This window comes from Flavobacterium pectinovorum, from assembly GCF_900142715.1.
Taxonomy (GTDB): domain Bacteria; phylum Bacteroidota; class Bacteroidia; order Flavobacteriales; family Flavobacteriaceae; genus Flavobacterium; species Flavobacterium pectinovorum.
The window spans coordinates 115,343-173,013 of sequence record NZ_FRBX01000007.1 but is presented as its reverse complement, the minus strand read 5'-3'; the positions used below and the strand labels follow the sequence as shown (position 1 = coordinate 173,013).

The 57,671-nt window shown below is 34.7% G+C and carries 31 protein-coding genes (2 of these 31 running past the window's edge); 6 read left to right on the top strand and 25 right to left on the bottom strand.

The annotated features are described in order from the left end of the window. Both BUE22_RS21020 and BUE22_RS21015 read right to left on the bottom strand, forming a co-directional pair. A protein-coding gene (locus BUE22_RS21020) for a sensor histidine kinase (protein WP_243396860.1) crosses the window boundary here: on the bottom strand, nucleotides 1-100 show its 5' end (the start). 1,922 nt of this gene lie to the left of the window's left edge; only the first 100 of its 2,022 coding nucleotides appear in the window; its start codon is at nucleotides 98-100; its stop codon lies beyond the left edge, outside the window. Nucleotides 101-206: 106 nt separating this feature from the next. Then, a complete protein-coding gene (locus BUE22_RS21015) occupies nucleotides 207-449 on the bottom strand; it encodes a hypothetical protein (protein WP_073397957.1) in 243 nt (80 codons plus the stop codon). 107 nt (nucleotides 450-556) lie between these two features. Here BUE22_RS21015 and BUE22_RS21010 point away from each other — a divergent pair, with 107 nt between their 5' ends. Next, nucleotides 557-1,234: a response regulator gene (locus BUE22_RS21010; protein WP_243396859.1), complete on the top strand. Its 678-nt coding sequence runs from the start codon at nucleotides 557-559 to the stop codon at nucleotides 1,232-1,234. Between the two features lie 398 nt (nucleotides 1,235-1,632). On the opposite strand, the gene BUE22_RS21005 is transcribed toward BUE22_RS21010, so the two are convergent. The 6 genes from BUE22_RS21005 to BUE22_RS20980 form a co-directional block, all read right to left on the bottom strand. Further along, entirely contained in the window at nucleotides 1,633-4,011 is a 2,379-nt protein-coding gene (locus BUE22_RS21005) for a DUF4982 domain-containing protein (RefSeq protein WP_243396768.1), read from the bottom strand. Between the two features lie 143 nt (nucleotides 4,012-4,154). After that, nucleotides 4,155-5,114, bottom strand: coding sequence for a glycoside hydrolase family 53 protein (locus BUE22_RS21000; RefSeq protein ID WP_244152491.1), 960 nt, complete (start codon nucleotides 5,112-5,114; stop codon nucleotides 4,155-4,157). A gap of 75 nt (nucleotides 5,115-5,189) precedes the next feature. Beyond that, nucleotides 5,190-6,287, bottom strand: a complete 1,098-nt coding sequence (locus BUE22_RS20995) for a glycoside hydrolase family 53 protein (RefSeq protein WP_073397955.1) — start codon at nucleotides 6,285-6,287, stop codon at nucleotides 5,190-5,192. Nucleotides 6,288-6,393: 106 nt separating this feature from the next. Then, nucleotides 6,394-7,461, bottom strand: a complete 1,068-nt coding sequence (locus tag BUE22_RS20990; RefSeq protein WP_073397954.1) for a SusE domain-containing protein — start codon at nucleotides 7,459-7,461, stop codon at nucleotides 6,394-6,396. 33 nt (nucleotides 7,462-7,494) lie between these two features. After that, entirely contained in the window at nucleotides 7,495-9,102 is a 1,608-nt protein-coding gene (locus BUE22_RS20985) for a RagB/SusD family nutrient uptake outer membrane protein (RefSeq protein WP_207761260.1), read from the bottom strand. Nucleotides 9,103-9,107: 5 nt separating this feature from the next. After that, nucleotides 9,108-12,050, bottom strand: coding sequence for a SusC/RagA family TonB-linked outer membrane protein (locus BUE22_RS20980; RefSeq protein WP_073397952.1), 2,943 nt, complete (start codon nucleotides 12,048-12,050; stop codon nucleotides 9,108-9,110). A 1,036-nt stretch (nucleotides 12,051-13,086) separates the two neighbouring features. Between BUE22_RS20980 and BUE22_RS20975 the strand changes: the two genes are divergently transcribed. Then, nucleotides 13,087-17,145, top strand: a complete 4,059-nt coding sequence (locus tag BUE22_RS20975; protein WP_073397951.1) for a hybrid sensor histidine kinase/response regulator transcription factor — start codon at nucleotides 13,087-13,089, stop codon at nucleotides 17,143-17,145. A gap of 313 nt (nucleotides 17,146-17,458) precedes the next feature. On the opposite strand, the gene BUE22_RS20970 is transcribed toward BUE22_RS20975, so the two are convergent. The 17 genes from BUE22_RS20970 to BUE22_RS20890 all read right to left on the bottom strand — a co-directional run bounded on the left by BUE22_RS20970 (nucleotide 17,459) and on the right by BUE22_RS20890 (nucleotide 52,785). After that, a complete protein-coding gene (locus tag BUE22_RS20970; RefSeq protein WP_243396766.1) occupies nucleotides 17,459-19,897 on the bottom strand; it encodes a glycoside hydrolase family 95 protein in 2,439 nt (812 codons plus the stop codon). A 74-nt stretch (nucleotides 19,898-19,971) separates the two neighbouring features. Further along, on the bottom strand, nucleotides 19,972-21,948 hold the full coding sequence (locus tag BUE22_RS20965; RefSeq protein ID WP_073397949.1) for an alpha-L-arabinofuranosidase C-terminal domain-containing protein: 1,977 nt from the start codon (nucleotides 21,946-21,948) through the stop codon (nucleotides 19,972-19,974). 21 nt (nucleotides 21,949-21,969) lie between these two features. Continuing rightward, the gene (locus tag BUE22_RS20960; protein ID WP_073397948.1) at nucleotides 21,970-23,409 is read right to left on the bottom strand and encodes a glycoside hydrolase family 28 protein; all 1,440 of its coding nucleotides are present in this window, start codon (nucleotides 23,407-23,409) and stop codon (nucleotides 21,970-21,972) included. Nucleotides 23,410-23,622: 213 nt separating this feature from the next. Further along, on the bottom strand, nucleotides 23,623-25,152 hold the full coding sequence (locus BUE22_RS20955; RefSeq protein WP_073397947.1) for a glycoside hydrolase family 28 protein: 1,530 nt from the start codon (nucleotides 25,150-25,152) through the stop codon (nucleotides 23,623-23,625). 160 nt (nucleotides 25,153-25,312) lie between these two features. Continuing rightward, nucleotides 25,313-26,950 (bottom strand): sodium/sugar symporter, encoded by a 1,638-nt coding sequence (locus BUE22_RS20950; protein WP_073397946.1) that lies wholly within the window; start codon nucleotides 26,948-26,950, stop codon nucleotides 25,313-25,315. Nucleotides 26,951-27,005: 55 nt separating this feature from the next. Beyond that, on the bottom strand, nucleotides 27,006-28,148 hold the full coding sequence (locus BUE22_RS20945; protein WP_073397945.1) for an acyltransferase family protein: 1,143 nt from the start codon (nucleotides 28,146-28,148) through the stop codon (nucleotides 27,006-27,008). Between the two features lie 89 nt (nucleotides 28,149-28,237). Beyond that, the gene (locus BUE22_RS20940; protein WP_073397944.1) at nucleotides 28,238-31,378 is read right to left on the bottom strand and encodes a beta-galactosidase, LacZ type; all 3,141 of its coding nucleotides are present in this window, start codon (nucleotides 31,376-31,378) and stop codon (nucleotides 28,238-28,240) included. 43 nt (nucleotides 31,379-31,421) lie between these two features. Continuing rightward, on the bottom strand, nucleotides 31,422-32,300 hold the full coding sequence (locus BUE22_RS20935; protein ID WP_073397943.1) for an inositol oxygenase family protein: 879 nt from the start codon (nucleotides 32,298-32,300) through the stop codon (nucleotides 31,422-31,424). 441 nt (nucleotides 32,301-32,741) lie between these two features. After that, entirely contained in the window at nucleotides 32,742-36,776 is a 4,035-nt protein-coding gene (locus BUE22_RS20930) for a hybrid sensor histidine kinase/response regulator (RefSeq protein WP_073397942.1), read from the bottom strand. Between the two features lie 52 nt (nucleotides 36,777-36,828). After that, nucleotides 36,829-38,655, bottom strand: a complete 1,827-nt coding sequence (locus BUE22_RS20925; protein ID WP_073397941.1) for a metallophosphoesterase family protein — start codon at nucleotides 38,653-38,655, stop codon at nucleotides 36,829-36,831. A 247-nt stretch (nucleotides 38,656-38,902) separates the two neighbouring features. Further along, nucleotides 38,903-39,754 (bottom strand): DUF4861 family protein, encoded by an 852-nt coding sequence (locus BUE22_RS20920; protein ID WP_073397940.1) that lies wholly within the window; start codon nucleotides 39,752-39,754, stop codon nucleotides 38,903-38,905. A gap of 364 nt (nucleotides 39,755-40,118) precedes the next feature. Continuing rightward, entirely contained in the window at nucleotides 40,119-40,685 is a 567-nt protein-coding gene (locus BUE22_RS20915; protein WP_073397939.1) for a hypothetical protein, read from the bottom strand. A 13-nt stretch (nucleotides 40,686-40,698) separates the two neighbouring features. Then, entirely contained in the window at nucleotides 40,699-42,975 is a 2,277-nt protein-coding gene (locus tag BUE22_RS20910; protein WP_073397938.1) for a GH92 family glycosyl hydrolase, read from the bottom strand. Between the two features lie 113 nt (nucleotides 42,976-43,088). Then, complete coding sequence (locus tag BUE22_RS20905) at nucleotides 43,089-45,407, bottom strand: GH92 family glycosyl hydrolase (protein WP_073397937.1); 2,319 nt, start codon at nucleotides 45,405-45,407, stop codon at nucleotides 43,089-43,091. Nucleotides 45,408-45,692: 285 nt separating this feature from the next. Continuing rightward, entirely contained in the window at nucleotides 45,693-47,306 is a 1,614-nt protein-coding gene (locus BUE22_RS20900; protein ID WP_073398079.1) for a RagB/SusD family nutrient uptake outer membrane protein, read from the bottom strand. Between the two features lie 18 nt (nucleotides 47,307-47,324). Continuing rightward, entirely contained in the window at nucleotides 47,325-50,336 is a 3,012-nt protein-coding gene (locus BUE22_RS20895) for a SusC/RagA family TonB-linked outer membrane protein (protein ID WP_073397936.1), read from the bottom strand. A gap of 280 nt (nucleotides 50,337-50,616) precedes the next feature. Next, entirely contained in the window at nucleotides 50,617-52,785 is a 2,169-nt protein-coding gene (locus BUE22_RS20890) for an alpha-N-acetylglucosaminidase (protein WP_073398078.1), read from the bottom strand. Between the two features lie 711 nt (nucleotides 52,786-53,496). Here BUE22_RS20890 and BUE22_RS20885 point away from each other — a divergent pair. The 4 genes in view from BUE22_RS20885 to BUE22_RS20870 are tightly spaced (at most 21 nt apart) and all read left to right on the top strand, a layout consistent with a single transcriptional unit that may run on beyond the window. After that, nucleotides 53,497-55,890, top strand: coding sequence for a TonB-dependent receptor (locus BUE22_RS20885; protein ID WP_084540304.1), 2,394 nt, complete (start codon nucleotides 53,497-53,499; stop codon nucleotides 55,888-55,890). A 21-nt stretch (nucleotides 55,891-55,911) separates the two neighbouring features. Then, the gene (locus BUE22_RS20880; RefSeq protein ID WP_073397935.1) at nucleotides 55,912-56,631 is read left to right on the top strand and encodes an HmuY family protein; all 720 of its coding nucleotides are present in this window, start codon (nucleotides 55,912-55,914) and stop codon (nucleotides 56,629-56,631) included. A gap of 9 nt (nucleotides 56,632-56,640) precedes the next feature. Then, nucleotides 56,641-57,441 (top strand): HmuY family protein, encoded by an 801-nt coding sequence (locus BUE22_RS20875; RefSeq protein ID WP_073397934.1) that lies wholly within the window; start codon nucleotides 56,641-56,643, stop codon nucleotides 57,439-57,441. Nucleotides 57,442-57,457: 16 nt separating this feature from the next. Beyond that, nucleotides 57,458-57,671, top strand: partial view of a hypothetical protein gene (locus tag BUE22_RS20870; RefSeq protein ID WP_073397933.1) — the 5' end (the start) only. 533 nt of this gene lie beyond the right edge of the window; 214 of the gene's 747 nt are visible here — the first part of the coding sequence; its start codon is at nucleotides 57,458-57,460; the stop codon falls past the right edge of the window.

Genomic DNA, 57,671 nt, shown 5'->3' with positions numbered 1-57,671 from the left:
AAAAAATAGCTGCATTTTTATCATAAGCAACAGAATCATTTTTTTTGCATGAAAATAATAGTAGTAGAAATAGTAAAATTATATAAGCAAGAGTTCTCAAGATTGTAATTATTATTTTAAATTTCAAATATACTATTATGAAACAAGAAGACTATGCAATTAAGTATAAATCACATAGTCTATCTTGAAATAATTATAACCCTGAATTATTTAGCTCTTGGGGGTATCGGATTACTTGGGTCTCCATTAACACTCATAATCTCCATATTTAAAATCACAGTCGTTGAATCATTTCTTTTTTTATTTAATTCATTTTTAAAATCAGTCTGTGGACTAATTTTAAAATTACGACTTTTAACTTCAGGAACTTCATAACTATCATCATTAGAGCATGAATAGGTTAATAAAGAAAAGGAAACAAGGCCTACAATGTATAATTTGCTTTTCATAAAATTTATATTAATATCATTTAGTACAAAAAAACATCCTAGATTTACTTCAATTGTACGGTAAATCCGTAATATTTAATTATCTTTGATACCCTATTTAAAAAAAAATGAAGATTAGTCTTAAGATTTTGATCGTTGACGATCACCCCATGACAGTTGATAGCTATATTAACCTACTATCTGACACGGATTTTCAAAAAAAACAGCCAAGTTTTATAAAAAGTTATAATTGTGAGGATGCATATAACAAAATAAAACTGCAACAAATAGAAAACATAAATATTGATTTTGCTTTATTAGATATTAGCCTGCCTCCTTTTAAAGAGCTTAATATTAATAATGGCATTGATTTAGCTATACTTATTAGAGAAAAATTTGCAAATTGCAAAATTGTACTGCTTACAATGCATAGTGATCCCTTAACGGTAGATAAAATCATTAAGGAAATAAAACCTGAAGGATTCATTTCAAAAAGCGATATTAACTTTGAATTGTTTCCAATCATTTGCAAAAAAATTCTTGAAGGTGATATATATAGAAGTAATACCATAATACAATCTCAAAGAAATTTATTTAAAAAAAATATAAATTGGGATAAACATGACAATCAAATTTTAACCTTAATTTACCAAGGAGTTAAAACTGTCAATCTTCCTAACTACATACCTCTTTCAATGAGTGCAATAGAAAAAAGAAAAGCAAACATAAAAGATCAACTTTTAAAGGGAAAAGGCAGTGATAAAGATCTAATTGAAAAAGCTAAAAAACTAGGATTATTACAGTAATTGGAGTTGCTTTCTTAATTAGGGATTAAGGTAGTAACAACTTGTTTTTTGATGCTATAATTCTACATTATTAATTAAAAGTTAAATCACATTAGGAAGCAGCTTTTGGTTGCGACTCAGACATTCTTTATGTGAAAAAGCTTTAAAACATATTGTAAAAATTACATTTTATTTTCACAACCTGATTTGATATAGTAAGGCATAACAAAAGTATTATAGGCCTGTTTAAGTAATTAAACAAAAGAGACGATCCAGTGAGTGGGTCGTCTCTTTTGTTTAATTACAAATTATAATTTTATATTCTTTTTCAGTTGATTACTTTTATGTAAAACACTAATCTAAAAACATCATGGTAATTTTGAAAAGGAAAAACATTTTCCACAATTAGAATATCCCAATTAAAATTCTGACTTTAAATTTATTTTACCCTTCTGAAGCCCTTTACCCGTTACTTCCAATTGTATTATTCCTGCCATTTCGACTGATTTAACCAAAACAACCAGTTTACCGCTAAAAAGCTTCATTTTATTTTCATGAAATATTTCCAGAGATGTAGCGTCACCATTACATGCCGCTCTGTACGTTGCAGCTCCAGTTACCTTAAATTGCAATTCATTAACTGCTGTAGGACATGGAATTCCGTTTTTATCTACAACCGAAACGGTTATAAAAGAAATATCATCTCCATCAGCCTTAATGACTTTACGATCTGCTTCGAGAATGATTTTATAAGGATCTCCGGCGGTTTTAACCTCGCTTTCGACAGCTATTTTTCCATTTGAATCAAATGCTACAACTTTTACAGTTCCAGGCTCATATTTTATATCATTCCACATTAAACGATAGCGGTTTTGCGGAGTTGAATTGTTTTTTTTCTGAACGCCCATACTTTTTCCATTTACGAAAAGTTCTGCGCTGTCGTAATTTGTGTAAACGAAAACCGGCGTAATTTCTCCTTCTCTTCCTTTCCAGTTCCAATGTGGCAAGATATGGAGTGTTTTATCCTCCTTATTCCATCTGCTTCTGTAAAGGTAAAAACGGTCTTTAGGAAGTCCTGCCAAATCAGAGATTCCGAAATAAGAACTTCTTGACGGCCATTTTTCATCATAAGGTGTTGGTTCTCCTAAATAGTCAAAACCAGTCCAGACAAATTCGCCAATAACCCACGGTTTATCATCCTGAAGCACAAAATCTTCATCAGGAACATTTGACCAGCTGCAAGCTTCAAGATCATAAGACGAACATTGAAGATCATCGTATTGTTTCTCTTTTTGCTGTACAACAGGAAATTTATAAATTCCTCTTGAACTCACCGTTGAAGCTGTTTCTGATCCTAAAATAAATCCCTGTGGAAATGATTTATAAGCTTCTTCATAAAGATGAACTCTATAATTCAAACCAGGAACATCTAATAAAGACCCAAAACCGGATGCCATAGTTTGTTTTACCTGATCCATTCCCACCGTTACCGGACGCGTAGGATCTTCTCTATGAAAAACATCCTGCAAAAATTTAGCTCTGGTCAAACCTTCCGCTCCATATTGATCCGGAACTTCATTTCCTGAACTCCACATGACAATACAAGGATGATTTCTGGTGGCTCTCACTAAATTTACAATGTCTTTTTCAGCATATTCTTCAAAAAAACGATGATATCCGTTTTGTACTTTGGGTTTAGCCCATTCATCAAAACTTTCAGCTAAAAACATAAAACCCATTTCATCAGCCAATTCAAGCTGTTCAAAAGAAGGCATATTATGAGAGCTTCGGATCGCATTGCATCCCATATCTTTTAGAATCGTAAGCTGTCTTCGAAGTGCCGCTTTGTTTACCGCAGCACCAAGCGGACCAAGATCATGATGCAGACAAACTCCTTTAAATTTTGTCACTTTTCCGTTAAGGCTAAATCCTTTATGGGCTTCGTATTTAATAGATCTGATCCCGAATTTTGTACTTTGTTCGTCTTTTAAAGTTCCGTCAGCTGCGTATAATTTGGTAATGGCAGTATACAAATAAGGCGTTTCAGGACTCCATAAATGAGGTTTTGCAACAGAAATATTTTGATGAAATTTTCCATCTTTGATTTCTGTAACTTTCTGTGTTGCTACTATAGTATTAGCTGCATCTTTTATTTGAGTTACCATCGACAAATTATTACCACTTACCTCAGCTTTAAGATCAACAACAGCAGTATTTTCTTTGATGTCCGGAGTTGTAATAAAAGTTCCCCATTGTACAAAGCTTTCCTCCTCTTTTACCTCAATACTCACTTTTCTGTATAAACCAGCTCCTGGATACCATCTTGAAGAAAATGGCATATTGGTCAATTTTACTGCTAATATATTTTCTGATCCCGGAATAAGATCTTTGCTAATATCAATATAAAAATAGCTGTATCCGTAACCCCACTCTCCTATTTTTTTTCCATTTAAAAAAACCTGAGGTTCGCTCATCGCACCTTCAAAAATAAGAAGTGCTTTTTTTCCTTTTTTAAACTCAGGAATAGAAAATGTGTTGCGATACCAACCTGTACCGATATGCGGAAGTGCACCTGTACGACCTGTTTTTTCAGTAGGAACTTTTTCTCCGTTTTGTTCAATTGCCGAAACTTGCTTGTCCCATTCTTTATCAAAAGGCCCGTATATAGCCCAATCGTGTGGCACACTCACTTTTTCCCATTTTGAAGCATCAAAATTTACAGAAAAGGCTTCTTCTGTTACTTCTTTCGAAAAACGCCAGTTGTCTTTTAAAACAACAGTCGTTGATTGTGACATCATTTTTCCACACGAAAAAACCAGTAGAAATACGAATAATATTGATCTAAAAATTAATTTCATTTTTTGTTTTATTTTTCTACCATTAAGATATTAAGATCATTTAGCTTTATGAAACTTAATATCTTAATGGTAAAATTTAATTTTTAATTTTTGAAAGCATCCAATGCCGGTGAAGGTTTACCGTCAGAAAGCCAAGCATTTAATTGATAACCGCTCCAACTTTTTTCACCTTGCGGTTCCCAATAAATAACGCCTAAACCTTTATGATCAGGTACGCTTTTTACCGCTTTTATAGTAGCTTCCAGCATTTCTTTGGTGTTTTGTACTTGTTCAAAATCACCACCAACTTCGACCACCATAACTTCTTTATTGTAGCGGGAAGCCATGTCTTTTAGATTATTTTCTAAATCTAAAATGGTGCTTTGATAATCGGTTTTGATCCAATATGGATAATATGACAAACCAATTACATCATATTTTACCTTATTTTCAGTGGCTTTATCAAAAAACCATCTGAATTTTTCACTTTTATTTCCTTCGTCTAAATGAACAATAACTTTAATTTTTGGATCGATGGCTTTTGTAGCTTCATATCCTTTATCAAGTAATTGTGCCAGCTGATTAAAATTATCTGTATGTCCTTCCGGCCAAAGCATACCACTCGGAATTTCATTTCCAACCTGAACCCATTCCGGCGTTACTCCTGCATTTTTCAACAGTTGCAAAACATCATACGTATGTTGGTAAACATCGGTTAACAATTCCTGAAAAGAATGTTTTGCCCATGCAGCAGGTTTATTTTGTTTACCGGGATCTGCCCAGGAATCGCTGTAATGAAAATCGATCATAATACGCATTCCCATTTTTTGCGCGCGAACTGCCATAACAACTGTTTCTTGGGGACTACAGTGTCCGCTGGCTTTATCATCATTCGGATTTACCCAAACACGCAATCTGATCGTATTTATTCCACGGTCTTTTAGTAATTGCAGACAGTCCTTCTCAGAACCGTCTGCGTCATAAAATTTATAACCTGTCGCTTCCATTTGAGGCAGCCAACCGATATCAGCTCCTTTTGAAAAGGAGTTTTTTTCGCTAATCATTTTTGATTTACATGAAGTAAATGCAAGTACAATTAGCATCAAAAAAGATATAATTTTAAGTGAATTTTTCATGTTTTAGTCTTTGCTGAAAGCCTCCATTACTGATAATGCATTATTGTCAAAACTATATAAAGCCTGATTTTCGAATGTAGAACCACTTGTTGATTGTTGTCCTTTAAAAGCAACCCACTCGCCTCCCCAATACGCAAATCCTTGTCCGAATTGAGATGTTTTTACTATGTTTTTAATTTCCATAACAAAAGTTCTTTGTCCCGCCGGAGTTGCAGGATATCCCGGTACCAACTGATCGTTTGTTCCTACAATATTATTAGTCTGATCATTGTGCAATAAGGTAAAAGGATAAGCGGTTTCTGCAATCAGGACTTTTTTACCGAATTTTTCCCCTAAAGCATCAATGGTATTTTTTACTTCTGTCAAATCTTTACCGTGCCAAACAGGATAATATGATAATCCGATATAATCATAATCAACACTTTTCATTTTGGTAAAAAACCAATCAGTTGCACCACCGTTTACACCTGCATAATGAATCATTATTTTTGTATTTGGCGCTTTACTGCGAATTGTTGCACTGGCAGCAGTTAATAAGGCGATACATTGCTCTTCGTTACTAATTAAATTTCCTTGCGGCCACAATAATCCACTATTGATTTCATTACCAATTTGGATAATATCCGGATTGATTTCTGTAATTATTGTTGATGTATAATTGGTAACGGCTGTTTTTAAATCGGTAAAAGATAAATTTTCCCATTCTTTTGGAGTGGTCTGTATTGCAGGATCGGCCCAATTATCAGAATAATGAACCGTAAGCCAAATTCTAAGTCCTGCTTGTCTTGCTTTTTGAGCCAATTGTTTTACTTCGCTTAAACCAGAACGCCCATTTACAGGGTTTTTCCATAAACGAATTCGGACTGTATTACAACCTGCATTTTTTAGTGTTGTAAGCATTCCTTCTACTTTGCCGTTGCTGTAAAATTTAGTCCCTAAAGATTCCATTTGAGGAAGAAAAGAAACATCTGATGCTCTGATAAAAGTATCAGTTGCATCTGGCGGATTCACTGCTTCTGTATCTGCATTATCATTACTTGAGCACGAAAACTGAATTGCCGTTATAGCAAGTAACCCAAGAATTTTTATATATTTTTTCATGAGATGAGTTATAATGATTGAAATTTTGAATTTTAAAATAAGTTTCTTTTAATGTTAAAGAAGAAGCCTCAAAATAAGCTGAGGCTTCTCTTATTTTTTAATTCAATTATGGAGTTGGTATGAATGTGTAACGTCCATCTAAGTCATTGAACCAGATTTCATATTTTCCAGCCTCAACAATAATATCTCCACCATTATCGCCCCAGCTAACATCCCAGCTGTTGTTTGCTTTAAATTTCATTTTTCCGGCTTGCAAAGTTTGAGTAACTTTCCAGATATGTCCATCAAAATCAGATTTTACTAAAGGAACATCCATATTCCATCCGGCGTCATCTCCTGTTAATACCGATCCCGTTAAAGTGATTGCTGCATACGTTGTCATTGGTCCTGTGTAAGGCTCAATTTTATAAGTTAGTTCTTCAAGATTAATTTCAAAACTATAATAACCTGAAGCTGTCGTAGGGAAAACACCCGGATCAGTATCGCTTTCTGTTGCTCTGTATTGTACTGCAGCACCATTTGTTCCGTAAGCCGGAGCCCAGAAACCAATTTGCTCAATTAATTTAAAACCATCTTTATTAAAATATCCTGTATAATAGAACTTTGCGTTTTCTTTTGTATCTCTGTAAATTGGCATATTGTTACTCGTTACACTCCATCCTGCAGCGGTGCCAGGTCCTACTAAAAACAAATCAATTTTAGGGAATATACCTCTGTAAGGAGTCAATGCAATCGTAATTGGCGTAGAAAGTTTTGGCTCTGAAAGTGTTGTTCCAACCGTTGATTTAATTCTAACATCGATTGTTCCTTCAACCTCAGCCGTAAGACCAAGCTCAAGTGCTTTTGCATTCAGTTCTGCTACTGTAATACTGGCGTGAGTAGAAGTTGTAGACGTAATATCTACCGGAGCTGCAAATTCAGTATTACTGGCTGCAAACTGTACGGTATAGGTAACGATAGTAGGTGTTCCGTAACTCACTTTTTCCCAGGTAAAAGTCAGGGCAGTATTGTTAGGTGTGTCTTTATTTAAAATAGTCGAAGAACCGTTATCAGGAGTAATCATTGAAAAAGCAGCTTCCTGAGGCTCTACGATCATCAAATCCGTTTCGTTTTCACAAGACCAAAGTCCTGTAATTAAGGTAATAGCTATAAAAAATTTATATATATGTTTCATTTTTTTGTATCGTTTATGTTAAAAAAAAAAAAATTAGTAACCCGTGTTTTGAGTCAAATTTCTATTGGCTCCCAATGATCCTTCCGGAATAGGAAAAACGCTCATGTAAGAAGGTATAGCGATTCCTTTTGAAGAATTTCCCTTCCATGCCCAATTGTAAGATCCTCCCGTATATTTTCCAAAACGGATTAAATCTTGTCTTCGGTGTGCTTCCCAATGTAATTCACGTGCTCTTTCATCAATTAAAAAATCAAGCGTTAATTCACTTAAAGTAATGTTTCCAACAGTCGAATTACTATTAGCTCTTTGTCTTAAGGCATTTACATAATCTAATGCTTGTGTCGTAGTTCCGTTTCCGCCTCTTAAAGTCGCTTCAGCATACATTAAATAAACATCGGCTAATCTGAATAATGGAAAATCAGTATCAGCATAAGTAGAACTTACACCGCTAACTCCTGCGGTAGTTTTATTAGAAAATTTAGATAAAATATAACCTTGTGTTTTTACGCCAATATCTTCAATATCAATTGATCTTTGTTTTGCCGGATCGCCCTGAACTCCTCTTCCTACTGTATTTCTGGTATCCTGACTGAATTTTGTACCGTCAAATTTTTGAGCAAATTCTTTTCTGATTCTAAGTGCTCCTGTCCAGCCGCCAACTCCAAAATCAGCACCATTGTTTTCCCAGGCACCAATTTGTCCGTTTGTTAAAACAGTTGTTGCTCCCCAGTTTTGAGAAACCGCCCCATCCGACTGGATTCCAAAAATGATTTCTTCAGAGGTATTGTTATCTGCTTTAAAATTGTCCAAATATTTTGGCTTTAAAGTATAACCGCTTGCTATAATTTCATTACACATTGTAATACAATCATCAAAACGATCGGCTTGAATATATACCTCGGCATTCAAATATATTTTTGCCAGAATCATACGTGCCATAGATTGGTCTAATCTTCCGTATTCATTCGTTCTGGCTGCTTTTAAATCCGGTAAAACAGCTTTAAGCTCTGTTTCGATAAAATCAAATAATTGTTTTCTGTTAAACTCAGGTCCGGTAAAATTTACAGGATCATTTTCGGTATACATTGGTGCTTTTCCAAATAAATCCATCATGTTATAATACGCATACGCTCTTAAAACACGAACTTCCTGACGATAAAGTGCTATATCGGCCAAAGTTGCAGCATTTGTAATACCTCTTGAAGTTAGTTTTTCTGGTGTACTCTGACGTAAAAATTCGTTTGCATAAGAAACAGAAACCATCGTTCTGCTGAACATTCCCAAAATAACAGGATTTGCAGCTGTCCAGATATTACGCTGTAATTCTGCGGTTCCTCCATCATTTTCATAACTCCAAACCAGTTCGTCCGTCGTTAATTCCTGCATGTATAATAAACATCTTGTAAACTGGCTTGTTCCGGCATCGACACCTTCCAGAGACGAATCATTAGGGCCAATAACTCCGGTTAAAGTCAGGTTTCCGTACACACCTGCGAAAGCTTGTTTATATCCCTCAGGCGTAGAAAATAATACATCAGAAGAAAGAACATCATCATCTTCTGAGACTACATTTAAATCATCAGTACAAGACTGAAAAACGGTAGTCAATGCTAAAATTGTTATTAAAATATATTTTTTCATCTTTATTAAAATTTAAGATTAAGACCAAATAAGATGGATCGTTGTCTTGGATAAATCGTTTTATCTACACCATTGTTGGTAATTTCAGGATCTAAACCACTATATTTTGTAATTACAAAAACGTTCTGAACTCCTGTTGATATTCTTAACGATGCTTTACTATTTAACCAGTTGTTCAAAGTATATCCTAACGTAACATTGTCCATTTTTAAGAAAGAAGCATTCTCTATATAAAGATCTGACAATACAACATTTGAAGTAGTTTGAAAATTAGTTTCTGTTATCTGAGACGGAACATTACTTAAAACCCCTCCGTTTTCCATAGCATCATATTGTGCTCTGCTTGCGTCTACGGCATTATAAATTCGGTTACCAATACTGGCTCTTAAATTGAATGAAAAATCGAATTTTTTATAATTCATATTAGATGCAAATCCCAATGTAAAATCAGGATCCGGATTGTTATAGATATATTTATCTTCGTCATTTCTGATATTATCGCCATTTAAATCTGCAAAAGCGCCTTCAATTGGTTTTCCTTCGTTGTTGTATAATTGTTTGTATACGTAAAAAGAATAAGGAGTATAACCTTCTCTGAAAATTTGTCCCGGAGTTCCTGTTCCTGCAATGTTGTCTCCTAAAAAGATATCGCTTCCGTTTACCAGATTTTTGATTCTTCTTTCGAATTTGGCAATATTAAAATTCATATTCCAATTGAAATTCTCTGTTTTAACAGCATTCGCATTAAGCGTAAACTCGACTCCTTTTGTGGTAAAGCTCCCTACGTTTTGATACACGCGGTTCGAGAAATTACTACCATCAGATATTGCAGCATTTACCAATAAATCTTTCGATTCTTTGTAATAAACATCAAGTCCGGCAGATAAGCGATTGTTTAAAAAACCAAAATCAAGACCTGCATTGTATGAAGTGGTTTCTTCCCATTTCAAATTGTTCGTTCTTTTTGAAGGAAGTGCAACCGGAATTGGGCTTTCGCCGAAGTAGTATTCAGAATTTCCACCGCCAAGCTGGTATTTTTGTAAATATCCGTTTGGTTCAGGAATATCCTGCTGACCAGTAATTCCATAACTTAATCTTAATTTCAAGTCAGATAATACCGTGCTTTCTTTAAAGAAATCTTCTTTGATTTTCCATGCAAAAGCTACGGATGGGAAATTCCCCCAACGATTCGCTTCTTCAAATCTCGAAGAACCATCTCTTCTGTAAGACAGCGTTAATAAATATTTGTCTCTAAAATTTAAATTTGTTCTGGCAAAGAATCCTAATAAAACAACATCTGTATCCAGAGTCGTTTCAGGATATGTTGATGGTAAATCCGGGTTTAGAATATTACCTGTTTCAAATTTTGAACTTTGAAATTTTTGATACGAATAACCACCTGTCATTTCAAAATTCAATGCATTAAAAGTTTTATTATAAACTAAATAAGTATCTAATAATTTGTTTTTTCTGGTTGCTTCTGTATATTCATTTGTCCCGTACGGAATGTTGTTGTTTGACGGAGCAGAACCGGCATCGGCACCTACCAATCTTCTTCTGTCCCCATTCGATTCATCATAACCAACATTCACAACAGCTCTTAAAGCGGGTAAAAAATGAAATTTATAATCAATTTCAAAATTTCCGAAAATTCTGTCATTTGTTCCTCTGTCGTTTGTATTCAACAATTGCGAAACAGGATTTCTTGCTGCAGTCGATACTAACGGATAATTTCCGTTGGCGTCTACACCTGTAGTATATTCAAAATAACCTCCGTAAGGCGCACCATCCACTTTTATGGGCTGCGTTGGGTCAAAACCAATGGCCGATCCTTCAACAGCATCTGTAAATCTGTTTATTTCGTTTGTATAATTGGCCGAAAGCCTTAATTTTAAATGATTGTCAAGAAAAGTTGGATTCATTACTAAACCAACCGTGTTTCTTTTAAAATTATTGGTTAAACGCAATCCCTGCTGATCTGTATTTCCCAGCGTTAAACTCGTTGGAATGATATTAAATAAACTTCCTCTAACGGCTAAACTTTGATCTACCGTTCCTGTGTTTCTGTAAATTGCTTTTTGCCAATCTGTATTTGCAGTTCCCAGTTTATCCAGATCATCGCTTCTTCTGTCTGCAATAACGCCTCTAAATTCATCTGCACTTAAAACATCAACCGTTTTAATCAGTGTACCCGCAGCATATTGTACATTATAATCTACAGATAATGTTTTACTTCCTTTTTTGGTAGTAATAATAATAACACCATTTGAAGCGCGGGAACCATAAATCGCAGACGCCGATGCATCTTTTAAAACCGTAATAGATTCTACAGTCGCAGGATTTAATGAGGCTAAAAATGAAGAGGCTCCTGTATTTGTCGTATTATCAAGCGGTAATCCATCGATGACAATAAGAGGATCGTTACTTGCAAAAAGTGAACTTCCTCCTCGAATTCTAATTTGAGAACTAGACCCCGGAGCACCAGTTGAATTTACGGTTAAACCAGCTACTCTTCCGTTAAGCAGATTTTCTGTAGTAATATTATTTCCTTTGTTAAAGTCTTTTGTAGAAAGTGCAGTAACAGATCCGGTAGCATCTTTCTTTTTAACGCTTCCGTAACCTACCTGAACAACAACTTCCTTTAGTTGATTATTATCTTCTTCAAGAGAAACAGTTATGTTTTTTTGTCCGGCAACTGCGATAGTCTGATTGGTATAACCGGTATAGGAAAACGTAATTTTACTATCTGCTTTTACTCCGGATAATTGAAATTTTCCATCAAAGTCGGTCGATGTACTACTATTTGTTCCAGATACTTTTATGTTTACTCCTGGTATGGGCTGCTTTGTCCCTTTTTCCAGGACAACACCGCTAATCGTGTTTTGAGCCAAAACACAAAAAGGAAGCAAGAATAATAAAAGTAAAAATTTGGTTTTAATTATTTTCATACTTTTTTAATTGGGTTGGTTTAAGTTAGTTTTTATTAATTAACTGTGGTAAAATGATTGCAGAGATATTAAGTTTACTCTTTTTTTTTACATTAAGAAAAGGTTTTTCTCAATGAATTTTTCTTTGGAATGTTGGTCATGTTTAAAGTGTTTTTGGTTAAGATAATTGGTTAGTTTGTTTTAGTTGACTTACTCTGAACAAAAAATAAAATAAGATTACTCAAACGTTATAGCTTATCAACTCACTCTGCAAATTAAGTACAGAGCCAGATATTAAGACAGGGAAAAATTCATTTATAAAAGGGGACAATTTCGTAAAAGTGTCTGCTCAACACTTAATAAAAACAGATTCTTCAATTTTTTCTGTCAAAAAAAATGATAATCCAAATTATTGTCCGTTAAAATAATAGATTTAATAACAAATTAGCTTCGGATTTTAATCGGTTTATTCTGAAAAAATAAGATTAAAAAAAACTTTAAATCTCAATTTTTACATTAGAAAATTGAAAAAAAACGATACTATCAGAAACTATCACTTTGCGTGCAATTATTTTTATCACATAGAAACATAAAATTATTGCAAATAAAATCCGTTTTTATCCGCGTTTTTACGAAGTAAATCTGTTTTATCCGCGTCAAAATTAGACGCTGATTTTACTGATTCGCTAAAGCGAAAATGCTGATAAAAACGGATTTTTCTAATTACTTTCCTGATTAAACTATAGTAATTTTATAGATTTCCGCTTAACCAATGACATTCTGCTTCGGGACTATGTGTGAGAAACTAGTTTCTTTTGATTTATCTTTTCAAAATCATTAAATCTATGTTTCTATGTGTTAGAAAAAAATTGCGCCCAACAGGTAATCACTATCTAAAAAACCAGTAGTGTTTTTTAAACATTACATAATAATTGTTTTAATTTCGCAAAGTATACAGATTTCAAATATATTCACATAAAAATTGATCCGGCTTTTAGATCGCAACTCTTCCATTTTTCGTATATCAAAGAGCAACGTGCTTTATAAAAAAAAATCTATGAATAAGTTAACGTTCTTTCTTGTTATTAGTCTTTTGCATATAAATGCATTTGGACAGAATTACCCGATAAGACATCTTGATATTTCATTAGGACTTTCAAACAATTCTGTTGCCTCTATTTATCAGGATCAAAATGGCTATATGTGGTTTGGAACTTTTGATGGACTGAACCGATATGATGGAAATGATTTTAAGATTTACCGCCATATTCATATAGATCCAAATTCGATTCAGGGAAATGCCATTAGTTGTATCGAAGGTGACTTTGAAAATAATTTGTGGATAGGAACAACTGCCGGACCTGTAGTTTTTAATGCAGAACGATCTTCTTTTAGCCCACTGAAATATTATGATACGAATAAAAAAATAAAACCTTTAAACGTTACCGCCTACGAAATCATTGCGGTACATTCTCTGCACATCATTCTTGTCGCTGCAAAAGAGGCGATCGTACTTTATAAAGAAGGTGAGAAAATTGGAACAGCAATCCCTTTTAACGGAAAATTAAATTACATCGCAAGATCAATATCTTATAATGAGAAAAAGCAAAACTTCTATGTTTTTATAACCGGAACTGGTCTTTGCCAGTACGATATTAAATCAAATAAACTAACACTTCTCAACAATACAATTACAGGCGCAAATTGCATTAAACTTACAAATGACGGACTCTGGATTGGATCAGACGAAGGGGCGTATTTATATAATGATAATCTGAATAGTTATTCTAAAAATTACTTTCTGGAAAAAACAGTCGTACGCGATTTTTTTCAGCAGGAAAACAGACTCTGGATTGCTACCGACGGTGCAGGACTTTATACGATTACCAAAAATCAATCTACTCCAATTTTATATCGTGCCAGCGGTCCGGTTGCATTGCTTAACAGTACATCTTTGTATGATATATTCGAAAGTAAAACCGGAGAAATGTGGTTTGGAACCCTGCGTGGCGGCGTAAGCATGATGGGGAAAAAACCGCTCGATTTTAATCATTTTAAAAGCAAGGATCCACTAACCAATAAAGAAGACGAAGATCCTGCCGCAAACTTCATGCTTTCTTTCTGTGAAGATGAAAAGAAAAACATCTGGATTGGTACTGATGGCGCCGGAATGCGATACTGGAACAGAAAACAAAATACTTACGATGTTTACTCGACAACTTCATCTGCCGGCAGAAAGATTCAGAGCAATTTTGTTACAAGCATTGTTAGGGATGCTGATAACGCGGTTTGGGTTGCTATGTGGAAAGGCGGTGTTTGCCGAATTGTTCCTAAATCAAAAGCAATCCAGAATTTCTCCATTTACAATCAATTTACTAAAAAAGCAGAACAAGAATCGTGGCTGCTGTTTTTAGATTCAAAAAAAACGCTGTGGCTTGCCGTTACTAACGGCGGAGCGCTATATCAACTGGATAGAAAACAAAATAAATTCATTTGCTACAGTAATACTTTGCGCGATGTAACTTGCCTTTACGAAACCAAAGACGGGAAAATCTGGGGCGGAACTTTCAATTCTTTTTTTGAAATAAATCCAAAAAACAAAAAAGTAAAAAACTATCACTCCGATTATACTATCAGATGTATAACCGAAGATCAAAACAAAAATCTCTGGATTGGTACTGTCGAAGGCGGTCTGCTTTTTTTCAACCCAAAAACAGGCACTTCTAAAAAATATACCACACAAAACGGCCTTTCGAGTAATACAATCCTTCGCCTTCTGGAAGATCAAAAAGGAGATTTATGGATGAGTACCTATCACGGAATTTCGAGATTGAACCCCAAGAACAATACTTTCAGAAATTTTGGAGTTTCTGATGGACTTCAAGGCAGTCAATTTAGCTGGAATGCAGGTACTGAACTTTCGACAGGAGAATTTATTTTTGGCGGTATAAACGGATTCAATGTTTTTGATCCTGACAATATAAAAGACAAAAAAAATACGGGCAAATTTTTATTGAATGATTTACTGGTAAACAATCAACCTTTAAAATTAGACAGTCCGTATATCACAGAAAAAAAACTCGAAATGATAAGCGGCGCCGAACTTCCTTATGAAAAATCGGCATTGAGTTTTGATTTTGTTTATCTTGATTATGTCAATTCCGAAAAAATTAATACCGCTTATTTCCTCGAAGGTTGGGACAAAGACTGGAATTATACTTCAAAAAACAACCGGGCAAATTATTCCCGACTAACGGAAGGAACCTATTTTTTTAAAGTAAAAACAACCGATGTTTTTGGAAATTGGACGAATGAAGTAACGCTGGCAACGGTAAAAATCCTTCCGCCCTGGTACAGAACATGGTGGGCTTATACTTTTTACCTTATTGCTGCTGCCGGTGCCATTTATGCCTATGTAAGGTATCATAAAAATAAGGAAAGACTTCGCTACGAAATAAAATTGACCCGTATGGAGCATAAAAAAGACAAGGAACATGCCGAAAAGCAGTTTTCTATGTTTACTTATATGGCTCATGAACTGCGCACTCCCCTATCTTTAATTATAAATCCGCTAAAAAGTGCAATCGACAGAAAATCCCGTTCTGAAGATGATCTCGATCTGAATCTTGCCTATAAAAATGCCAAAAGATTATTGAGTCTTACGGATCAGTTGCTGTTGTTTAGAAAAGCTGAAACAGATCTTGATGAACTCAAAATTTCTAAGATTAATTTAAACAGTTTGTGCCGTGAAATCTATGACAGCTTTACGCAAATGGCGTCAGTTAAAAGTTTAAATTATCAGTTTATTGAAGAAAAAACAGCAGCTGAAATATATGGCGATTATGAAAAAATAGAAATTACGCTTTTCAATTTAATCTCAAATGCCTTCAAATTCACACCAAATAAAGGAACTATAAGTATTGAAATCATCGAGAAAACGGCTGATGTTTCGATTATTATATCGGATACCGGCAGCGGAATTAACGAGAATGATATTGATACTATTTTTGAAGAATTCAAGCAAGGTCAGTCCAAAACCAGCAATGGTTTTGGAATAGGTCTTTATGTTGCCAAATATTTTGTGACTAAACATCATGGAGAAATAACGTGTAAAAGCGAAGTAGGAAAAGGTACTTCGTTTACGATTACACTTCCAAAAGGAAAAAGTCATTTTGCAGAAATAAACATCAATGAAAATTATCCGCAAATGTCGCCTCTTGTAGGTGAACTTTTAGAAGGAATGCCGGCAGATAATCAAAATACAAATCAACCTACAAATCCCGAAAATATACAGTCAGCATTAATCAGTACGAAAAAAGTACTTTTAATCGTTGAAGACAATCCCGAAATGAATCATTATCTGGTACAGCTTTTTACCAAAAACTATATTGTGTATTCGGCAGTAAATGGAATTGAAGGATTAAAACTTGTTGAAAAACACATGCCTGATATTGTACTGAGCGATATTTCTATGGAAGGCATGAACGGTTTGGATTTATGTAAAAAAATCAAACAAAATGATGATTTAAGCCATATTCCGGTGATACTTCTCACAGCTACAACCAGCAATGACATTCATTTGCAGAGCATTACCGAAGGTGCAGATGATTATGTTACCAAACCTTTTGACAGTGATATACTTCTGGCGCGTGTTGATGCTGTTCTTCGAAACAGGGGGCAATTACGCAAGTATTTCTTAGACAGTATTACACTTCGTGAAAATGTCAATAAAGTTCCTGTTGAATACAAAGAATTTCTTGATAAATGTATCGAAATCGTCGAGGCCAATCTTGAAAACAGCGAATTTAATTTAAAGAGTTTTTCTGCCGCAATGGGCATGAGTCATTCTAGTCTTTACAAAAAGATTAAAGCGATTTCGGGGCAAACTGTAAATGTTTTTATCAGGTCGATCAGAATCCGCAGAGCTGCCGTAATTATGCTTACTGAAAATATTAATATCGCGCAGGTTGGACCTCAGGTAGGTATAGAAGATCAACGTTATTTCCGCCAACAGTTCGTAAAATTGTTTGGGATGAAACCTTCAGAGTATATCAAAAAATACAGAAATTCTTTTAATAAGGAATTGAATATCATTCAGAAGAGAGATATTACGTAATTAATTCAAGCTAATTAATAAGTGTAGTCCCTACGGGACAAAAAATGGCACAAATAATTGATTTCTACCAATATGTAATCTCTCCGAGATATTTTTTAGTACTCCGTTAGAAGTTAAATATTGGTAGAATTTAAACACAATATTGTCATTTCGACGAAGGAGAAATCTCCGTGAGAAGCTCGACAAAGATTGGATTCTCTTTGCGGAGTTACTCGTGGAGATTTCTCCTTCGTCGAAATGACAAAATCTTTACGATTTTGCGTCTTTGCGAGAGATTTATTCACAATAATATTATATACTTTTCCCAGAAAATCTATTTGGATGGTACTATAATATATGAAATTCCCTTTTTAGTTTCAAATACTGCAGAATAACCTATAGACGATTTCTCACTTTTGATATTAAGCTTTTCAATTACAAATGGTGTTTCAGCTCTTACAGAACATTTACCGCCATTATTAGACAAAATTGTACCCTGTGTCATTTTACCACCCTCCCACTTTATAGCTACAGTAAAATTACCTTTTGCCGTAATGCCTTTTATTTCACCGTCTGTCCAGGCATCGGGAAGAGCGGGAAGCAGATGAATTTCTTTATTCTGACTTTGCATTAACAGCTCAATAACGCCTGCGGTTCCGGCAAAATTTCCGTCTATCTGAAAAGGTGGATGAGCATCAAAAAGATTCGGATAACATCCTCCATGTCTGCTGTACTTCGGATCATTATCTTTTGTTAATCTCAATTGGTTTTTGAATAATTTATAAGCATGATTTCCATCTAAAAGTCTTGCCCACATATTTACTTTCCACGCAAGGCTCCAGCCAGTACCATCATCGCCGCGAAGTTCTAATGTTTTCTTTGCAGCTTCAGCTAATTCCGGAGTTTTTAATGGCGAAATTAAATTAGCAGGATGTAAAGCATATAAATGAGAAGTATGCCTGTGATGCGGATCTTCATCTTCAAAATCTTTGTACCATTCCTGAAGCTGTCCTTTACTGCCAATTTGAAAAGGTAGTAATTTGTCTGCTGCCTGGCTTACCGTTTGTCTGAATTCTAAATCGGTATTGAGTACTTTAGAAGCTTCGATGGTATTTTCAAATAAATCTTTTATGATTCCAATATCCATCGTCGAAGCAGTCGTGACAACACCTCCTTTTTTTCCATCATAAAAATATTTGTTTTCCGGTGATGTCGAAGGCATGGTTACCAGATAACCATTTTTGTCTTTTTGCAGCCAGTCTAAACTAAATTCTGCCGCACCTTTTATTATTGGATATACTTTTTTAAGATATGCCACATCGCCTGTATATTGGTAATGTTCCCATAAATGTCTGCTTAACCAATTGGCGCCCATGTACCAATTGGCCCACATAGGATCTCCTTTTCCAAAATCACCAACCGGATTTGTGGTTGCCCATATATCCGAATTATGATGCAATACCCAACCGTTGGCATGATAATAACTTTTGGCAGTTTCAGCTCCTGTTACAGAAACATTTTTTATGAACTCGTCAAGCGGAAAAAACAATTCAGATAAACTTCCTGATTCTACAGGCCAGTAATTCATTTGTAAATTAATGTTTGTGGTATAATTACTGCTCCAGGGAGCGCGAAGTTTATTGTTCCAAATGCCTTGTAAGTTGGCTGGCGTATTGTGTGTGCGTGAAGATGAAATTAAAAGATAACGTCCGTATTGAAAAAATAAAGCTTCAAGTCCGGCATCTTTTTCTCCTTTCGCATATTGTTCTAATCTTGTATCTGTAGGCAGATTAGATTTATTGGTTTCTTTTTGATTAAGTTGTAATGAAACTCTATTAAAGAAATGCTGAAAATCTGCAATATGTTCTTTTAATAAACTATCGTATTTTTTGGCAACAACTTTTTTAATTGGACTTTCTGCCAATTTATGTTCGTCTTTTCCCTGACTATCCGGGCATTTATCAAATCCATTGAAACTGGTTGCTGCTGAAACAAAAAGTAATACTTCAGATGCATTTTTAATCACTAGTTTGTTTCCATCAGAACTTACTTCTCCATCTTTTATAATTGGTTTTATAATCAATTCAAAACGCATTCCTCTACAACCTGCTACATCATCATAAATAACGGGTTCTTTATTGTAATCAATATAATTTGGGTCTGAATGAGATGGTGCTTTTCCGTTTAAAACCAACGCCTGATTTTGTATTGTTTTTTGATTTCTTAAAAGGCTTGAAGCATCAATTGTAAGAGAAAGTTTTTTTAACTGATCTGCCGAAAGTTTAATAACAATACATTGTGCCGGTGCCGAAGCAAATATTTCTCTTTTATAATTTACGCTATCAATTTTAAAATTGGTTACTGCTAAACCTGTTTCAATATCAAGACTTCTGTTATAAGAATCCGCTTTTTGTCCGTTAAAATTCTGATTTAAAATAAGATCTCCCAACGGCATAAAACTTTCGCTGTAAGCACCCTGCATATTTTTAGTCAAATTATAAGCTTTTTCAAAATCTTCATTCGTTAATGCTTCCCTAATCTGCGCCAGATTTTTAAAAGCATCCGGATTCACATTTTTCTGCACGGGGCCGCCGCTCCACAAAGTAGCTTCATTCAACTGAATTAATTCAGAATCTACCCTTCCAAAAACCATTGCGCCCAGAGTTCCATTTCCAATAGGAAGCGCTTCTGTCCATTCGACAGCGGGTTTATCGTATTGAAGTTTTAAATTTTGTGCATAACACGAAAATCCAGTAATTACAGCAATAAGCACAAAGACCTTTTTAAAAAAATGATAAAGCATGGTATTTTTCAATTAATAATTTACAATCGACAATTTACAATTAATTAATTCATTTTGAGTTTTAAAACAGTTACCGAATAAGCCGGAAGATTTAATTGCTGGTTTCCTTTTGTTATTTTGTATTCGCTTTGTTTTGGAGTTATCTTTTTCGGATCTGCAAAAGTATTTTCATCTTGCGTATTTGGACTTTCAAGTCTAATAATTGTTCCTTTTGATCCTAATTTTGCTCCTTTTAAATCAAGACTAACATCTTGTGCTGATTCGGCTGTATTTACCAATTTTACAATTATTTCTTTGCTGTTTGCATCTTTTACTGCCGAAGCATATAAACTATTTTGTCCCGTTAAAGCTTTTCCATCTTTGGTAATACTTAACAAATCAGTTCCTTTATTAGTTGAAAATAACTGCTGTACATAATAGTTTGCCGAACCGTAAGATTGTAAATTATTGAACCAAATCATATCTGGAGTCCACTGCCAGGCATCTTCGTGCGCCATTAAAGGTGCATAAGATGTTAAATGAACTACTTCTGCATTTCTTTCTAAACCAGTCATAAAAGCGGCTTCAGAAAAAGCACATTCCCAGTTATTTCTGTTATTCGGATTTGCGCCCGAAACACTTTGTGCGGCATATTCTCCTGCAAATATTTTTGGGCCTTTTCTGTCGTATTTATCATAACGTCCTGCGTTTTCTCTAAACCATTTCGGGCTTTCGTAATAATGCTCATCTACCAATTCTGCATTTAGTTTTTTAAGTTCTTGCATAGCAAAATCAAAATGTTCGCCTGCAGGTGAAGGCCCGCTTCCTGAAACAATTATGATATTTGGATATTTTGCCTTAATTGCTTTTTCAAAAACTTTGTATCTGTCAATGTAATCTGGTCCCCATTGCTCGTTTCCAACTCCAATATATTTTAGATTAAAAGGTTTTGGATGTCCCATATCGGAACGGATTTTCCCCCAAGCGGACGTAACGGCACCATTGGCAAATTCGATTAAATCTAAAGCGTCCTGTACATAAGGATCTAGTTCGTTTATGGCTGCCAATTCTCCTGTATTATACTGACAAGCCATTCCGCAGCTTAAAATCGGCAATGGTTCTGCTCCAATATCTTCTGAAAGTTGGAAATACTCAAAAAATCCTAAACCAAAACTTTGAAAATAATCTGGAGTTTGTTTATGGTTGAATTCTACATTCCAACGGTTCATCTTTGTTTCTCTATCGTCTACATTTCCAACTGATTTTTTCCATTGGTAACGATCAGACAATGTTCTTCCTTCAACAATACAACCTCCGGGAAAACGTAAAAATCCAGGTTTCATATCATATAAAAGCTGTACCAAATCTTTACGAAGTCCGTTTTTTCTGTTCTTCCAGGTATCTTCCGGGAAAAGCGAAATCATATCTAAATCTATCGTTCCTGTTCCTTCAAAAGTTATTTTCAGCTTTGCTTTTGCTTCCGTTTGAGTTGCTGTAATTGATGCAGTATAATTTGCCCATTCCTCTGATTTTGGAACAATGCTCGTTTCTCCAATTACTTTTTGGTCTTTATCAATAAGCTGAACTATAATCTTTTGAATTGCCGAATTGTGATTGGCTGCTTTTAATGAAAGGTTATATTTTGCATCTTTTTTCACTCCCATTCCTCTGAAGCCTTCATTTATTAAAGCGTAACCTTTAGCATTATTAATTTCTACTCTGCAAAAAACCGTATTATCTGCCTCAATTTTGACTGGCGCTGCACTTCCGGATTCTTTATTCAAAGAAGATCTTTTTGTATTGGGCTGCTCCCAACCCATCAAAGGTTTATCAAATTCAAAAGACCTGTTTTTAATCAATTCGGCATATAATCCTCCATCTGCAGCAAAATTGATATCTTCAAAAAACAAACCGAACATCGTTGGCTGAATTTTGGTGATGGTTTTCGTGGCATCAACTTCTAAAATTGTTTTTTGAGCATTTACATAAAAACTGCTTAAAAGCATACAAATGGTGAATGTTCTAAGGATATTATTTTTCATAGTTTTTTGGAATGGAAGGAATTATTTTTTTACTGCCTCTAATTTAGCAGGAAAAGCTGATTGTCCGTCTAAATTTGTTACAATTAAATCATCAACATTTTTACTTTCGATTGCGTATTTAAAATATTCCGGTTTATTTTTTCCCCATTGTACGGTACAATTCTGCACTTTGATACGTTCTGCTGAATCAAAATAAAATCCCGAAGTACTTCCTTTTACAAAACCTTCTACATTAGAGGGGCGTCTGTCATACACTCCGCCAGGAAAAGAGGTTGTTTTATCAATAAAAACACTCACATTATCAAAAACAATATTCTTAATTTTATCTTTTGATTCTCCGCTTACAAACACACCGTTCTCTCCTGTACACTGAATATTAGAAAAATAGATGTTTTTTATTTCGCCTACTTTTCCTTCTGTTGCTCCTTTTGGAAAACGCCAGTTGGCATCTTTATGATTTCCTTTTGCTCTGCTAAAAGCCGTTACATAAATGGGCTCTGCTTTTCCCCACCAGGTATCTGTCGTTAATTTACCTTCGATAATAATATTAGAAAAAATAACATCACTTACTGTTCCTTCATCTCGATTTTGAATTCCCAACGCGCGATTGCTGTTTTTAATAATACAATTATTGAAAACCACTTGTCTAATCGCATCCATGTTTTCTGAACCAATTTTGATGGCGCAGCTGCTGCTCGTCATTGTACAATTGGTCACCGTAATGTTTTCACAGGCTCCAAATTCTTCAAATTCTCTTCTGTTTTTCAAACAAATACAATCATCGCCGCTTTCAATATAACAATCACTGATTCTCACATTTTTGGAATGATCCAAATCGATACCGTCACTATTGCGGACTTTTAGGCTGTTCAACAAAGTAATACCGCTAATAACAACATCATTACAGCCAACCAAATGAATGGTCCAGTAAGCCGAATTTCCGATATGAACATCTTTGATTCTGATATTTTTTCCTCCAATAATGGTCAACACGTGTGGACGTGGATCAAGTACATTAAAAGGTTTTAAAACATAAGAATCTTCGAGTTCTTCACCCATAAAAGAAATTCCGTTTCCATCTATTTTTCCGCTTCCGCTAATGGTAAAATCTTCTACATTTTCTCCTCCAATCCAAATTGTCCCTTCTCCCGGATTGGTTCTGAAAGCGCTTTTTGTGTATAATTTTTCATCCGGACTTGCCAATAATTTCGCTCCGGCTTCGATATGAAGATCTACTTTTGATTTTACATCAATTGGTCCAGCTAAAAAGATAAACGGTGCCGGAATTAAAACTCTTCCACCCGTTTTACTACAGGCATCAATTGCTTTTTGAATGGCAGCGGCATCATTGGTCTTCCCGTCTCCTTTTGCTCCGTATTTTTTAACGTCGTAAATATTCTGTGCCGAAACGGTCAAGGAAAGACAAAAAATTAGGATCGCGATTATAGATTTCTTTTTCATTTCATTTTATTTATTAAAAACCTTGTTTAAGATAGTCTACGCAAAGTTTTTGGTTTATTTTTTTAATCTCGTAAAGTCGCAGCGTTTTTTTTTTCACGCAGATTCTACAGATTTAAGCAGATTAGATTTAAAAAAAAATCTGCAAAATCTGCTTAAATCTTTTTTAAATCTGCGTGAAAAAACTTTGCGCCTTAGAGCCTTTGTGGCAAAATTTCAATGCGCTGGCAGTTCAAATTTATTTTGTTCTGGTTCTATTTTTCGTTTTAAAGATTCACTGTCTAAATTGCTTGATGAAACATCTTTAAAAATAATTTGATTGATTTTATCCGAAGGCATATCAATAGCTTTCATTCTCAGATTTTTTACATCATCAAAAACAAAGGCTGGACGAAAATCTTCTTTCTCTAAAATGAGTTTTATATTCTTCATTTCGATTCCGTTTACGTGACGCACATAAAATCCCCAAGAAGGCAATTCTCCAAACATGGAAAATTCGGGGTAACCGTTTATGTTTTCTTTTACATCTTTTAATCTGCTTAAAGGATGATACGCCATTCCTTTTGAAGCTCTTCCCGGATAGGTGATTTCAATATTTTCTAAAGTTACATTTTCTATCAAATGTCCCGGAATTCCCGCAATAGAAGCCGGAAACGAATTATGGAAATAATCAACTTCTGGTCCGCGCATATCATAATCAATATCCGGACGGCCAAAAGGAACCTGCACTTTTACATTTTTTATCGATACATTTTTGATATAACCCGGCTTATCTCCATTTCGGTGACCTAAACGAATTAATATCGCATTTCCTGTATTTACGGCGGTAATATTTGAAACTTTAATATTCTCAATCTCGGCTCCATCTACAGATTCAATTGCGATTGCCGATCTGAAAGTATCATAGACCTCGATATTCTCGATAGTTACGTTTTTGAAACTGCCATAAGAACCTGTACCAAATTTAACAGCATTGGCACTCGATCTAATCCTGCAGTTGGCAATGTAAATATTATTGTTCTGCAATCCCGGTGACTCTGATTTTAAGCAGATTCCGTCATCTGCGGCGTTTACATTGCAGTTTGTTATTCGAACATTTTCACATCCGTTAACATCAATTCCATCATTGTTCCAATAAGCGGTACTATTGACTTTCATAGCATCGATTACAATATTTTTGCATTCGGTAAAACACTGCACCCAGCCCGGACTGTTTTTTAATGTGATATTGATCATCGTTATAGAATCGCATTTTACAAACGAAATCAGCTTTCCTCTTCCGTCTTCAGGACGCATTCTTCTGTAATTGTATTTGGGATCAATTCGAACTCCTGTATGATGGAGACTATCGATTGCTAATGCCAGTTCTCTTCCTTGTCCGTCTATAATTCCTTTTCCGTTTACTGCAATATTTTTTGCTTCATTGGCTATAATCAATGCTCTTATTCCTTCAAATTTAGGATAATCATCCGGATTTGTACTACCTAATAAAATTGCTCCTTCTTCAAAAAACAATTCAACTTCGCTTTTTAAGACTATGCTTCCTGATAGAAATTTTCCTTTAGAAAAAACAACTCTTCCGCCTTTATTTTTGTTGGCCGCATCAATCGCTTTTTGAATGGCTTTTGTATTTAAAGTTTTTCCGTCTCCTACGGCGCCATATTTTTTAATGTCAAATATCTTTTGCGCCGAAACGGTTAAGGAAATACAGAAAATTAGGATCGCGATTATAGATTTCTTTTTCATTTCTTTTTGTTTTTTATGCCACAAAGACACTAAGTCGCTAAGCTTTTTTATCTACAGTTTCTTTCAATAAACTTTGCGCCTTCAATCCTTTGCAAGCAATTTTCAATTTATTCTTTTTAAATAAACTTTGAGCCTTTGTGGCTTTGTGGCAAAATAAAAATTACCAGAAAACGGTATATAAAGCCACTAATATTCCGCAGATAATAAATGATCCTACAATAAACTCTGAAGAAACTTTAAACATCGAATTATCGACTTCGATTTTATGTATTTCAGCTTCTTCTTCAGATGCTGGATTTGCCAGACTAATACCAACCATTATAAATACAATTAAGAAGAAAACAATAGTCATTCGGTCTAAGAAAGGATAATCAGGAAAAGCGCCATCTGTCCACATTGGCAGGAATTTTAATATTGCAGCAAGAGGCACTGTTAATAATGCTCCCGCAAGTCCGGCTGATGGTGTTGTTTTTTTCCAGAACATTCCCAATAAAAAAACTGCTAAAACTCCAGGTGAAAAGAAACCCACATATTCTTGTATAAACTGATACGCCTGATCTAATGATTTTAATGCCGGCGCTACAATTGCTGCGATAATCATGCAGACCACCACACACCATCTTCCTGTACGTACCAGCTTTTTTTCTGTTGCCTGCGAATTGAAATATTTTTTATAAATATCTAAAGAAAATATAGTCGAAATACTATTTGCTTTTCCTGCCAAAGAAGCTACAATTGCTGCAGTCAAAGCGGCTAAAGCGACACCTTTTAATCCCGCAGGAAGTAAATTCATTAAAGTTGGATAAGCCTGATCTGGTTTTAAAACTCCCGCTGCATCTACCATTTCCTGCTGAAACATTCCGTTTGAGTGCATAACGAACATCGCAATACCCGGTAAAACAGCAATTATTGGAACTAATAATTTTAGAAAAGCAGCAAATAGAATTCCTTTTCGGGCTGTTTTTAAATCGGCTCCTAAAGCTCTCTGCACAATATATTGATTACATCCCCAATACGCCAGATTATTGATTAACATACCTCCGATCAAAACAGACATTCCCGGCAGTTCAGTATAATGCGGATTTGATTTTTCTAATATCATGTGCAAATGCCCGGGCGCTTCATCTGCAATAATTGAGAGTCCTTTTAAGATATCTTTTCCAAAACCAAACTGATCCGAAAGTAAAGTCAATGCTAAATAAGTGGTTACTAATCCGCCTAAAATTAATACTATAACCTGAAACATATCCGTATATCCAATTACTTTCATTCCCCCTAAAGTTACAATCACGGAGAATAAACTCAGCGCAATAACACAAAACTGAAAACTTACAGGAGCAATTGATGAAATAGCCAATGCACCTAAATAGATTATAGAAGTAAGATTTACAAACACATAAATTAAAAGCCAGATAATAGCCATAATGGTACTTACTGTTCCGCTGTATCTTTTGGCCAGAAACTGCGGCATGGTAAATATTTTATTTTTAAGATAAATGGGCAAAATGAACATCGCCACGATAATTAATGTGGCGGCAGACATCCATTCGTAAGAAGCAATCGCAAGTCCGATGGCAAATCCCGAACCACTCATACCGATAAAATGTTCTGCTGAAATATTAGAAGCGATCAGTGATGCTCCAATTGCCCACCAGGTAAGCGATCCTTCGGCTAAAAAATATTCGTTGGAACTGGTTGCTGCGGTTTTCTTGCTTCTGTAAATATACATTCCATAAGCCGTGACTATGACAAAGTAAATAAAGAAAACAATGTAATCTGCGGTTTGTAATACATTCATAATGTGTGGTTATTGTGTGGTTAGATAGTAAAATGTATTTAAATTTGAATGTCTCTCAAATTTTTAGAAACCATTTTCTTTTATATAGAAAGTAAAGTAAAATAAGCTGTACAACGGTTACAGACAACGCTGTAAAAAAAGGCTGCCATAAAAGCGGCGTAAAATTGATAAGTCCGCCAAAAACATAATCTGCAGTGTGTTTAAAATCAACTAAACCTTCGGCAGCGATGTAAATTAAAATAGAATTTGAACCGATTAAAATTAAAGGAAATGCCCATTTATGGAATCCGAAAAAATCAATTATCAAATAAAAAAAGACAAAAAATAAAATGCTAAATCCTCCAACAAAACACACAAATGAACTTGTCCATAAATGTTTATTGATTGGAAAATTAATATCCCATATCAAACCTGCAATAATCAGAACAACTGCCGTAAGAGTCATTAAAAGCAATTTTACTTTTATAGAAAAAGAGTATTTTGCTTTTAAAAATGTTCCTGTAAAAACACCTAATAATGCCGTAGCAATAGCAGGTATGGTAGAAAATATTCCTTCCGGATCATAAACCGTACTGTGCAGTCTGCCTGGTAAAAGCAAACGATCAATATATCCTTCCAGTGATCCTTCTTTGGTCAAAACTCCTGCGCCAAAGTCGGGAACAGGAATCCATTTCATTGCTGCATAATAGCCAAACAAAATAGCGAAAAACCAAATTAATTGTTTTTTAATGTCAAAATTTAAATAGATGATTCCGGCAAAAAACCAAGCCAGTCCAATTCTTCCTAAAACACTTGCAAAACGGGTATGATCAAAACCATCGAATCGCAATAATCCATTTACCACAAATCCTAAAACCAGTAAAATACAGGTTCTCCTCAGCATTGATAAGTAAATTTTCTTCTTTTCTTTACTTGGTAATTCTTGTGGCGTTTTTACGCCAGCCATTTCCATTTTCTTTTCAAAAGAGTACGGCATTGAAACTCCTGCAACAAAAAGAAATACAGGAAAAATCATATCGTAAAACGTAATTCCATTCCATTCTGCATGATGCAGTTGCGATGACATCCAGATAAAAACGGGAATTGGGGCAGCTTTGGCAAGAGCATGAATTATGTGTTCTCCGCTCATAATCCAAAACATAACAAATCCGCGAAGCGCATCCAAAGAAATTAATCTTCCTTTTGTAGTGTTACTCATTTTTTAGTATTCAGTGGTCGGTTGATAGTTTTTTTTAGTATTCAATCTAGTCCCAGTTTTCAGTACAAATGAGACTGAAAACTAAAAACTTATTCAATTGGTTTTATGACAAATCCGTAGCTGTATTCATTTTGAGTCAATACATACTGTTCGTGCGGAGGTAATCCCCAACTGTTGTCTCCTCCTAATCCGCGCTGGGTTAAGTCTACACAAACCACTACTTCTTCTCTTGGCGTAATATCGCTGGAATGAATATTTTTCTTAGAAATTCCTCCGTCAAAATCACTCGGATAATTATTTAAAGCACTCATACATAAAGGTTGCAGACCTTTTATTTCCAGGCCATTTCCATTATTGCCTGACAACTTAAACCAGCGTATATCCGTTTTGTATCCATTTTCTTGTGGGCGTGTATAAGGCACATATTGTTTTGCAACTTTACTGTAATAAATTCCTTTGAATGAACTGGTTTTTCTATCTGAATAATTTTCTAAAGGTCCTCTTCCGTAATAATCCAGATTTTCTAATGTGTTTTTTAAGGTGAAAATCATTCCGAAACGAGGCAGTTCCGGCAACGGATTATTGCCTTTTTTATAAGACGCATGTATTTCTAAAGCACCGTCATTTCCTAATGAATATTTAATTGTATAATCAGAAGCAACATCATTCAGTTTTAATTTGGCAACGATATATTGCTTTCCGTTTTCCTCTGTTTGCTGAATGCTTTCTAAACTGGTATTTTTACCGGCTGTTCTCCAAACATTCGTTCTAATCTGCATTTTATTCCCGATATCATTATCCGTTGGTGCTCTCCAGAAATTAGGTTCAGGATATTGTTTAAAGTATTCTTCGCCTTTTAAACTATAGAAAGAAATTAATCCCGTTTTTTTGCTGATTTTTACCACTACATTATCTGATGTCAATACAAACTGCTCCTTTTCGTCCTGAATTTTGGCTGCATTTACCTTTTCTGATTTTGTAAAATAGTTGGAATCTTCGATTACAAACTGCTCTTTGGCAACTTCAAAATGCTGTGGTAGTAATTCTGAACTTGTTTTAGTGTATGCAAAAACATTTAATAAATATTCTGTTCCTTCTTTTGATTGTAATTTTGGTAAATCAAGCTTAAACTGTTTTTTTGTTTTCGGATCTAAAGCAACATTAATTGTTCCTTCTTTAATTACTTTTCCGTTTTCTAAAACCTCATATTTAAAGTTGTATTTATTCAGATTTGTAAAGCCAAAATCGTTTACAATTTCGATTACTCCGTTTTTGATATCTACAGCATTAAATAAAATATCCTGATAGACTTTTTTTACTTCAAATGCTCCGGGATGCGGTGTTCTGTCAGGAAAAACCAATCCGTTATGGCAAAAATTTTCATCATTTGTATAATTCTGACTTCCCAAATCGCCGCCATAAGCCCAATATTTTCTGCCAACTTCATCTGTTGTTTCAAATCCCTGATCTACCCAATCCCAGATAAAACCACCTTGCATATTTTTGCTTCCGCGAATGATATCCCAGTATTCCTGAAAATTACCGCTGCTGTTTCCCATCGCATGCGAATACTCACACATGATATAAGGACGTGTAACTTCTTTACGTGCCGCATATTCCTTCATGTATTCTATTGTTGGGTACATTGGGCAAACGATATCGGTATTTTCATTTTCTTTTGCCTGCTCAAACTGAACCAATCTTGTATTATCTCTTTTTTTGATCCATTTGTAGGCGTCATGAAAAACGGGTCCGTTGGCACTTTCATTACCTAATGACCAAAGAATTACCGATGGCATATTTTTATCTCTTTCAACAAGACTATAGATTCTATCCAGATGTGCTTCTCTCCATTCCGGAAGATAACCCGGATTAGTTTTTGGATTCATCCAAATTAGAGGCTGTCCCTCTACTCCCATTCCATGGCTTTCGATATTGGCTTCATCCACCAAAAACAAACCGTATTTGTTACATAGTTTTACCCATAAAATATTGTTTGGATAATGACTGCAGCGCACTGAATTAATGTTCAGCTGTTTCATCATTTTGATGTCTTTCATCATCGTAGCTTCGTCCTGATAATGTCCCGTTTCCGGATTATGTTCGTGAATGTTTACGCCATGAACCATTAATCGAACTCCGTTTACCAATAATTGTCCGCCTTTTAATTCTACTTTTCTAAATCCTATTTGAGTGGAAACGGTTTCTACAATATCTCCTTTTTCATTTTTTAAGGTCAAAAGCAACGTGTATAAATTTGGTGTTTCACTGCTCCATAACTTTGGATTGGAAACATTCTGAGCAAAATTTAAAGTCTGAATTTTTGATGCTTCAAAATTGACATTCAATTCTTTTGTAAATACATTTTTTCCTGAAGCATCTACGAATTTTGCTATTAATTTTTGATTGTTAACAGCAGTTGAAGTCAGGTTTTTCAAACTTACTTCTACATTCAGACTTCCGTTTTTGTATTTGGCATCTAAGTCTGGTTTGGCAAAAAAATCTGAAATTCGAACATTATCTGTGCTGTACAAATACACATTCCTATCAATTCCAGACAGTCGCCACATATCCTGATCTTCCAGATATGAACCGTCACTCCATCTGTAAACTTCTACAGCTAAATCATTTTTTCCTGGTTTTAAATATTTAGAAATATCAAACTCTGCCGGGCTTTTGGTGTTTTCGGTATACCCTACTTTTTCACCATTCACCCAAATATACATGGCTGATGTTCCTGCTTCAAAATGAAGAAAAACATGTCGGTTTTTCCAGTTTTCAGGCAAAACAAAATCTTTTTTATAAGAACCTACAGGATTATCCCAATGATTGATAAAAGGCGGATTTTTCTCAAAAGGATAGGTGATATTGGTATAAATTGGAATACCATAACCATGCAGTTCCCAATTCGACGGCACTTGAAGTTCGTTCCAATGCAGTGTACTGAAATCTGTTTTGTAAAAATCCTTCGAGCGTTGATCTGGCGTTGGTGACCAGGAAAATTTCCATTTACCGTTTAAAGAAAAATACCAGGGTGAGTTTTCATATTTATCAATTATAGCAGAAGTTTCATCTGCATAAGGCAAAAAAGCTGCACGCGCAGGTTCTCTGTTAATTTGAAATACTTGAGGATTTTCCCAATCGTTACGATCTTTTTCCTGAGCGAAAACTACAGTTACACAAAGTATCAGCAGGTTTAATAAAAATATTTTGGTTTTGATCTTATGCATTATTTTGGTTTTAGATAGCTTTCAAATGAAATTTTTGATATTTCTAGAACTTCAATTTCTCAGGCAAATATTTAGCAACTAATTCTTTATAATAAGGAAGTAATGCTTTTACATCTGGTTTAACCGGTGCTTTAGTGTATAAATCATACGGATTGAACTTTCTTACCCAATCAAACATTTCTATGTCTTTTTCATTCATTAAATGGGCATAAGCATTTTCTTTATGCTGTGAATAAAAAGAATGATAACGAATCATGTATAAAGCCGGATCCGGAAGATAATCTTTCATAATCTGATACAAATATTCGTCATGACCCCAGCTCATTTTTACCTTTTCCAATCCGCAGTTTTGGGTATAAACTCCAAATTTGGTATTGAATCTTTCGTCTGTGTAATCGGGGTTTTCTTTGAAAAATTCTGAGTAAACAATTTTGTCCGAGTAAGCACATCCAACTGGAAATGTATCACCGACAACTGCCCACTGCGGTTCTCCAAACAAACATAAAATTTTACCTAAATCATGAATAAAACCTGTCAGTACAAACCAATCTGGGTGACCGTCTGCTCTAATGGCTTCAGAAGTCTGTAAAAGGTGTTGTGTTTGGTCTAAGTCAATATCTGGGTCGCTGTCGTCTACAAGCGTATTTAAAAACTCAACTGCTTCCCAGATTGACATTTCTTTTTTATTGAATTGTAGAAACTCCTGCTCTTTGCTGCACACAAAATCATAAGTTTGATAGGTATGGTTTATTCTATAAAATTCCTTAACCGTTTCTACTCTTTCCGAATCGACATAATTCCTGAATTCTTCTTTTTGTTTTTCGGGTGTACTTTCAGAAGGATCAGGATATCGCAATAACAAATCATCTTCCCATTCATCTAAATTATTCAACGGATTATCTGTATCTATATGCTTTTTCATAATGCTAAAAATTAAAAGTTATAAAGACAAAAATAGAATTACCTATACCGTTCAAAATGGATTAATACATCAAAAACATGGATAATTTTTATTATTGTAGGATTTTTAGAAATATTTAGCTGATTATTTTGGTGTGTTCCCAAGGTTTCAATCACGGGAGACATAGCAGGAGAAATTAGATTATGGATATGCATTTGCGTTCGCGCGGTTGAAACCGCGGGCAATGTTTTGAATATTGAAATGAAAGGTTGAGGAATCCCATTTCAAACATAGCCCGTGGTTTCAACCACGGGAGACGTATTGGGAGAAATTAGATTGTGGACATAGATTGCGTTCCTGTGGTTGAAACCACAGGCTATGTTTTTAATATTGAAAAAAAAATGCGGAATTGCACATCAAATATAGCCCGTGGTTTCAACCACGGGGACATCGAAAGGAAAATTAATTAATCAGCTTACTCGGCGGAAAACCAAACTGCTTTTTAAAACATCGACTGAAATACAAAGGATCATTGAAGCCCACCAAATTAGTCACTTCAGAAACATTGTACTTTTTAGTTTTGAGTAGTTCTGCTGATTTTTTTAAACGAATAGTTCTGATAAATTCGTTTGGTGCTAAATCTGTTAGTTCTTTAATTTTTCTGTATAATTTTGAAGAGCTAACACCCAATTTATCACATAAAAATTCTGTCGAAAGATCTACTTCGCTCAAATTATCATTGATTAAATTGGTTACTTTTTCCATAAATTCTTCATCAATTGGCGAATGTGTCAGCATGCTGATCTTTCCTTCTACTTCGCCGGAGAATTTTTGTTTAAGTTCTAGTCTTGATTTGATTATGTTTTCAATAACTGTTTTAAGCAATAATGGTTCAAAAGGTTTAACCAAATAACCATCAGCTCCCATGTCATAGCCTTTTACTTTATCCATGTTTTCAGAAAGTGCAGTAAGCATTACAACTGGAATATGGCTTATAAATTCATCATTTTTTAATTGTTGACAAAACTCCAGTCCGTCCATAACAGGCATCATAACATCTGTAACGCATAAAATTGGTTTAATTTGTCGGCAGATTTTCAAACCTTCTTCTCCATTTTCTGCGTCATAAACTTTGTAATAATCAGATAAATAGTCAACCAGATATTTTCTAAGTTCGCTGTTATCTTCAATTACTAATATTTTTTCTTTTAAATCTGTGTTTTGAATAATTTTCTTAGCCGCTTTTTCCGGAATAAGCATACTTAAACTGTCATTTTTAAGCGCATATTCAAACACCTCTTTATGCTCGTAAGAATCACGGTCAATCGGAATTTCAACTCTAAATGTACTTCCCTTTCCTGTTGTACTTTCTACAGAAATAATTCCTTTATGAATTGCTACTAAAGATTTTACCAATGACAAACCAATACCCGATCCTGTATTATGGGCTTTACTGTTTGTTGCCTGATAAAATCGTTTGAAAATTTTATCCTGGCTTTTTAAAGGAATTCCAATTCCGTCATCGGTTACTTCGATCACTAAAATATCTTCAACCGTATCTTTAAGCCTGATGTACAAGTCTACATTTCCGTTTTTATTGGTAAACTTTAATGCATTCGATAAGAGATTGTACAGGATTTTATCATACTTATCATTATCCAGCCAGCCGTTTATTTCATCATCTTCAGAGATAAAATTGAGCTTAATCTTTTTATCATAAGCCATTTCCTTAAAGGAGTCAAAAATATTTTTCGAGTAAGCCAGAATATCGGTTTTAGTAACTTTTAGTTTTAATTCTCCTGACTGCGCTTTTCTAAAATCTAATACCTGGTTTACCAGATTCAGTAATCTGCTGGCATTTTGATAAATTAAATTATATCTGCTTTTTTCATAATCGGTAGCATTGCTGCTTTCATCTAAAAGTTGCTTCGCCGGACCTAAAATAAGCGTTAAAGGTGTTCTTAATTCATGCGAAATATTCGTAAAGAAACGTAATTTCTCATTATTCAATTTAACATCGTGTTCTCTATTTACTTTCTCAGTAAGGAGTTCTTGTTTTAAACGAATTCTGTTTTTAATTTCCTTTCTGATAAAATAAAAAACACCAAACAAAAGTGCCAAAAACAGTATAAAAGAAATAGGTGTCAGCCAAAAAGGCGGCAGGATTTTTATTTTATATGAAACTGTTTTGCTCCAATATCCGTCGCTGTTGCTTGATCTTATTTTAAAAACATAATTTCCGGGATAAAGATTTGTATACTGAACTATTCTTGACGTACTATTAACCGTTATCCATTGCTTATCAAAACCTTCCAGCATATATTGAAACTTATTCAGCTTTTCGTTTGCAAAAGATGGAGCCGAAAACTGAATCGAAAAATCGCGGTTCTTATGGGTAAGTTCTATTTCATTTCCATAATTCAAATCTTTTGAAAGCGGGATTTCTCCATTAATCTCCATTTCCGGGAAAACTTCTTCATTCTGAATTTTAAATTCGGAAATCACGGGCAACGGCGCCCATTTGTTTCTTTTCATTGCTGGTGGGGAAAAAGAAATAATTCCATTTTTACCTCCCAGAAAAATATTCGAATTATTAAAGTAAAAAAAGCCGCTTGAACTAAAAACGTCCAATCTGTTACCGCTGTTTACATGATAAATACTGATATCCCTTAAATTAGCTTTAACAAAAGCAATATTATTGTTATTGATATTCAGCCACAAATTTCCTTGTGTATCTGATAAAATATCAGTAATCCATTTCCCGGAAAGTTCTTTAAGATTTTTTACCGGTTCAAATTCATTTTTTTTCGGATCATATAAACACAGCCCAAAACGTGTTGACGCCCATATTTTGCCTTTTGCATCAACCAAAACGTCACTCACATTTTCATCATGAGGAACTCCTTTTTCTTTGATAAAAAGCGACGAATAGGTTTCTATTTTTCCAGAATTGATATTGTATTTTACAACTCCGGTTTCTGTGGCAAACCAAACATTATTTTTAGCATCTCTTTCAATTGCATTAATCTGAAAGTCCGGTAAAAGTTTACTTGATGTTTCTACTTGCAGCGTTTTGGTGTTCAAAATTACTGCGCCTTCTCCAAAAGAACCTACTATCATCGAATCGTCTGTAATCTTTGTAAAAGCAAAAACAGGGGATTTTTCAAATCCTGCCTTTATTTCTCTGGAAGAATTTGTACTGTAATTGTACACTAATATATTTCCGTCCCAAAGGCCGCAATAAAAGATTTTACCGTCGTCAGAATAAATACTCGCAATATCTTTTCCTGTGTTATGTAAAGGAGTTGAGCCTTTTGTATTTGAAATAAAAAGTCCATTATGGTAAGTCGCCACAATCACTTTTTGATCATACGTTTTAGCAAAACCTCTAATACGCGGTGCCTGATTACCTATAGAACGTGAAATATCCTTGTTTAAAGTGAACTGATTTTCATAAGGATCGTATTTATCCAAACCATCTTCTGTCCCGATCCATAAAACTCCGGAAGCATCAAAATAAAGTGCTGAAATTAAATTATCTACAAGTGAAGTATCATCTGATAAAATAGAATAATACCATTTATAATTTCCCTTTTGAATATCTTCTAATTGATTGCAAACCAGCAATCCGCCCAAAGTTCCAACCCAGTATTTTCCATCGGGAGCGCGTGCAACCGATAAAAAATAAGGTCCTAAAGCACCTCTAATCTGTTTGCTTTCTATATATAAATTGACAAATTGATCACTGGTTTTATCAAGTTTATATAAACCTTCACGGGTTCCGACAAAAATATCCGACTTGGCATCTTCGTAAATAAAATTAATATATGGATTTTTTATGTTGGAATATGGAACAGAAAGCGTGTAATTATTTATTCGTACAATTGCTCCTTTAGCATCCATTGTTATTTTTGCGATACCTGATTTTTCGTAACTGCCAACCCAGATATTGCCTTTTTTGTCTTCAAAAATTTCTTTTACATAATCAAAACCTTTAAGCTGAATTTTTTCGAATCGGTTTTCTTTCAGGAAAAACAGATACATACCTTTTGTTTTGGTACCTACCCAAACCCTTTTAAATTTATCTACATAAACCGATCTTACTTCATCATCGGGCAGACTGTTTGGATCTTCTTTTTTATGAAAAAAGGTCGTAAAAACATGCGTGTCCATCTGGAAAAGTGTCAGTCCTTTTCTGGTACCAATCCATAATTGATTTGAAGCTTCATCAAGTTCCAAAGCTGTAATGTCATCATTGTACAATTTATTTTTTCCTGGAGTAGAACTCATGTAATTTTTGAACTGATAACCATCGAAACGATTTAATCCTGAGAACGTTCCAAACCACATAAAGCCTTTTTTATCCTGTACAATATGGCGCACCGAATTATGAGACAATCCGTTATTGTCATTATAATGCGCAAATTTTATATTCTGCGAATAAGAATGATAAAAAAGGGCAAAAAATAAAAATAGTGCAAAAGATTTTTGTCTCATCGAAATAAATTATAAATGCAATTTAATCTTTTTGATTTAATAAATATCAAAATTATTTAACAGATAAATTATCAATCTTGTTGTTTTTCAAATCAATCATAAAATGATCGGAAGGATCGCCGTTCATGGTTTTTGCAACTATTTCTGCCCATAAAATCAGTTTTGGATCATTTGATTTTTTCAACTGTGTACAAACCAATTCATATTGCTTTAATCTCTTGTTTCCAATTTCTGAATAAGCCAATTCATCAGCGCTTTTTAAACGGTAAAAATCGAAAATCATATCAAAACCAGTCCAGGATTCAAAATCAGAAATAGTCAGGGAATTTGATTTCAAATCTTTATCCGTTTCTGATGCATTTTTATTTATTTCTAATAAATTTTTTCCTGAAACATTTACTATTGATTTTAAAAAATCGGCAGGAAAATCTTCGGGTAAAAATCTTAAACGAACTAATTCCTTTAAATGCCAGTTTGTAAATGCTGCATAATCCTTGGCTTTTAAAATTTCTTTGTTCCAAATATGCTCGCTTTTATTATTCTGCAAATGCGCATATTCTTCTTCATAAAAAGGAAATAAACTATTGAAATTAGGCACTTTGCCAATTACAACCGTTTCAACCTCAAGTTCAGTATTAGAATGAATCATCAATATTTTATAAGCCGGCATATAAGCTGCAAGCGAAGGTGTTTGAATATTAAACAAAGTATTTCCTTTTGCTGATGTTCTTACGCCCGTATCGTTGATGTGCATGTGTCCTCCAAAATGAATCTGAATTCCGGCATCTGCAAATTGCTGCGCTACTTCTTCGTTAGGAACTCGCTGCAGCTGCATTTTATCGGCACCAAAAAGCTGTTTTAATTCCGGCGAGGCATTGTCATTAAATTCCACCATTGGATAATGACTAAAAGCAATCAGTATTTTTCCTCTTTGTTTCGCTTCCGCGGAAACCTTCTTTACCCATTTTAATAAATGGCTTTTATAAATCAGAACGTTATTGTAACCTGTATTGGCTCCCGAAAAATCATGCGGATCATCTTGTTTTCCTGATAATTTCTCGTTTGGAACATACGCATTGGCATCTATCGCCAAAAGCCAGATTCCTTTTATTGGTTCGACAAGATAACTGGCATCCGGAAGATATAGATTGGTGTTTTTAATTAGATACGTTCTTTTTTCTAAAACAGATTCTTTTAAAGCGTCTTCAAAATTATAATAATCATATGTGTAGTTTGAAAAAGGCGTTTCCCAATACAAATCGGTCTTTTTTGGGAAAAAACCAAAATCTCTCATTTCCTGAATCGTTTCCTTATATCCCCAGTTTTTTATATCGGCAGTGATAATCGGTTCAAGTTCACTTTTACTTTTATCTAAATTTTTCGAACTGCTGATGATCTGCTCTTTTCCGTCTTTGCCTAAGAAATCAGTTTTAGCGGCATCTTGCTGAAAGGGTCTTACAACATCATGATTACCAGTGGTAACAAAAAAATAGATTCCGTATTTTTGAGAATATTCGTTGAGTATTTTTCTCAATCCACGCACGTGAACGGGTTGTCCGTCATCGCTGAAATCGCCTGGAAGTACGACTTGTTTGATGCCTCTTTTGACAATATCGTTTAAAGCTTCCAGAAAGGCAAAATAATTTTCATTGAAAATTCTGGTTGAATGCAATTGAGTGTTCATCGTCCTGATATTGGCATATTCGCCCGTAACCGGATTTTTGATTCCCTGATAGTTATTATCTTCAAATTTGGCGAAAATATCTTGTAAATGAACATCGGCTATAAAAGCAATTTGGACTTCTTTTTTAGCGGTCTGCTGTGATTTGCAGGAATATAAAGAAAGTAATAGTACTAGTATAGCCGATATTCTAAACATTTATTTTGTATTCTAATTTTTAATAATTATCTGTTACTTGTATTTTTTTTTTAGATTATACCGATTATATATCCATGAAATGTCCTTAAAATTAGACGCGGATTAAACAGATTCGCTAACGCGAAGACGCGGATTAAAACGGATTTTTATTAATCTTTTAAAAAATACAAATAGATTATCCGTTTTAACCCGCGTCTTTACGAAGTAAATCCGTTCAATCCGCGTTCTTACTTAAAGGATAATTCTATTACTTTTTAATATATGCTTCCAATTTATCTAAAGTGTTCAATTCTGTTTCTCTTGCGCTCGAAGAAATGATTTTTGTTTCTAATGTTTTTGTTGGTTTAGAGATTAACAAATATTGTGTCCCATCATCTGTAGTTTTTTCATAATCTTTTGGATTATACATAATTGCTGCTCCAATCTCTACGATTTCTGCTGCAACATCTTCCGGATGTTTTCCCCAAACTGCGATATAATTTGTTCCTTTTTTAGTTCCAAAATCTTTGAAATAATTAATTCCTGTGGCAAATTGTACTTTTTCTCCGCTTAAAGAAACAGCTTCTACTTTTGCCTCTCTTTTACCGGAAAACACCGTAACACGAACTAAAATATCTACTTTTTTTCCTTTGTAAGGAACTCCTCTTGAAATCATTTCCATCCACGAAGTTGTATCTGTTTTCCCCACACGTGCCAAACGATTTGTTACCGGATTTAAAGGCACCACTTTTTCTCCATCCCAAAGTTTTACACCTCCCAAACCTACAGTTGATGCTACTTTATAGTAATCGGCTCCCCATCCTTCTTTTTGCTGTTCCGGCGTTGGGTACCAATTTGCCTTTCTTAACTCTAAACCTGGTTTTGCTTTAGAATAAACATCAATTGCTACTTTATCGCTAAAATAAATTCGTAAAGCCATCCATTCATTTTCGACTGCAGGCCCGTGATGTCCAATTGTTTTATATAAATCTCCCGTTTCTGAGCCAATATCTGTCAGATAAGTAATTTTATCAGACTTCATATACAAACTTGTATCTGTATTATTTTGTCCAAAACAAATGCAGCAAAAAAGTAAAGTGGTTAAGATTGATAATCTCATAATTTCAATTATTAATAGTTTAAAATTTAATTTTCGTAAATTTAAACTAACATTTCAATACTTTCACTATTACGCAAACGATTTCTCAATAAATAATCATTTTGTTATAAAAAAGGAGTAAATACAATAACAAAAACTAGATCGCAAAATGTTTTTGTATTTATTGTAAAGGATTCTTAATTATTTTTAACACATAGAAACATAGATTTTGATGCTTGTTAAGAGACGTTTCACTTGCATTAACAAATCCCGATGCTTCGGGACTATGTGTGAGAAACTAAGTTTCTTTTTGTCGTCTTTTCTACACAACTAAACTATGTTTCTATGTGTTGGATTCTTTTTTAATTACACCCAACGGGTTATATTATTTATCTGCTACTTTCACTAAAGTGAAGTTTATTCCTAAAGGATTCTTAGCTATTTTACAGATTAATGGATATTCTGGATTTTTGATAATCCACATTTCGGTTTCATCAATTTGTGCAATTACATGCAATGCGTCGATTAATTTTCCATCAATCGAAACACCGTTTTTGTCTTCGTTTTTATCTAAAACATAAGTTGTATTATTATAAACGAATGAACTATTTTTTACTAAATCCTGATAAGCCGATCTTGAAATCATAAAAAAAGTCTCCGTCGGTTTTAAGTTTAAAACTGGGGCGTATTCTCCCTGATTGAAACTTAAAGCATTTCCATTTTTTACTGCTTCAGGAAGCATCACAATACTGCTTTTTACGCCTCTGGTTTCCAATTTAAAAGTTAGTCCGTCACCCGCTGTTTGAGCTATAAGTGATAAAGTTCTCGTCTGTCCGTGAAGTTTACAGACATAATTTAGTTCTGTATTATTTTTTATTGTCGGAATGTAGTTTTGAGATGTTCCTTTTTGATAAACGATACAAAAAAGAATCATTAAAAATATATTTTTCATCTTGCTTATCATTTTATTTAACTGGAGGTAAAATAGTAGTTCCCCACGCAGAAGGTTTCGAATCCATTTCGAGAATCAATTCTCCTCCGTTATTAATATCATCGTGTAAAATCCATGCTTTGTTATATGGTTTACCGTTTAATGAAGCGGTTTTTATATACTTGTTTTTATCGCTCATTTTTTTAGCCGAGATTTTAAACTTTTTTCCGTTTTCTAATTGTATCGTTGTTTCTTTTACCAAAGGCGTATTAATCAGATAATAAGGCTGTCCGGCATTCGGATATAATCCCATCATGTGAAAAGCAAGCCATGAAGACATTGCACCAGAATCATCATTGCCCGGAAGTCCTTCTCTTGAAGTATTGAAATTATTTTTGATAATCGTTCTGATTCTGTCGCTGCTCAAATAAGGTTTACCGATCCAGTGATACAGACAAGGTGTTAAAAACGAAGGTTCATTGGCCACATTATACAATTCGGAATTAAAGAACGTATTAAGTCTTTCTTCAAAAGCTTTTTCTCCTCCCGACTTACGAACCACTTCGGGAATATCATGCGGAATACTAAAGGAATATTCCCATGAATTTCCTTCGTAAAAAAACACGCACCAATGGCATACATACCAAGGCGATTCGATAATTACTGGAGTATATTTATAAGTAGGTTTCTGGATTTTTGATTCGCCGAAAACAACATCATCCAGCCAGTTTCCGTCTTTGTCTTTTGGCATAATAAAACCTTTGGCTCCGTTATTTTCGTAATCAGGACGCCATAAATTCTGCCAGCTGTCAGCTTGTTTGATATATTGATTGTACAAATCTGTTCTGCCTAATCCTTTTGCAACAACGGCAATATTATAATCGTTGTAAGCATAATCGATTGTTCGGTTTCCTGCGCGGTCTGTGCCGAAGGGAACATATCCTAATTTTAAATAATCTATTAACCCGCCCCTTCCTTCTTTTTCTTCATTTCCTCCCGGCGGAACGGTTGCGTCTTTGAGCATAGCCTGCAAAGCCAGTTCGTAATCAATTCCTTTTAAGTTTTTTACAAAAGCATCTGCCAGAACAACCTCAGCATTTGAACCTCCCTGAGTTCTTCCATTATCGTTGCCGCTTCTTCCTTCAGGTAAAAAACCTTCGCGTTTGTAAATATTGAGCATGGCATTTATAATTTCGACTTTACGCTTAGAATCTATCAGTGTAATTAAAGGACTTGAGGTTCTAAAAGTGTCCCAAATCGTATAAAAATCATCGTAATAAGGTTCATCATTTGTCCATAAGGGATTTTCTCCGGTTCTATCAACAGGCATAATCATTGTGTGATATAAACCTGTGTAGAACATTTTTTTATATTCATCTGAAGTGTCTGCAGAAAGCTGAATTCGACTTAATAAGTTTTCCCATTTATTTTCTAAGGTGGATAAAACGGTATTAAAATCCCAATACGGAATTTCTACTTCTATGTTATTTTTTGCTTTTAATTCACTTAAAAAAGAGATTCCGATTTTGACATTCAGTTCTTCTTTTCCCCCGTTTCCGAAAGAAAGTAATGCTGCTGTTTTTTTTCCAGAATCAAACTGTGCTTTTTGATTGTTGTAAAATTTTCCGTCTTTAAAGGTTACATATTTTGCAATCGGCTGATCGAAAACAGCCCAAAAATAAACCGTATAAGCGCGGCCATTGTTCCAGCCTCCTCTTATTCTACTGTATCCTCGAACTTCGGTATCCGAAACAATTTCGATCTGCGAACCTACAAACTGCTGCGCTTCTCTGGCGTCAGGAATCTTTTCTTCTCCAAGAAAAAATCCCGGATCTATTTTTAATTCTTTTGAGGTGTTTTTTGGATAAGTAATACGGTAAAATGATACTTTTTCGCCTGTCGTTATTTCGGTTTTAATTTTATTTTCTTTGAAAACCGTTTCGTAGTAACCCAGTTTTACATTTTCTTCTGTTCGAAATGAGGTCTGATCCATTTTATCCAAAGCACCGGAAAATGGCATAATTTGAATGTTCCCGTATTTCGGGCCTCCGCCTGTTCCGCTTACGTGTACTTGGCTAAAACCTGTTACTTCTTTTGGCATTGGCAGCCAGCCGCTGTTTGGACTTGAGGTACAATCCGGACTTGGTTTTACCATTCCGTATGGACAAGATGGGCCAATAAAAACCCTGCCAACCCCTTCTGATCCAATCATTGGATCGACGTATTGATGAACGGTTTTCTGAGCGTTACTTGTAATTGTTGTAAGAAATGATATTCCTAAAAAAAAGATAAACTTGGATGATATTTTCATTGTGGTTATTTCTTTGTTTTTGTTTGTGTTTTTAATTATTTTTAATATTTCTCAAATAACTATATTTATATATTTTTATGCGTTAATAGGGTTTTAACCCAACGTTATCTTTACTATTTTTCTAGCTTTGGCTGATTTGACATTTCTAAAATCATCTCACCTCCATTAGTAATCTCCTGATGTGAAAGACTGAATTTTGGCACTGCTTTCTGATTGAATTTGATATCCTTTATATACACATTTTCAGCGTTGTTGTTATTGGCTTTGATGGTGAATGTTTTGCCTGAATAATATTTCGGATTTAAGTCTATCGTGATTTTATTGAATATTGGACTTCCAATTTGATAAACGGCATCTTGGTCTGTTCCGCCGTTCATTTGAAATAAACCTAATTTAAGCAATACATTTAGACTTCCCATTAATCCCTGATCTTCGTCGCCGTTATAACCAGTTGCCGGAGATAATCCGCTGAAAGTTTCTTTTACTACATTTCTTGTCCAATACTGTGCTAAATCCGGCCTTCCTAATACTGCAAAAATATTGGATGTTTGTATAGAAGGCTGATTTCCAAAATTTACAGGAATTCTGCTAAATTCTGGATGTAATTCTGCATCATGCGATGTACCAGAAGTATACTTTTGTTTTTTGGCCGTTTCAAATTGGGCATTCAATTTTTCGACAGCTTTTTCCTTTCCTCCCATCAAAACGGCTAAACCTTCAATATCATGCGGTACAAACCATGTTGATTGTGCACCATTTGATTCTATAAATCCATTTTCATATTGATAGGGATCATAATTTTCACGCCATTTTCCTTCTACGTTTTTCGGACGCATCCAGCCTATTTTTGCATCAAAAACATTTTGATAGTTTTTAGCTCTTTTGATGAAATAATTATAATCTTCTTCATGATTTAGTTTTTTAGCCAATTGCGCCAAAGTCCAATCCTGATAGGCATATTCTAAAGTCTGGCTTGTACCGTCTTCATGGCTTCCGAAGTTGCCTTCGGGAAGCGGATAAGGCACATATCCTTTTTCTAAATAATATTTTAATCCACCGCCAATATTGGTATTGTGTTCATATCCTGCTTTTTCCATAATACCTCCCGGCATATGATTTTTTTTGAGCGCGATATAAATCTCCTCTAAATCTTCCTTCACAATTCCTTTTTGAATGGCACTTACGATAAAAGGTGTTGCCGAAGCTCCGGTCATTACATAAGTATCATTTCCTCCTGAAGGACCACGCGGAATCATACCGCCGTCTTTGTAATACTGCATTAACGAATAGACAAATTCTTCCATAATTTCTGGATATACCAATCCCCAAAGATTATTAATTGTCCATTGTGCGCCCCAGAAAGCATCGGAATTGTAATGGTTGAATTTTGGTTTTCCGTCAGCATTTAAAGGCAATTGTCCGAGTCTGAATTTTTCTCCTGTATTATCCGGATAGGCTCCATTTGCGTCACTGATTATTTTTCTGCCTTGAAGGGCATGCCAAAGATCCGTGTAAAATCTTCTTTGGTCGGTTTGGGTTCCTCCTTCTATTTTAATTCTTCCCAATAAATCACTCCACACTTTTCTGGAATCGTCAACTGTTTTATTAAAATCCCAATGTGGTAATTCGGTTTCGATATTATTACCGGCATTTTCTATTGAAGTATAAGAAATACCAACTTTCATCAATATTTGTTCTTTCGTTTTATTAAAATTGACCAAATAATTACCTGTCAGATTATCTCTTTCTATGGAAGTAATCGGCTCGTTTGTTTTAATTTTAAAAAATACGGTTAATGGTTTTGGGCGTCTGAAATTGGTACTCAAAACTAATGAACCCGAAAGTTCATAATCATTGTTTTTTTCTAATTTGCCATTTGCATTTTCACAAGGCCCTAAAATAGTGTTCAAATTAAAAAGAACTGCTTTTTGTGCCTTTATTGGAAAAGTATATTTATGAAAACCAACTCTTTGCGTACTGGTTAATTCTGCCGTTATTTGATATCGCTCTAATTTTATGGAATGATATCCTGGTGTTATAATTTCGTTTTGATGACTGAATTTCGAATAAAAGTCTTTAAAAATAGTTGGTTTGTTTCCTGCTGTAATTGTTACTGGCATTACTGATACACCAGACATTTGCCATTCGTGAACGTGGCTGAAACCTTTAACTGTATCTGTAGTATATTTATAACCGCCACCCCAATCGCCTTTAATTTCTGTATCGGGATTTAGGTTTACCATACCAAACGGACGACTTGCTGATGAAAAGTAAAACCATCTGGAATTTTCGGTGTCCAACAACGGATAAACCATGTCTGATAACTGTTTCTTTTTTAAAGAAATAGTTTTCTGAGCATTGCACGACACTAAAAAAACAAGAGTTAAACCTATTCCAATGCGTCCTATTTTATAGATTTTATTTAGTTTCATTTATTCTGTTTGTATTGTTGGGACAATATTGTTTTATACAGGATTTTATCGGATTATAGTGTATTCTCAAAGCATAACCTAAATGAATGTTACAAAGCTTAATCTTTCACTGCTTTCTCAAACGGCATTCGATTAAGCTTTGCTTTCATTCAAAAACAAAACTAAACTGATTCTTACGAGCAACTGAATAGACCAGTTTTTTAGTAAAAAAAGGAGAAGAATTTACGCTCCTCTCCTTTTCAAAATTAAAATTGGGTAACAATGCGTACTTACTAATTCTTATTTTTAATATCCATCATTCTGGATCAGAGCCGGGTTTAAAACCATAGCGTTGGTTGGAATTGGGAAAACACGGCGATAGGTATCTGCATTGGTTTTGTAACCCCATTGCCCTTCATATTTTCCAAAACGGATCATATCATTTCTATGCCATGCTTCCCAGGTAAATTCACGACTTCTTTCTTTGTAAAGATCTTCTAATGTTACACCGCTCAATGCTGGAGATGTTGTACGATTAGAACGAACCATGTTTACTAATGCATCTGCACTTTGTCCTAATGTTACACTTCCTCCACGAAGAATTGCTTCTGCTTTCATTAAAAGAACATCTGAATAACGTAAGAAAGGAACATCATTGTTTTGATTACGATTTGTTGAAGTAGCATCCGGGTAAAATTTAACATTTCTGTATCCCATATTCCATGCAATTTCGTCATTTCCAAGATCAAATAAAGTTTCACTTTGACGTGGTATAATATCTGGTGTTAAATTAACCTGATAAGTATATGTGTCTCCTCCATCAGATCCTGTATAAAATTGGTCATATCCTTTTTTGGTTGTTGTAACCATTACCGGAGTAACGCCATTATTCATATATTGAAGACCTGTAAGCCATTGTTTATTTCGAATATCATTTACATCATCAAAATAAGCATAAAATTCAGGAAGGGTACTTCTTGGTGCACTTGGTGTAAATGCAAGACCAAACTTCGCTCTTTCAGAACGCGGTACATCATAACGTGAATGGTACATTTGTCCGTTGTAACCCACTGTAACAGCTGCCGGATCGTAAGGAACTGCAAAAATGAATTCTTTCATCAAAGGCCCATTTGTTGGATAAAACATTTGAAGGTAAGTTGCTCTTGGCTCAACAACATATAAGCCTGAGTTGATTACTTCATCACAAGCTGCAATACATTCATTAACACGTGATGCGCCTGTATATACCTCAGCGTTTAGATATAATTTAGCAAGCATTGCATTAGCCGTTTGTTTATTTGGTCTTCCGTAAGTGGCAACTCCGGCAACCGGATTTAAATTAGGAACGGCATTTTTTAATTCTTTTTCAATAAAATTAAAAACATCTTTTCTTGGCGTTTTGGCATGAGACGTAAAATCTCCGTATAAAGTGTCCAACGGTACATCTCCATAACTATCCATTAACATGTAATAAGAAATAGCACGCATTGTTTTTAACTCAGAAATCAACGTGTTTTTATCTGCACCTTCAGGCATTGTCTGATTTAAAATTGAAATTGCCTGATTACTTGTCCCGATCACTTTAGATGACCAATCCCAAAGACTTCCTATGATTCCGTTATCTGCATTCCAATCATGATAATGCATTGCGATATAGTTTCTGTTATCAAACCAGTTACCTCCTCTTGCAGGCAAAATAGCTTCGTCTGTAGATAAAGATTGTGACCACCACCAGGCAAATGAAAACTCACCTCGAAATGCTGCATAAACAGGTCCTGTAGTCTGAATATATTGTGCTGAGTTTTGTGGAAATACTTCAGGTGTCAATTGTGTTGTAATAGGCACTTCAAGATCGTCACAAGACCATATTAAACCAGCCATAAGTACTGGGAGCCCTAAATATTTTAATATCTTTTTCATAATTTTTAGCATTTAATTTTAGAAGATCACATTTACACCAAACATATAAGTTCTGGTTTTTGGATAGAAGTTATTTGAATCTACACCCGGAGCAGTTCCTCCTTGTTCAACTTCCGGATCAATTCCTTTGTATTTGGTAATAACAAATACGTTGTTTACGGTTTGATAAATACGTACACTGTTTATATACCTTCCCACTTTACCAAAATTATATCCTAAAGTCATATTGTCTAATCTTACATAGCTGCCGTCTTCTATAAAACGATCTGAATATTTATAAGAGTTTAAGTCATTTGGAGACTCGTTTCCTGCATCAACTAAAATATTATTGGTCATTGCAGTACTAGGTCTGAATAAATCGGCACGAGTGGCATTGAAAATTTTATTACCAAAAACTCCTCTGAAGAAAATACTTAAATCGAATTTTTTGTATTGAAAATTATTAGCCCATCCTACTAATAGTTTTGGCTGTGCGCTTCCTGCATAATGATAATCTACTCCGTTTAAAGGCGTTGTAGTCAGAGCACCATTTTTATCGTAATACTGTGAAACTCCGTCAGCATTTTTTCCTGCATATTTCAATGTAAAGAATTGTCCTAAAGGTTTTCCTTCTTTAAAAATCTGTAAAGTACTTCCTGTTTGTCCGCCTCCGTCTGGCTGTACACGACGAATAGAATCTCCGCCAACAAAGAATGGACTGGTTAATTTTACGATTTCATTTTTATTGTGGGCCAAATTCAGATTAGTTGTCCAGCTGAAATTTGCTGTTTTAACAGGAGTTGTACTTAAACTAACCTCAATACCTTTATTAGACATTGTTCCTCCGTTTGCAACAATTGATCCTACTGGTACAAGCACCGGATTCACATTATAATTGAAAATCATGTCTGTTGTTTTTTTGTCGTACACATCAACAGAACCTGTTACTTTTCCTTTTAAGATTGAGAAGTCAACTCCAATATTTGTGGTAGCAGTTTTTTCCCATTTTAAATCAGGATTTGCTGCCTGGTTAGGACCATAAGCTCCAATTTGTTGTCCGTTATAATAGAAAGTTCCTAAACTTCCGGAAATAAACTGTGCTGTATAAGCATTAAATCCAGATGAGTTTCCTGTTACCCCCCAGCTTCCGCGGAATTTCAAATCACTAAAAAAGTCTTGATTCTTCATGAAACCTTCCTTATCTACTCTCCACGCACCACCTACAGAAGGGAAATATCCCCATTGGTTATTTCCTCCAAACATAGATCCACCATCTCTTCTAATTGATCCTTGTAATAGATATTTGTCTTTGTAATTGTAATTCACACGTCCAAAATAAGCTATCAAACGTGTTTTTTGATAAGCTTTACTGTCACCAAAATTTACTACATAACCATTAACCGAAGTGTAATTACTTAAAGCAAGGTTGTTATACCCAACATTGTCTACAGGAAAGTTCGTTGTTGTAGCCTGAAAACCGTCTCCTAATGTATTTTCCTGCCAAGAGTAACCTCCTACAGCTTTTATTTTATGCTCTCCAAATGTTTTATCCCAAGTAAGGAAACTTTCAATAATATTGTTTCTGGTTTCGTAAGAATTTCTCAATGCAGAACCATTTACACCAAAATTAACCAATGTTTTTGTCAAAGGTGGATCTGGGTTGTTGTAAAAATTGGCACTGTTGTATTGTGAATAATAACTGTCATAAAATTCTCCATGAGAAGTAGTTAATCTTTGGTGTGCTAAATTCAAATTATAAGTGAATCCAAACGGAAGTTTTACTTCTGCAGTAAAGTTACCTACAAGGTTTTCCGTTTTAGTTTCATCGGTACCATGATCAATTAAAGCTACCGGGTTAAAATATCCCGGACTGGTAAAATTTTCGAAAAAACTTCCATCAGCATTTCTTACCGGAGAAACAGGAAGATAACTTGCTGCCTGCAAAAGAACGGTATTTCTCTGTGGTACATTTTGATATTTTGTACTGGAATTGGTAACGTTTAAACCAAATTTAACTTTATCATCAAAAGCAAATTGTTCAACAGATAAACGGGCAATAATACGAGAAAAGTCACTTTTTAACATTACCCCTTCTTTGTTAAGAGAAGTGATACTTGCTGTATAGTTTCCATGATCTCCGCCGCCGCTCATCGATAAGTTATGACTGCTTGATGCTGCACGTCCTGTTCTTAAAATTTCTTTTTGCCAGTTTGTATTTGCACCTTTGTCATTTTCCGGAGTAAAGTTCAAATTGTTTTTAGTTGTAAAATCTCTCAGCTGATCTGCATTCATCATGTCCAGATTATTTGAAACTTCTTCCCAACCAACATAACCATTGTATGCAATCTGAGTTTTGCCCTTACTTCCTTTTTTTGTTGTTACCATGATAACTCCATTTGCAGCACGGTTACCGTAGATTGCCGTTGCAGCAGCATCTTTTAAGACATCGATAGTTGCAATATCATCTGGGGAAATTACGGAGATATCAACTCCCGGAATACCATCTATTACATAAAATGGTCCTTGTGAACTATTTAATGTAGAAGCTCCACGCAAAACTACAGAAGCCGTTTTTGTAGGGTCACCGCTTGATGAAATGTTCAAACCGGAAACTTTACCTTGTAAAAGCTGTCCTACATCACTAATTGCCCCTCTGTTTAAATCTTCGGCTTTTACAGAAGTTACAGCAGTCGTAAGGTTTTTACGCGACCCTTTTCCATAACCCACTACTACAACTTGTTCTAAACTGTTTGTCGTAGGCTGTAATTTAATCGAATAATTTGTTTTTGTTTCGTCTAGTTTTAAAGTCAAATCTTCAAACCCCATATAAGAAACTATTAGTATAGCATTTTTGTTTGAAGCCGAAAATTTAAATTTTCCATCAAAATCTGTTGTTACTGAATTCGTTGTACCTTTCTCTAGTACATTGGCGGCTGGCAGTGGAATGCCTTTGTCATCTAAAACCACACCGGACACTTCTGTTTTTTGTGCCCAGGTATTAATTGAGAAGCAAAAACAAAAGGCTAATAATAAAAGTTTAAGTTTTTCCATTTTGATATTGGTTAATTGGTTAATATAGTATTGACGAAATTAATGGTAAAGAAATGTTAACAAATGGACAAGTTATTCATAAACATGGATAATTCATATAAAGTCAATGATAGAAAGGGTTTCCGAAATTATTTTTCTAAAATTACATAGTTAAAAACTTATTAATTAATCGATTTCGTAAAAATTTCATTTCATATTTTAAGTATAGTTTAAGGTAATGGTTAAAAGTTTAAGTTATATTTTGGTTATATACGTATTAATTATAGTCTTGGTATATTTTTTATTTATTTTCAGTCCATTTGATTTCCCAGTTTTTAATTAATTCTCTTTCTTTTGTTTCATCAAAAGGAGTGTTATCCACTGCTGATTTTTTTAGAGCTTCTAAAAACATTTTCCATCTTGGCCAGTAAAATCCTTTATACATTCCGTTCCACGATCTGGATGCATAATCATTTAAATGTCCTTCTCCTCCCCAAAGCGTTATTAATGTTTTGGCATTTTTTACGTATAATTTAGATACTTCAGGAGAATCACCATAATCAGAAGCTGATTTTACCCATTGATCCAGACTGTTTAATGGTTGTCGTGACATCATCTTATCGATATCAAGAGCTTGTTTTTCTATCTTTTTAAATAGTTGATCTCCTTTCGCAATATCTTTTTGCTGATAGGCTTTTACACATTCCATCAAATCTTCATCAATACAAAGTGAATAGTAATGTCTTGAAGCATCGATTAAATCGTAATTGATAAAATTCTTTTTATCAAACTTTTTGGCTTCTTTGGTTAAAATATCCAAAGCTTCTTTTAGTTTTTTCTTATCTCCGGGATTTCCTTTAAATTCTGTAATTGTTGCAGTCGGGCGTTTAAATAATAAATACGCTCCAGCCCTATCATTCCACCAGCGGGTTTCCCAATATTTGATATTGTAAACAGATTCAAGTAATAATTCCCATGCCTGAAAAACAGATTTTGAAGTTGTTTGTCCGTATCTCGCATTTAAATATTTAGTCAGCCAGTCGTTTACAGGTTGTTCACCCTGACTCCACGGAAGGTCATAAATATATTCGTATACAATTGAATTATTATTTAAACCTTCGGGCATTGCGCCGTAGCCTACAACATTTCCTCTATTTGGATTTTTAAGTAAACTCGTCAATTCGTTTTTATAGAAATTCAGGTCTCCATATACAGGATTTGATCCTCCATAATTATGTACATAACCGTAAGTCCATTGTTTACCATAAAAGGCTTCCTGGTTTTCCCATACCTTATATCGGTCGTTGGCATAATCCTGGATCATCAATCTGTCATTTGGCACTTTACTAAGAAATGCGCTTGTAGCTTCTTTTGTCCAGAATTCTTTATTATCTCCAAAAAGCCATCCCTGCATAACCCAGACTGCACCCGGTGCGGCTTCATTAATGGTTTCATAAATCGCACTTCCGTAATTAGAAAGTTCTTCATATTTATTGTGTTCCGAAACCGGAGGTTCAATCTCATTAAAAGAATCTGCCAGATAGAAATTCGACTTGCCGTACATTTTAGTATAAATTTCAATAAAGCGTTTTCCTATTTTTTTAAACAAAGGATCTTTGGAATCTAATAGAAAAGTACTTGCAAAACCACCTCCCGACCAGGATTTTAATTCCGTTATTTTGGCTTCCGGATGTTTTTCTGCAAAAGCTTTAGGAACATAACCGCTAAATGCCGGTACTACGGGATGCATGTCTAATGCCCTCATTCTTTCTAAGATTTTCTTTTGCAGCTCTTCTTTTTTACTGAACCATTCTTGTGGCAATGGCCCTTCAAGACTGTTGATATTTCCCATACGCTGCCACGGCAAAAAGGCTGGTCCGGCAAAATGAGCTTCTAATTGAGTACTGGTCAAACCATACTCTTTCCATAATTCCTGCCACACGGCTTCCTGACCTTCCATTGCAGTTGGAAGATTGATCCCGTGCATCGCCATCCAGTCGATTTCCTGCTCCCAGCGTTTCCAGTCCCACCATGGAGTGGTATAGCCAAAAGTACAGGCATTTAGATATTCTCTGTATTGAAATGGTGTAGTTCCCTTTCTTGAATATTCTGGCCATGACTTAGGTAAATCAACTCTATTTCCTTCCCAACTTACTAAAACGGCTCCTATATCTCTAAGAAAATTATAAGCTGCATAACAAATTGCTGTATTGTTTGAACCCTTTATTTTTACATGATTGTTTTTTGTTTCAATTTCAAACCAATCTGATTTATTCTCTTTGTTTTCAACAATGCTTAATTCAAACTCACTGGCACGATTACCTATAAGTCTTTCTATTACTGCCAATGCGTCTTTTGTATTTTCTTCATTTTTAGAATATCCTTTAAACGAACAAAGAAATAACAACATAACTGATACAGCCATTTTTAAGGAATTGTACTTTTTACTTTTTAAATTCTCTCTTTTCATATAAATCATATCTTAATTAAATTGTCTTAACGTATTTAGCCTAACAAAAACAAGGGAGATTAAATAATAACTAATCTCCCTAACAAACAAAACCTAACAAAAAATATATTACTAATAATTAACAATCGTGTTCATTAAATTTCAGAATCAAATAATGGAATGTCAGACCGAAAAATAAAAGTATATATAATGCTATTCTATAAGATGGATTTATCAATCAAAAGCATAGACATATTCTCTCGAAACCTCTTTTTTCTTAATAAGAAGATTTAAATTGAGAAAAAAGGTAAAATATTGAATTTGAATGGATCTCTTTTTACCACAAAAAGTTAAGGAAGTTTTTTAGAAACATTACAGAAAGCCTGCAAATCCAAGATCCGCAGTTTTTTTTAGGTAGTTTTTCAGTCTTAATAAAAACACGAATCAATCCCAAAACGGGTGGATTTTTAAAATTTAAGTTCCATATGCCTTTCGCTGACTTTAAAAATACTACAACTAAAGTAAAGGCTTCATCAAAATACTACAACATATTGTTTTTAAACAATTTAAAAAGAACAAAACATGCTGTAAAAGTGGTAAATAATAATTTAAGAAAAAATATGTAAATAAAATACTATTACATAATTATTAATTTACTATTTTTACACAGTCTAAATAAGAATAGCTATTTTATATCTACTCTTACCTCTGGCAACTCGCATATCAGTAAAAATGAAAAATATAAGCACTTTCAATTCTATTAAAAAGATCATTACGGGTTTTATTGTACTATTTTTTAGTATAGCTCAAGCACAAAGTAATAACGCGATTAGCGGTTTAATTCACCATTCTGAAAATCCGTTATCACATGCTAAAATAGTAGTAGAACCTTCTGATAAAAGTGCAATATCTGACAGTAAAGGCTATTTTTCATTTTCGGGATTAACAAATGGAGCGTATACCATTAGAATCACTATTATGGGTTTTAAAGATTACATACAAGAGATCACTTTAAACGGACAAGCGGTTAAACCACTTCATATACAAATGGAATCCGGTATTGATCTAAAGGAAGTCAATGTAACAAGCCGTAGTACTGTTAAGAACAATCCCGAAACCTTAGTCAATGCACAATACAGCGCAATGCCTGTAACAATCATAGATCGCAAAACCATAGAACTTATGGGCAGCAGAAGACTTGATGAAATATTGAAAGAACAAACCGGAATTGCTATTGTAAATAATATTAGTGGCGGAGCCCGATCTGTTGGTGTTCAAATGCAGGGTTTTGGCAGTGAATATATTATGGTTCTCATTGACGGTCAGCCAATGGTTGGGAGAAATAATGGTAATTTTGATCTTTCAAGAATCAGCGTATCAAATATTGAACGTATTGAGATTATAAAAGGTGCATCTTCCAGCCTTTACGGGAGCGAAGCTCTTGGAGGAACAATTAATATTATTACACGGCATGGTGTGGTTGATCCGCAAATGCAGGCATCTTTAAGTTATGGATCATTAAATATAATTGATGCTACACTAGAAGGAGAAACACCCTTTTTACAAAATAAAGGAACAGCAAATATTGCCGCTAATTACTACAGAACAGACGGTTACAATACCAATTCTAAATATATTCAGGGCACTACATCTCCGCCTTATGACAATTATAGCTTACAGGGACGATCGCGTTATCAGGTAAATGAAAGTAGTTTTCTGGGTTTAAGCGGACGTTATGGATTGCGACGTTCTTTTATGCAGAAGGATTTTGGTCTCGGTCATATATCCGGCGATAATCAGGACGAGCAGGATCTTAATCTTTCGGTTTCTTTTGATCATCGTTTTAATAGTAATTTTAGAAGTATTACCAAATATTACCTCACATATTACTCGGCAGACATGAGTGTTGCCTGGCAGCAAAATAACAGTGCGGTAAGTCAGGACGTTTTTAAACAGACTTTGCATCGGGCTGAACAGCAATTTTCTTATAGCAATAATAATTCATATCAGCTGGTTGCCGGAATTGGCGGCAGTATCGAAAACATGAATGATAATGCACTTGCCGGTGTAAATTCATTAGAAACTTTTTTCTCATACGTTCAGGGCGAATGGACTCCTTTTCAAAAATTAAAAACCGTTGGCGGATTACGATATGATTATACCAATAATTTTGGAGGAAGATTGAACCCTAGTTTTGGGCTTCAGTATTTTATAACACCAAAAATAACATTTAAGGCTGGTATCGGTACAGGTTTTAAAGCACCTGATTTTAAAACCAATTACTTGGTATTTTATAATCCAAGCAGCAATTATCTTGTAGTTGGAAATGCCGTTCTCTCCCCTACACTACAGCAGTTACAGCAAGACGGACAGATTAGCGAAATAAGACAATATATTCTAAATCAAACCGCCGGAAATTTACAGGCCGAAAAAAGTACTTCCTATAATGCAGGTTTGGTTCTGGAGCCTTCTAAAACTTTTAAAATTGAGGGAAGTGTTTTTTATCATAAAATAACAAATCAAATTAATAGTATACAAGTAGCCACCGGTACCAATAACCGAATTATTTATACGTATCAAAATTTGCCTGAAGCTGTAAATAAAGGTTTTGAGCTTGCCTTAAAATTCAGTCCATTAAAAAATATGGAAATAAGTGCCGGTTATCAATACTTAATTGCAAAGGATTTAAGTGTAAAAGACAGCATCAGAGCAGGAAAATGGCCTTATAGCCAAAACATACATGATCCTGCAACGGGAAATTCTTATGCGCCGCGCCCATCAGACTATTGGGGAATTGAAAATCGCTCACGCCATATGGCCAATACATCTGTTTTTTATCGTTATGATCCCTGGAAAATCAATGCCAATGTCAGGGTAAACTTTAGAGGAAAATATCCTTTTGGAGATCGTAACGGAAATCAATTCATCGATAAATACGACATTTTTGTAAAAGACTACTTTTTGACCAATGCCAGTCTGGAAAAACAATTACTAAAAGAGCATCTCAGCATCAGATTTACTGCTGATAATATTTTTAACTACACCGATCCTTTAATGCCCGGACAGCCCGGAAGGATACTCCTTTTGGGCATAAGCTATCGTTTCTTTAAAGACAAGGAAAACTAATAAACTTTAAATATTTCTAAAATGACAAAAACCAAAATAATTAAAAAATGGCATTTTTTACTGCTTATGATTATAGCGATGAACTTTATCGCCTGCAGCAGTAACGACGAAAATACCGGCGCTTCACTACAAGATGGCAAAAGCATTGTTATCAACGATCTTGCCGGAGATACCGGAGCGGCTATGGGCGACGCAACAGAAGGAAAAGTACAAAGAAGCTTTCATACTTTTCTTTTTCGTTTCAGTGATCAAAAACAAATTTGGCTTCATACCAAAGCAGATTCTTTGCAATATATGAAAACAGCAGACTGGGATCTTGCTTTTACCGGACCGTACAACAGCGAAGTTTTTGTAAACAATGCAAAATATCAATATAATCCTGGCTATGAAGGAGCTGCTCAAAATACAGCCGTTGTGCTTCTTAATGAAACTTATCAAAATGTAACTCAGGCACCAGCAGACAGCGAATTTGACAATAGTGAAATTACTAAAATCGGATGGTCATCTTCTGAAAGTTCTCCGGGCTGGTTCTATTACAGTTTAAGCAGCCATATCATGCAGGCTATTCCTGATCGTACCTACGCGATAAGGCTTCCGAATGGAAAATACGCAAAACTACAACTTATAAACGCTTATAAAGGAAATCCTCCTGCAGTAACAGATCTTAATTGGCCGGCACCTTATTTTACATTTAGATATTATGTTCAGGCTGACGGAAGCAAAAGTTTAAATACAAAATAATATAATCCAATGAAAAAAATGAATGCCTTTATCCAAAAACTAACAAAAAGCGTATTTGCTGTTTTTTTAATTGCCGCAATATTCTCCGCATGTTCATCTGATGATAAACCTGCCGACGAAAATGGAAATGAAGACCCGGATACAGAAATACCGGATTCCTCTTTATTTAATAAAGTAATACATGTAAAAAATTATCAGGGAAGCACTTCTGATGACAATCCTACTGCACCATCAGCAACATTATATTATAGCCTTGAAGAAAATAAGGCTGTTGACGGTTCTTTTAAGAAAACAAAAAAATGGGATTTAGCTTTTGGCGGACTTTATGCCAGCTTTTTATCGGGCAATAATACCACTAACAATCAGAATAATGGTTATTTGGGAGGCGGTGTTGGCGGTATAACAATCGTTGCAAAACCTTTTAATGATGTGGTTGATATTCCTGCAGATAGTGAGTTTAAAACAGGAATAGATCTTATTGGTACAGATGATGCAGGTTCTTTTGGTAATGGAGTTGGCTGGTATTTATACGATTTTGGAGGTGAAGTTGTCACAAACGGAACTGATCCGAACAAAGCTCACGTAGCTTACGCACTTGGAGAACCGCTTACGATAAACAATGGCACTGTTATTCCTGCAAGAACTGTTATTTTAAAAACTGCAAATGGAAATTACGCAAAAATTAAAATGATATCAGTATACAAGGATATTTATACTCCTGCAGAATGGTTCAAAGATACTCCGCATATGTACTACACTTTTGACTATGTAATGGCAGCGAAGGGAAGCACTAAATTTGAAATTAAATAACCAACCCCCAATCCTAATGAATACTAAAATCATAAAATTTAAAACATCTTTATTATTTACGGCTTTTGCCTTATTTAGCCTTCTAACAGCTTGTACAAGTGAAGAAGATAGATGGACAGATGTAAAAGAAGATCCTGTTACGGAAATCATTACAGATCTTGATGCCAAAAGAATCATATCTTTTAAAGTAACAAATCCGGGTGAAGAACAGGCCATTTACAGTGCCGTGA

Coding starts and splice junctions, on each gene's coding strand:
- BUE22_RS21015 (WP_073397957.1), bottom strand. CDS start 449: ATGAAAAGCAAATTATACATTGTAGGCCTTGTTTCCTTTTCTTTATTA.
- BUE22_RS21010 (WP_243396859.1), top strand. CDS start 557: ATGAAGATTAGTCTTAAGATTTTGATCGTTGACGATCACCCCATGACA.
- BUE22_RS21005 (WP_243396768.1), bottom strand. CDS start 4,011: ATGATGTCACAATCAACGACTGTTGTTTTAAAAGACAACTGGCGTTTT.
- BUE22_RS21000 (WP_244152491.1), bottom strand. CDS start 5,114: ATGATTAGCGAAAAAAACTCCTTTTCAAAAGGAGCTGATATCGGTTGG.
- BUE22_RS20995 (WP_073397955.1), bottom strand. CDS start 6,287: ATGAAAAAATATATAAAAATTCTTGGGTTACTTGCTATAACGGCAATT.
- BUE22_RS20990 (WP_073397954.1), bottom strand. CDS start 7,461: ATGAAACATATATATAAATTTTTTATAGCTATTACCTTAATTACAGGA.
- BUE22_RS20985 (WP_207761260.1), bottom strand. CDS start 9,102: ATGAAAAAATATATTTTAATAACAATTTTAGCATTGACTACCGTTTTT.
- BUE22_RS20980 (WP_073397952.1), bottom strand. CDS start 12,050: ATGAAAATAATTAAAACCAAATTTTTACTTTTATTATTCTTGCTTCCT.
- BUE22_RS20975 (WP_073397951.1), top strand. CDS start 13,087: ATGAATAAGTTAACGTTCTTTCTTGTTATTAGTCTTTTGCATATAAAT.
- BUE22_RS20965 (WP_073397949.1), bottom strand. CDS start 21,948: ATGAAAAATAATATCCTTAGAACATTCACCATTTGTATGCTTTTAAGC.
- BUE22_RS20960 (WP_073397948.1), bottom strand. CDS start 23,409: ATGAAAAAGAAATCTATAATCGCGATCCTAATTTTTTGTCTTTCCTTG.
- BUE22_RS20955 (WP_073397947.1), bottom strand. CDS start 25,152: ATGAAAAAGAAATCTATAATCGCGATCCTAATTTTCTGTATTTCCTTA.
- BUE22_RS20950 (WP_073397946.1), bottom strand. CDS start 26,950: ATGAATGTATTACAAACCGCAGATTACATTGTTTTCTTTATTTACTTT.
- BUE22_RS20945 (WP_073397945.1), bottom strand. CDS start 28,148: ATGAGTAACACTACAAAAGGAAGATTAATTTCTTTGGATGCGCTTCGC.
- BUE22_RS20940 (WP_073397944.1), bottom strand. CDS start 31,378: ATGCATAAGATCAAAACCAAAATATTTTTATTAAACCTGCTGATACTT.
- BUE22_RS20935 (WP_073397943.1), bottom strand. CDS start 32,300: ATGAAAAAGCATATAGATACAGATAATCCGTTGAATAATTTAGATGAA.
- BUE22_RS20930 (WP_073397942.1), bottom strand. CDS start 36,776: ATGAGACAAAAATCTTTTGCACTATTTTTATTTTTTGCCCTTTTTTAT.
- BUE22_RS20925 (WP_073397941.1), bottom strand. CDS start 38,655: ATGTTTAGAATATCGGCTATACTAGTACTATTACTTTCTTTATATTCC.
- BUE22_RS20920 (WP_073397940.1), bottom strand. CDS start 39,754: ATGAGATTATCAATCTTAACCACTTTACTTTTTTGCTGCATTTGTTTT.
- BUE22_RS20915 (WP_073397939.1), bottom strand. CDS start 40,685: ATGAAAAATATATTTTTAATGATTCTTTTTTGTATCGTTTATCAAAAA.
- BUE22_RS20910 (WP_073397938.1), bottom strand. CDS start 42,975: ATGAAAATATCATCCAAGTTTATCTTTTTTTTAGGAATATCATTTCTT.
- BUE22_RS20905 (WP_073397937.1), bottom strand. CDS start 45,407: ATGAAACTAAATAAAATCTATAAAATAGGACGCATTGGAATAGGTTTA.
- BUE22_RS20900 (WP_073398079.1), bottom strand. CDS start 47,306: ATGAAAAAGATATTAAAATATTTAGGGCTCCCAGTACTTATGGCTGGT.
- BUE22_RS20895 (WP_073397936.1), bottom strand. CDS start 50,336: ATGGAAAAACTTAAACTTTTATTATTAGCCTTTTGTTTTTGCTTCTCA.
- BUE22_RS20890 (WP_073398078.1), bottom strand. CDS start 52,785: ATGAAAAGAGAGAATTTAAAAAGTAAAAAGTACAATTCCTTAAAAATG.
- BUE22_RS20885 (WP_084540304.1), top strand. CDS start 53,497: ATGAAAAATATAAGCACTTTCAATTCTATTAAAAAGATCATTACGGGT.
- BUE22_RS20880 (WP_073397935.1), top strand. CDS start 55,912: ATGACAAAAACCAAAATAATTAAAAAATGGCATTTTTTACTGCTTATG.
- BUE22_RS20875 (WP_073397934.1), top strand. CDS start 56,641: ATGAAAAAAATGAATGCCTTTATCCAAAAACTAACAAAAAGCGTATTT.